General features: G+C 60.5%; 52 protein-coding genes and 1 pseudogene (1 of these 53 running past the window's edge). 21 read left to right on the forward strand and 32 right to left on the reverse strand.

Features of this window, described 5'->3' with window-relative positions:
- The 3 genes in view from HU742_RS12660 to HU742_RS12670 are tightly spaced (each overlapping or abutting the next) and all read right to left on the reverse strand, a layout consistent with a single transcriptional unit that may run on beyond the window.
- Positions 1–551: the 5' portion of a PhnE/PtxC family ABC transporter permease gene (locus HU742_RS12660; protein ID WP_186632416.1), read on the reverse strand. 277 nt of this gene lie to the left of the window's left edge; 551 of the gene's 828 nt are visible here — the first part of the coding sequence; it begins with the start codon at positions 549–551; its stop codon lies off the left edge, out of view.
- Positions 545–1,342: a phosphonate ABC transporter ATP-binding protein gene (locus HU742_RS12665; RefSeq protein ID WP_186632421.1), complete on the reverse strand. Its 798-nt coding sequence runs from the start codon at positions 1,340–1,342 to the stop codon at positions 545–547. The genes HU742_RS12660 and HU742_RS12665 overlap by 7 nt, the downstream gene beginning before the upstream one ends.
- Positions 1,339–2,190, reverse strand: a complete 852-nt coding sequence (locus HU742_RS12670) for a putative selenate ABC transporter substrate-binding protein (protein ID WP_186632424.1) — start codon at positions 2,188–2,190, stop codon at positions 1,339–1,341. Before HU742_RS12670 ends, HU742_RS12665 begins: the two co-directional genes overlap by 4 nt.
- A gap of 280 nt (positions 2,191–2,470) precedes the next feature.
- On the opposite strand from HU742_RS12670, the gene HU742_RS12675 reads away from it, so the two are divergent.
- The 6 genes from HU742_RS12675 to HU742_RS12700 all read left to right on the forward strand — a co-directional run bounded on the left by HU742_RS12675 (position 2,471) and on the right by HU742_RS12700 (position 9,351).
- Entirely contained in the window at positions 2,471–3,334 is an 864-nt protein-coding gene (locus tag HU742_RS12675) for a LysR substrate-binding domain-containing protein (RefSeq protein ID WP_186632427.1), read from the forward strand.
- A gap of 119 nt (positions 3,335–3,453) precedes the next feature.
- Positions 3,454–4,506, forward strand: a complete 1,053-nt coding sequence (locus tag HU742_RS12680; RefSeq protein ID WP_225923566.1) for a putative 2-aminoethylphosphonate ABC transporter ATP-binding protein — start codon at positions 3,454–3,456, stop codon at positions 4,504–4,506.
- Position 4,507: 1 nt separating this feature from the next.
- A complete protein-coding gene (locus HU742_RS12685; protein WP_186642715.1) occupies positions 4,508–6,223 on the forward strand; it encodes a putative 2-aminoethylphosphonate ABC transporter permease subunit in 1,716 nt (571 codons plus the stop codon).
- Between the two features lie 17 nt (positions 6,224–6,240).
- Entirely contained in the window at positions 6,241–7,068 is an 828-nt protein-coding gene (phnX, locus tag HU742_RS12690) for a phosphonoacetaldehyde hydrolase (RefSeq protein WP_186632433.1), read from the forward strand.
- A 30-nt stretch (positions 7,069–7,098) separates the two neighbouring features.
- Complete coding sequence (locus tag HU742_RS12695; protein ID WP_186642716.1) at positions 7,099–8,118, forward strand: putative 2-aminoethylphosphonate ABC transporter substrate-binding protein; 1,020 nt, start codon at positions 7,099–7,101, stop codon at positions 8,116–8,118.
- Between the two features lie 75 nt (positions 8,119–8,193).
- Positions 8,194–9,351 carry a TIGR03364 family FAD-dependent oxidoreductase gene (locus HU742_RS12700; RefSeq protein ID WP_186632438.1) on the forward strand — a complete coding sequence of 386 codons (1,158 nt, stop codon included), beginning with the start codon at positions 8,194–8,196 and terminating at the stop codon, positions 9,349–9,351.
- 53 nt (positions 9,352–9,404) lie between these two features.
- On the opposite strand, the gene ppk2 is transcribed toward HU742_RS12700, so the two are convergent.
- Positions 9,405–10,322 (reverse strand): polyphosphate kinase 2, encoded by a 918-nt coding sequence (gene ppk2, locus HU742_RS12705; RefSeq protein WP_186632441.1) that lies wholly within the window; start codon positions 10,320–10,322, stop codon positions 9,405–9,407.
- Positions 10,323–10,503: 181 nt separating this feature from the next.
- Between ppk2 and pstS the strand changes: the two genes are divergently transcribed.
- The 8 genes from pstS (at position 10,504) to HU742_RS26900 (ending at position 17,402) form a co-directional block, all read left to right on the forward strand.
- Complete coding sequence (pstS, locus tag HU742_RS12710; RefSeq protein WP_186632445.1) at positions 10,504–11,535, forward strand: phosphate ABC transporter substrate-binding protein PstS; 1,032 nt, start codon at positions 10,504–10,506, stop codon at positions 11,533–11,535.
- A gap of 72 nt (positions 11,536–11,607) precedes the next feature.
- The gene (gene pstC, locus HU742_RS12715) at positions 11,608–12,573 is read left to right on the forward strand and encodes a phosphate ABC transporter permease subunit PstC (protein ID WP_186611881.1); all 966 of its coding nucleotides are present in this window, start codon (positions 11,608–11,610) and stop codon (positions 12,571–12,573) included.
- Positions 12,573–13,484 carry a phosphate ABC transporter permease PstA gene (gene pstA, locus HU742_RS12720; protein WP_186611880.1) on the forward strand — a complete coding sequence of 304 codons (912 nt, stop codon included), beginning with the start codon at positions 12,573–12,575 and terminating at the stop codon, positions 13,482–13,484. Before pstC ends, pstA begins: the two co-directional genes overlap by 1 nt.
- Before the next feature lie 75 nt (positions 13,485–13,559).
- Entirely contained in the window at positions 13,560–14,321 is a 762-nt protein-coding gene (gene pstB / locus HU742_RS12725; protein ID WP_025214260.1) for a phosphate ABC transporter ATP-binding protein PstB, read from the forward strand.
- 93 nt (positions 14,322–14,414) lie between these two features.
- Positions 14,415–15,113, forward strand: coding sequence for a hypothetical protein (locus HU742_RS12730; protein WP_186642717.1), 699 nt, complete (start codon positions 14,415–14,417; stop codon positions 15,111–15,113).
- Positions 15,113–15,766, forward strand: a complete 654-nt coding sequence (locus tag HU742_RS12735) for a hypothetical protein (protein WP_189664236.1) — start codon at positions 15,113–15,115, stop codon at positions 15,764–15,766. The genes HU742_RS12730 and HU742_RS12735 overlap by 1 nt, the downstream gene beginning before the upstream one ends.
- A gap of 205 nt (positions 15,767–15,971) precedes the next feature.
- Positions 15,972–17,228 (forward strand): MFS transporter, encoded by a 1,257-nt coding sequence (locus tag HU742_RS12740; RefSeq protein WP_186642718.1) that lies wholly within the window; start codon positions 15,972–15,974, stop codon positions 17,226–17,228.
- A 51-nt stretch (positions 17,229–17,279) separates the two neighbouring features.
- Entirely contained in the window at positions 17,280–17,402 is a 123-nt protein-coding gene (locus HU742_RS26900; RefSeq protein ID WP_264082721.1) for a hypothetical protein, read from the forward strand.
- A gap of 39 nt (positions 17,403–17,441) precedes the next feature.
- Here the strand turns inward: HU742_RS26900 and HU742_RS12745 are convergent, their stop codons facing one another.
- Positions 17,442–19,295, reverse strand: coding sequence for an ABC transporter ATP-binding protein (locus HU742_RS12745; RefSeq protein WP_186642719.1), 1,854 nt, complete (start codon positions 19,293–19,295; stop codon positions 17,442–17,444).
- Between the two features lie 74 nt (positions 19,296–19,369).
- Positions 19,370–19,825 carry a GNAT family N-acetyltransferase gene (locus HU742_RS12750; RefSeq protein ID WP_186632457.1) on the reverse strand — a complete coding sequence of 152 codons (456 nt, stop codon included), beginning with the start codon at positions 19,823–19,825 and terminating at the stop codon, positions 19,370–19,372.
- A 209-nt stretch (positions 19,826–20,034) separates the two neighbouring features.
- Here HU742_RS12750 and HU742_RS12755 point away from each other — a divergent pair, with 209 nt between their 5' ends.
- Together HU742_RS12755 and HU742_RS12760 are read left to right on the forward strand one after the other, a co-directional pair.
- Positions 20,035–21,039: an aldo/keto reductase gene (locus HU742_RS12755; protein WP_186642720.1), complete on the forward strand. Its 1,005-nt coding sequence runs from the start codon at positions 20,035–20,037 to the stop codon at positions 21,037–21,039.
- 235 nt (positions 21,040–21,274) lie between these two features.
- Positions 21,275–22,021, forward strand: coding sequence for a molybdopterin cofactor-binding domain-containing protein (locus HU742_RS12760; protein ID WP_186642721.1), 747 nt, complete (start codon positions 21,275–21,277; stop codon positions 22,019–22,021).
- A gap of 48 nt (positions 22,022–22,069) precedes the next feature.
- On the opposite strand, the gene HU742_RS12765 is transcribed toward HU742_RS12760, so the two are convergent.
- The 8 genes from HU742_RS12765 to HU742_RS12800 form a co-directional block, all read right to left on the reverse strand.
- Positions 22,070–23,782: a sensor domain-containing diguanylate cyclase gene (locus HU742_RS12765; RefSeq protein ID WP_186642722.1), complete on the reverse strand. Its 1,713-nt coding sequence runs from the start codon at positions 23,780–23,782 to the stop codon at positions 22,070–22,072.
- Positions 23,783–24,076: 294 nt separating this feature from the next.
- Entirely contained in the window at positions 24,077–25,216 is a 1,140-nt protein-coding gene (locus HU742_RS12770) for an alkene reductase (RefSeq protein WP_186642723.1), read from the reverse strand.
- Positions 25,217–25,351: 135 nt separating this feature from the next.
- Positions 25,352–26,035 (reverse strand): type 1 glutamine amidotransferase domain-containing protein, encoded by a 684-nt coding sequence (locus tag HU742_RS12775; protein WP_186642724.1) that lies wholly within the window; start codon positions 26,033–26,035, stop codon positions 25,352–25,354.
- A gap of 210 nt (positions 26,036–26,245) precedes the next feature.
- Entirely contained in the window at positions 26,246–26,848 is a 603-nt protein-coding gene (locus HU742_RS12780) for a TetR/AcrR family transcriptional regulator (RefSeq protein ID WP_186642725.1), read from the reverse strand.
- A gap of 80 nt (positions 26,849–26,928) precedes the next feature.
- Entirely contained in the window at positions 26,929–27,243 is a 315-nt protein-coding gene (locus HU742_RS12785) for an antibiotic biosynthesis monooxygenase family protein (protein ID WP_186642726.1), read from the reverse strand.
- 34 nt (positions 27,244–27,277) lie between these two features.
- On the reverse strand, positions 27,278–28,252 hold the full coding sequence (locus HU742_RS12790) for a zinc-dependent alcohol dehydrogenase family protein (protein ID WP_186642727.1): 975 nt from the start codon (positions 28,250–28,252) through the stop codon (positions 27,278–27,280).
- A gap of 62 nt (positions 28,253–28,314) precedes the next feature.
- Positions 28,315–28,617 (reverse strand): ArsR/SmtB family transcription factor, encoded by a 303-nt coding sequence (locus HU742_RS12795; RefSeq protein WP_186610312.1) that lies wholly within the window; start codon positions 28,615–28,617, stop codon positions 28,315–28,317.
- Between the two features lie 67 nt (positions 28,618–28,684).
- Positions 28,685–29,599, reverse strand: a complete 915-nt coding sequence (locus tag HU742_RS12800) for a LysR family transcriptional regulator (RefSeq protein ID WP_186632479.1) — start codon at positions 29,597–29,599, stop codon at positions 28,685–28,687.
- Positions 29,600–29,760: 161 nt separating this feature from the next.
- On the opposite strand from HU742_RS12800, the gene HU742_RS12805 reads away from it, so the two are divergent.
- Positions 29,761–30,771 (forward strand): zinc-dependent alcohol dehydrogenase family protein, encoded by a 1,011-nt coding sequence (locus HU742_RS12805; protein WP_186632966.1) that lies wholly within the window; start codon positions 29,761–29,763, stop codon positions 30,769–30,771.
- A gap of 43 nt (positions 30,772–30,814) precedes the next feature.
- Here HU742_RS12805 and HU742_RS12810 read toward each other — a convergent pair whose 3' ends face one another.
- The gene (locus tag HU742_RS12810) at positions 30,815–31,822 is read right to left on the reverse strand and encodes an NAD(P)-dependent oxidoreductase (RefSeq protein ID WP_186632481.1); all 1,008 of its coding nucleotides are present in this window, start codon (positions 31,820–31,822) and stop codon (positions 30,815–30,817) included.
- A 109-nt stretch (positions 31,823–31,931) separates the two neighbouring features.
- On the opposite strand from HU742_RS12810, the gene HU742_RS12815 reads away from it, so the two are divergent.
- Positions 31,932–32,543: a TetR/AcrR family transcriptional regulator gene (locus HU742_RS12815; RefSeq protein ID WP_186642728.1), complete on the forward strand. Its 612-nt coding sequence runs from the start codon at positions 31,932–31,934 to the stop codon at positions 32,541–32,543.
- Positions 32,544–32,573: 30 nt separating this feature from the next.
- A pseudogene (locus HU742_RS12820) lies at positions 32,574–32,819 on the forward strand (hypothetical protein); the annotation flags it as partial.
- Between the two features lie 29 nt (positions 32,820–32,848).
- Here the strand turns inward: HU742_RS12820 and HU742_RS12825 are convergent.
- From HU742_RS12825 to HU742_RS12845, 5 genes are all read right to left on the reverse strand, one after another.
- A complete protein-coding gene (locus tag HU742_RS12825; RefSeq protein WP_186632487.1) occupies positions 32,849–33,274 on the reverse strand; it encodes a DUF1810 domain-containing protein in 426 nt (141 codons plus the stop codon).
- Positions 33,275–33,338: 64 nt separating this feature from the next.
- Positions 33,339–34,961 (reverse strand): acyl-CoA synthetase, encoded by a 1,623-nt coding sequence (locus HU742_RS12830; RefSeq protein WP_186642729.1) that lies wholly within the window; start codon positions 34,959–34,961, stop codon positions 33,339–33,341.
- A gap of 92 nt (positions 34,962–35,053) precedes the next feature.
- On the reverse strand, positions 35,054–36,610 hold the full coding sequence (gcvPB, locus tag HU742_RS12835) for an aminomethyl-transferring glycine dehydrogenase subunit GcvPB (protein WP_186632492.1): 1,557 nt from the start codon (positions 36,608–36,610) through the stop codon (positions 35,054–35,056).
- Positions 36,607–38,010 carry an aminomethyl-transferring glycine dehydrogenase subunit GcvPA gene (gene gcvPA / locus HU742_RS12840; protein WP_186632495.1) on the reverse strand — a complete coding sequence of 468 codons (1,404 nt, stop codon included), beginning with the start codon at positions 38,008–38,010 and terminating at the stop codon, positions 36,607–36,609. The genes gcvPB and gcvPA overlap by 4 nt, the downstream gene beginning before the upstream one ends.
- 33 nt (positions 38,011–38,043) lie before the next feature.
- A complete protein-coding gene (locus tag HU742_RS12845; protein WP_186642730.1) occupies positions 38,044–39,210 on the reverse strand; it encodes an ATP-NAD kinase family protein in 1,167 nt (388 codons plus the stop codon).
- A 158-nt stretch (positions 39,211–39,368) separates the two neighbouring features.
- Between HU742_RS12845 and HU742_RS12850 the strand changes: the two genes are divergently transcribed.
- Positions 39,369–39,977, forward strand: a complete 609-nt coding sequence (locus HU742_RS12850) for a TetR/AcrR family transcriptional regulator (RefSeq protein ID WP_186632500.1) — start codon at positions 39,369–39,371, stop codon at positions 39,975–39,977.
- Positions 39,978–40,051: 74 nt separating this feature from the next.
- Here the strand turns inward: HU742_RS12850 and HU742_RS12855 are convergent, their stop codons facing one another.
- The 9 genes from HU742_RS12855 to HU742_RS12895 form a co-directional block, all read right to left on the reverse strand.
- The gene (locus tag HU742_RS12855) at positions 40,052–40,744 is read right to left on the reverse strand and encodes a type 1 glutamine amidotransferase domain-containing protein (protein ID WP_186642731.1); all 693 of its coding nucleotides are present in this window, start codon (positions 40,742–40,744) and stop codon (positions 40,052–40,054) included.
- A gap of 93 nt (positions 40,745–40,837) precedes the next feature.
- Positions 40,838–42,160 (reverse strand): NTP/NDP exchange transporter, encoded by a 1,323-nt coding sequence (locus tag HU742_RS12860; RefSeq protein ID WP_186632506.1) that lies wholly within the window; start codon positions 42,158–42,160, stop codon positions 40,838–40,840.
- A 67-nt stretch (positions 42,161–42,227) separates the two neighbouring features.
- Positions 42,228–43,226 (reverse strand): oxidoreductase, encoded by a 999-nt coding sequence (locus HU742_RS12865; protein WP_225923567.1) that lies wholly within the window; start codon positions 43,224–43,226, stop codon positions 42,228–42,230.
- A gap of 105 nt (positions 43,227–43,331) precedes the next feature.
- Complete coding sequence (locus HU742_RS12870) at positions 43,332–43,592, reverse strand: DUF2790 domain-containing protein (RefSeq protein WP_186632512.1); 261 nt, start codon at positions 43,590–43,592, stop codon at positions 43,332–43,334.
- Positions 43,593–43,756: 164 nt separating this feature from the next.
- Entirely contained in the window at positions 43,757–45,130 is a 1,374-nt protein-coding gene (locus HU742_RS12875) for a heavy metal sensor histidine kinase (protein WP_186642733.1), read from the reverse strand.
- Entirely contained in the window at positions 45,130–45,834 is a 705-nt protein-coding gene (locus HU742_RS12880; RefSeq protein ID WP_186642734.1) for a heavy metal response regulator transcription factor, read from the reverse strand. Before HU742_RS12880 ends, HU742_RS12875 begins: the two co-directional genes overlap by 1 nt.
- Positions 45,835–45,994: 160 nt before the next feature.
- Positions 45,995–47,248: an OprD family porin gene (locus HU742_RS12885; RefSeq protein WP_186642735.1), complete on the reverse strand. Its 1,254-nt coding sequence runs from the start codon at positions 47,246–47,248 to the stop codon at positions 45,995–45,997.
- Positions 47,249–47,340: 92 nt separating this feature from the next.
- On the reverse strand, positions 47,341–48,645 hold the full coding sequence (locus HU742_RS12890; RefSeq protein ID WP_186642736.1) for a CitMHS family transporter: 1,305 nt from the start codon (positions 48,643–48,645) through the stop codon (positions 47,341–47,343).
- Between the two features lie 55 nt (positions 48,646–48,700).
- Positions 48,701–49,783, reverse strand: coding sequence for a 4-oxalomesaconate tautomerase (locus tag HU742_RS12895; RefSeq protein ID WP_186632526.1), 1,083 nt, complete (start codon positions 49,781–49,783; stop codon positions 48,701–48,703).
- Positions 49,784–49,951: 168 nt separating this feature from the next.
- Here HU742_RS12895 and HU742_RS12900 point away from each other — a divergent pair, with 168 nt between their 5' ends.
- Positions 49,952–50,842: a LysR family transcriptional regulator gene (locus HU742_RS12900; RefSeq protein ID WP_024777250.1), complete on the forward strand. Its 891-nt coding sequence runs from the start codon at positions 49,952–49,954 to the stop codon at positions 50,840–50,842.
- Between the two features lie 134 nt (positions 50,843–50,976).
- On the opposite strand, the gene HU742_RS12905 is transcribed toward HU742_RS12900, so the two are convergent.
- The 3 genes from HU742_RS12905 to HU742_RS12915 are packed head-to-tail and all read right to left on the reverse strand — an operon-like array spanning position 50,977 to position 56,482.
- Positions 50,977–52,143, reverse strand: coding sequence for an alpha/beta hydrolase (locus tag HU742_RS12905; RefSeq protein WP_186642737.1), 1,167 nt, complete (start codon positions 52,141–52,143; stop codon positions 50,977–50,979).
- A gap of 47 nt (positions 52,144–52,190) precedes the next feature.
- Positions 52,191–55,322, reverse strand: coding sequence for an efflux RND transporter permease subunit (locus HU742_RS12910; RefSeq protein ID WP_186642738.1), 3,132 nt, complete (start codon positions 55,320–55,322; stop codon positions 52,191–52,193).
- Positions 55,319–56,482: an efflux RND transporter periplasmic adaptor subunit gene (locus tag HU742_RS12915; protein ID WP_186642739.1), complete on the reverse strand. Its 1,164-nt coding sequence runs from the start codon at positions 56,480–56,482 to the stop codon at positions 55,319–55,321. The genes HU742_RS12910 and HU742_RS12915 overlap by 4 nt, the downstream gene beginning before the upstream one ends.
- Between the last annotated feature and the right edge of the window lie 37 nt (positions 56,483–56,519).

The following is a 56,519-nucleotide window of genomic DNA, read 5'->3' on the forward strand; positions in this document are numbered from 1 at the left end:
AAAGCGTGCGCCGGGCGCTGGTCGACCGACTCGTAGATTTCCGCGTAGACCTTGCCGAGCATGCCGCTGTAGGTGATGGCAATGGCCAACACCCCGGCGGTGGGGCCCAGGCCGACGGCGCGGACGAAGAGCAAGGCCCAGACGATTTCCGGCACGCTGCGCAGGAAAATCAGCAGGCCGCGTATCGGCCAACGCAGCCATTGTCCCCATTGACTGGGCCTACCGGCACGGTACGCAGCAGACAATGACAAGGCGCGGCTGGCCAGCAGGCTGGCCGGAACCGCAAACAGAAGCGCCAGGGCCATGCCGGCGGTGGCGATCGCCAAGGTCTGCAACGTGGCTTGCAGCAGCATCTCGACGAACGCCTCGTCATGGGCCGGCGGCCAGAACGCGGCGACGAACCGGCCCATTTCGCTCTGGCTGTCGCTGGCCAGCAGCACGCCAAGGTTCAATTCGCTGAATCGCAGGCCTGGCCACAACAGGATAAGAGCCAAAAGGGCCATAAGCAGGCGAGGGCGGGCAGCCGGGTCCCGGGAGTCACGCTTCAGCATCGGGGGATCTGCACGCTCGAGGATGGCGATGGACTCGACAAGGACGCCAGTTGTTCATTGGCATACAGCGTGTCGAGCTGCTTGCGGTCGACCGCCTCGGCCGGCAAATCGAAGAGGATCTGGCCGTCTCGCAAGCCAATGATCCGGGAGAAATGTCCGAGGGCCAGCTCCACCGCATGCAAGCTGGTAACCAGGGTCACGCGATGTTCCCGCGCGTGTTGGCAAAGGACGCTAAGGGTGTGCTCTGCCAGCACCGGGTCCATCGCCGATACCGGCTCGTCCGCCAACAGCACCTCGGGCGCCTGATACAGCACGCGGGCGATGCCGACCCGTTGCAGCTGTCCGCCGGACAACTGCTGGCATTGCGCGAACAGCTTGTCGTCCAGGTCCAGCCGGGCCAAGGCCGCCCGCGCTCCTGGAATATCCAGCGGGTGCAGCAGGTTCAGCAGGCTCTTGCCCATGCCCCACTGGCCCAGTTTGCCGGCCAGCACCGCCGTGACCACGCGCTGGCGCGGGGGCAGGGGCGGCGCCTGATGGATAAGACCGATGCGCGCGCGCAAGCGCTGACGCTGACGCGCCGAGAGTTCCCAGGCTGACTCGCCCAACACCTGCACCTCACCCTGAGCCGGACGCAGGGCAGTGGCCAGCACATTGAGCAAGCTGGATTTGCCAGCGCCCGACGGGCCGATGATAGCCACCTGTTCGCCCGCGCCAATGTGCAGGTCCACGCCACGCAACGCCTGGGCGCCGTTGGCGTGAATCACGCTGGCCTGGGTCAGACGCAGTGTCATTTGAGCAGGTCGGCGGCGCGTGCGGCTTCTTCGATGCCCTTGTAGTTTTCAGGCTTGGTTTCGATGAAGCGGCTGGCGGCTTGCAGGTCGAGGATTTCCTTGTCCTTCGGGTTCGCCGGGTCGAGCGCCAGGAACGCCGCCTTGATCTTGGACGCCAGCGCCGGGTCGAGGGTGCCGCGCACGGTCCAGTTGTAATCGAAGTACGCCGGGGTGGTGGCAAATACCCTGACCTTGTTGGTGTCGACCTTGCCGGCAGCCACCAGTTTTTCCCAGACGCTGGCGTTGAGCACACCGGCATCGACCTTGCCCGCCTGGACCCAGGCAGCGGTCGCGTCATGGGCGCCCGAGTAACCTACACGGCTGAAATAGCTTTCCGGCTTGATCCCGTCCTTGAGCATGAAATAACGCGGCATGAGGCTGCCCGAGGTGGACGAGATCGAGCCGAAGGCAAAGCTCTTGCCCTTGAGGTCGGCCAGGGACTTGACGGCAGGATCGGCGGTGATGAATTTGCTGGTGAACTGGGCATCCTGCTCACGTTGCACCAAGGGAATGGCGTTGCCGGTCTTCAAGCGTGCCTGCACGAAGGTGAAACCACCCAGCCAGGCCAGGTCGATCCGGTCGGTGGCCAGCGCCTCGACCACGGCGGGGTAGTCGCTTACCGGTATGAACTCCACTTTCATGCCAGTCTGTTGCTCCAGATAGGCACCCAGCGGCTTGAACTTGCGCAGCAGTTCGGTCGGCGCTTCATCGGGGATCGCGCTGACCTTCAAGGTGTCGGCGGCCTGGGCCAAAATCGAGCTAAAGGACAGGGTCAAACCGACGGCCAGGGCCAGGGTACGCTTGAGCATGAAAATCTCCGGTGCATGAAGGCAGGAATATTCAAGCGCCAGGCATCGGCCGGGCGCAGTGTGAGGGTAGACGAATAGAGGCGATTTTGATCGTTTCTACCGACCAGGTAAATCTCGACGAATTGCAATGCCGGGATCGTACAAGGTCAAACCAGTGATGCAAGCGGTTCTTTGAGGGAATTGGTTACCGCCCGAATACACAATTCCTCACCACGGCTGCAGGTTGCCCATTCATTATTTATAGTCGCTTGCCCCGTCACCTTTCTGGAGCGTCAACAACATGCTCAGCGCCGAGCTGAAGTCTTTCCATATGGTCGCTCGCCTGGCCAGCGTCACCCAGGCGGCGAAGAAACTCGGGCTCAGCCAGCCGACGGTCACCACGCAGATACGCAACCTGGAAGCCCAGTACGGCGTGGAGCTGTTCTTCCGGGGAGGCCGGCGCCTGACGCTGAGTGATGAGGGCGCACAGTTGCTGCCGATGGTGCAGAAGCTGTTGCAGCAGGAGGCCGACATCGATTTTTTCCTGCGCAACAGTGGCCAGGTGCAAGGCACGCTGCGCATTGGCGCCACCGCCCCTTATTACGTGCTCGATATCATCAAGGGCTTTCGCGAGCAGTTTGCGCTTTGCGAAGTGACCCTGGAGATCGGCAATTCGCTGCAGGTCATCGAGGCGCTGGAAGAGTACCGCGTGGACCTGGCCGCGTCCTCGCAACTGGTCGAGGACGCGCGTCTGACGCGGTTGGTGTTGGGGCATGACCCCTTGGTGCTCGCCGTACACCGCAGCCACCCACTTGCCAGCCATGATCGTGTGCCGCCGAGCGCCCTGGCCGGGCACTGCCTGCTGATGCGCGAGAAAGGCTCGACCACCCGCACGCTCACCATGGCGCTGCTGCGAGAGGCGGGCGTGGCGACAGGCCCGCTGTTGGAGATCGGCAGTCGCGAGTCGATTCGCGAGGCGGTCCTGCGCAACATCGGCATCAGCATCATCGCGCGTCATGAAGTGCCGGAGAACCCGCAGCTCAAAGTCGTTGAACTGGAGGGCGCGCCGTTGATCGCGGAATACCTTTACTGTTTGAAAGAGCGCCGCCAGGCCCGGCTGCCCTCGGCATTCCTGGTGTTGGCACGAGCGACAACCGGCTCCTGAACCCGCTACGCAAATTTGCCGATGACACTATCGGCAGCTTTTAGCCAACTGCCATCAAGCCTTCGTACTGCCTGCCTACCATGACTCTCGTCGAGCTGACAGCTCATCGAGGTTACGTCATGACAAGTACACGCTCCGTAGACATGCAGATACGCGACATCCACAAGGGTTTCGGTGCCTTCAAGGCGCTGGATGGGGTGTCGCTGGATATCGCCGCGGGTGAGTTGGTGTGCTTGCTCGGGCCGTCCGGCTGCGGCAAGACCACGCTGCTGCGCTGCATCGCCGGCCTGGAGCGACAGGACCGCGGGACGATCATGATTGGCGCCCGGGATGTCTCGACCCTGGCGCCCCAGGCGCGTGACTACGGCATCCTGTTTCAATCCTATGCGCTGTTTCCCAACCTGACGGTGGAACAGAACATTGGCTACGGTTTGGCCGGTAATGGCCGCGAGACGATTCGCGGGCGGGTCAACGAAATGCTCGACCTCGTCGGGCTGTGCGGCAGCGAGAAAAAATACCCGGGGCAGCTCTCGGGCGGACAGCAGCAGCGGGTCGCCTTGGCGCGTGCCTTGGCCCCGGCGCCGTCGTTGCTGCTGCTCGACGAACCGATGTCGGCCCTGGATGCCCGGGTACGCGAACATCTGTGCAGCGAGTTGCGCCAACTGCAAAAACGCCTGGGCGTTACCACGTTGATGGTCACTCACAACCAGGACGAGGCGATGTTGATGGCCGACCGCATCGCGGTGATCAATCAGGGTCGCGTTGAACAATTTGCCAGCGCTCAACAGATCTACCGCGCACCGGCGACTGCCTTCGTCGCCGACTTTGTCGGGCAGGGCAACTGGCTGCCCTTCGAGCGCGGGCAGGATGGCCAGGTGCGCGTCGGCGGGCACCGCCTCAACCTGCATGGTGCTGACGCGCGCCGCAGCGGACGACTCTTTTGCCGTCCGGAAGCCGTACGGATCAACCCGTCGACGCCGGAAGACAATCTCTTCGATGCACAGTTGCGTGAGCTGACCTTCCTCGGCAACCGTTGCCGCTTGAGCTTTGAGCTGGACGCGTTGCCGGGCCACATGCTGCTGGCGGAGCTGGAGCCGCACGCCATGCCGCAGCTGACCCATGCACCGCTGAAGGTCGCGCTGCCGTCCCACAGTCTCCAGGTGTTCAGCTGATATGCAAGGCACGATGTCCATCAAGCCGGCCGTGTTGCAGCCACGCCAAGTGCCCGGTGATTTGCCAGACCAAGTGTTCATTCGCGGCGGGCAATGGCTGCTTCTGCTGTTGCTGGTACTGGCGGTACTGCTGCCTTTGCTCGCCATGCTGTGGCGTGCGTTCAGCGGGGACGCCAGCCAGGGCGGCGGCCTGCAGGCGGCGCTGAGGTTGTTCACCAGCGGCCATTTTCATTGGCTGCTTGGCAACAGCCTGACGGCTTCGCTGACCGTCGCGGCAATCGTGGTGCCGCTGGCCTATGCCTTCGCCTACGCCTTGCAACGCACCTGCATCGTGGCAAAGCCGTTGTGGCGGGGCATCTCGCTGCTGCCGTTACTGGCACCGTCGATGTTGCCGGGCATTGCGCTGATCTATCTGTTCGGCAACCAAGGGCTGCTGCGCGGCCTGGTTACCGACAATATCTACGGGTTCTGGGGCATCGTCCTCGGGCAAGCGATCTACACCTTCCCCCATGCATTGATGGTGCTGATGTCGGCATTGGCGTTGTCGGACGCGCGGTTGTTCGATGCGGCTGCGAGCATGGGCGCCTCGCCATCGCGAGCCTTTCGCAGCATCACTTGGCCCGGCAGCCGCCAAGGTGTGTTCGCGGCTTTCTGCCTGGTATTCACCCTGTGCATCACCGATTTCGGCGTGCCCGTCACGGTCGGCGGTGATTACCAAGTGCTTGCCTTGGAAGCCTACAAGGCTGTCGTAGGCCAGCAGCAGTTTGGCCGAGGGGCGCTGATCGGCGTGGTTCTGCTGCTGCCGGCGTTACTCAGCTTTGCGGTGGACGCATGGCTGCGTCGTAGTCAGCGCGACACCCTGAGCGGTCGAGCGCAGGTTTATCACCCGTCGCCGTCACGGGGCAGGGACGCTGCCTTCCTGAGCGTAACGGCCCTGATCTGCTGCGCGCTGGTCGGCGTGTTCGGCATGGCGGTATACGCCTCACTCGTGCAGTTCTGGCCGTATGACCTGTCGTTGTCGCTTGAAAACTATGCCTTTTCCGAGCTGCCCGGCGGCTGGCTGGCTTATCGCAATAGCCTGTTGCTGGCGCTGTGCAGCGCCTTGTTCGGCAGCCTGCTGATCTTCACCGGCACTTACCTGATCGAGAAAACCCGACAGAGTCCGCTGACCCGAATCCTGCGCTTGCTCAGCTTCGTGCCAATGGCCGTGCCCGGCCTGGTCCTGGGCCTGGGCTACGTATTTTTCTTCAACGTGCCGGGCAATCCACTGAACAGTTTGTACGGCAGCCTGGCCCTGCTGGTTGTTTGCACCGTCGCCCACTTCTTGACGACCGCGCACATGACCGCAAGCTCGGCCCTGCGGCAGCTCGACGACGAATTCGAAGCCGCGGCGCTGGCGCTCAAAGTGCCGCTGGCTCGCCACTTCCTGCGGGTGACATTGCCCATGTGCCTGCCAGCGCTGCTCGACATCATCCGTTATCTGTTCGTGTCGGCGATGACCACCGTCTCGGCGGCGATCTTTCTCTACAGCCCTGACAGCGTCCTGGCCGCAGTGGCCGTATTGAACATGGACGACGCCGGCAATGTCGGCGGGGCCGCCGCGATGTCCACGCTGATCCTGCTGACCTCGGCCGGTGTGTCGCTGCTGCTCGCGGCACTCTCGCGCCGGCTGCTGCGCCGTTCCCAAGCCTGGCGCCAGCAGGTGCCGGGTCTTTGAAAATCCTGGAGATAGTCATGCATTACCAACCCCCTACACACCTGCAGGCGGCCATTCTCGATTGGGCGGGCACTGTGGTGGACTTCGGTTCGTTCGCCCCGACGCGGATCTTCGTCGAAGCCTTCGCCAGCTTCGACATCCAGATCAGCCTGGAAGAGGCGCGTGGCCCGATGGGCATGGGCAAATGGGAGCATATCCGCACCTTGTGCAATCAGCCGGCGGTAGCTGAACGTTTCCATCACCGCTTCGCACGTGCGCCAAGCGATGATGATGTGACCGCAATCTACCAACGCTTCATGCCGCTGCAGATTGCGAAAGTCGCCAACCATTCGGACCTGATCCCCGGCGCATTGGACAGCATTGCCGCGCTGCGCCAGCGCGGTCTCAAGATCGGCAGTTGTTCCGGGTATCCCAGGCAGGTGATGGACAAAGTCGTCGAACTGGCCGCGGCCAAGGGTTATCGACCCGATCATGTGGTTGCCACCGACGACGTTCCCAAGGGGCGGCCAAGCCCGGCGCAGGCGCTGGCCAACGTAATTGCCCTGGGCCTGGACGACGTCGCGGGCTGCGTGAAGGTCGACGACACCGAACCCGGCATTCTCGAAGGCCGCAGGGCAGGGATGTGGACCGTGGCGCTGCGCTTTTCCGGCAATTTCCTCGGCCTCGACTGGGAGCAGTTCCAAGCCCTCTCGGCGCAACAGTTGGCGACCGAGCGTAGCCGCATCGACGGCTTGTTTGCCGCCTGCCGCCCGCATTATCTCATCGACACCATTGCCGAATTGCCCGCTGTGATTGACCAGATCAACGCGCAGCTGGCCCGCGGTGTATTGCCGTCGCATACCTGAAAGCCTCACTGACTGACACGGAGCCGTACCATGTCCAAACGCATCGCCTTGGCCGCTGGCTTGCTGGCCGCCTGTACCTTCCAGGCCCAGGCCAATACTGAACTGACCGTATACACGGCCCTCGAGGTCGAGCAGCTCAAAGCCTACAAGCAAGCCTTCGAGCAGCAGAACCCGGAGATCGAGATCAAATGGGTGCGCGACTCCACCGGCATCGTCACCGCCAAGCTGCTGGCAGAGAAGGATCGCCCGCAAGCCGACGTGGTCTGGGGACTCGCCGGCTCCAGCCTGGCGATTCTCAAGCAACAAGGTTTGCTCGATACCTACAGCCCGGCGAATCTTAACCAGATCGCCGCCAACTATCGGGATGCCGATACACCGCCGGCTTGGGTCGGCATGGACGTTTGGGCTGCCGCGATCTGTTTCAATACGGTGGAAGCGCAGAAGCAGGGGCTGCCCAAACCCACGCGCTGGGAAGACCTGGCGAACCCGGTGTACCAAGGCAAGATCGTCATGCCCAACCCGGCCTCGTCGGGCACCGGTTACCTGGATGTCAGCGCCTGGTTGCAAACCTTCGGCGAGGCCAAGGGCTGGGCCTACATGGACAAGTTGCACGCCAATATCGGCCAGTACACGCATTCCGGCTCCAAGCCCTGCAAGCTGGCGGCCGCCGGTGAGTTCCCTATCGGCATTTCGTTTGAATACCCGGCCATCCAGCTCAAGCGCAAAGGCGCGCCCCTGGACATCGTGCTGCCCGCTGAAGGCCTGGGCTGGGAAATCGAAGCCACCGCCATCATCAAAGGCACCCGACACTTGGAAGCTGCCAGGAAACTCGCTGATTTCTCGGCTAGCCGCGAGGCCATGGAACTGTACAAAGCCAACTTCGCCGTCCTGGCACAACCGGGCATCGCCGAGCGTTTGCCGGAGCTGCCAGCGGACTACGAACAACGGCTGATACGCAACGATTTCGCCTGGGCATCGGAGAACCGCGACAGAGTGCTTGCCGAGTGGCGCAAGCGTTACGACGGCAAGTCAGAGCCCGTCGCCAAATAGCTTTCTGCAATGCCTGTCGCAGGCCCGGCGGTGTCGAGCGGGCCTCGTAATATCGATCGTTTTTAAGGAGTTTTCATGTCTGAGCACGACTGCGATCTGCTGATCGTCGGCGCCGGCATTCTCGGGTTGGCCCACGCTTGGGCGGGTGCCAAGCGCGGCCTCAAGGTCAAGGTATTCGAGCGCAGCCATACGCCGCTCGGTGCCTCGATTCGCAACTTCGGCCAGGCTTTGGTCAGCGGCCAGGCGCCGGGCATCATGCTGGACCTGGCACGGGAGGCGAACGGTTTATGGAAGACCCTGGGGCAGGGGGCCGGGCTGCATATGCACCAACAAGGCTCGCTGTTGTTCGCCCGCACTGAAGTCGAAGAAGCGTTGCTCGAGGCCTTCGTGAACGGGCGGGGCGCGACGTTGGGTTATCGCACCCAACTGCTGCGTGGCGAGGCGCTGGCGGCACTCTATGACGGCCGTTTCGCCCATCATCGCGCGGCGCTGCTAGGCCTGGACGACCAGCAGTTGTATTCCCGCGAGGCGCTTACGCAGATTGTCGATTACCTGGCCCGGGCCTTGGGTGTTGAATTCCACTTCTCGACGCTGGTGCGCGATGTTGAAAGCAACTGTGCGTTAACCAGTACCGGACGCTTTACCGCGCGGCACATTGTCGTGTGCTCAGGCCATGACTACCAGACGCTGCTGGCCGAGCAAATCGCCGCGCTAAAACCGCAGGTGTGCGGACTGCAAATGCTCCGCGTCCGCCCACGTCAGCCTTTGGCGTTGCAACATGCGTTGCTGACCGGACTGAGCTGCGTGCACTACGGCGCCTTCGCCGATCTGCCTGAAGCGCAGGCCATCCGCGCGCAGATCCGCACGAACCAACCGGAGTTGGAGACGCATGGCATCCATTTGCTCATCAGTCCCACACCGCACGGCGATCTGATCATTGGCGACTCCCATGTCTACGGCCGCGACATTTCGCCGTTCAACACCGAGCAGGTGGATCGGATTCTGATCGATCTTGCGCAAGATACCCTGGGCGGCGAAATCGAAGTACTGGAACGATGGCAAGGCGTGTATGGCGCGCGCGGACCTGGGCCGTTCAGCGTGCTCGCCGCCGCGCCGGGGGTTACCGCTGTGCTGATGCACACCGGGTTGGGGATGAGCGTGGGCCTCGCGCTTGGCGAGCGCACTATCGCGGACTTGCTGGGTGAAGCCCGCCCGCACAGTTCGGCGGCTTGATCTCAAGTGCGCTACAAGGGGGCCTCGTACAGCGGCCCCCAACGTGGCTCACTTCAATACACCTGGGGCACGATAAGTTCAGGTGGAGTGGGGCTTCGGGAATAGTCTTCTTGCCTGACGCGCTGCGGCAGTTCGATTACCGGCAGCTCAACCTCTTCATAGGCCATCTGCCCGAGAAGATGATTGATGCAGTTGAGCCTGGCTTTCTTTTTATCATCGGCCTGTACTACCCACCAAGGTGCTTCGGCAATGTGGGTGCGTTCAAGCATGATTTCCTTGGCCTTGGTATAGGCTTCCCACCGCCGGCGCGACTCCAAGTCCATGGGGCTGAGTTTCCACTGCTTGAGCGGATCATGGATGCGACTCAGAAAGCGCAGGTGCTGTTCCTGGTCGGAAATGGAGAACCAGTATTTGATCAATTGGATGCCGGAGCGGACGAGCATGCGTTCGAACTCCGGTACGGTACGGAAGAACTCTTCGTACTGATCTTCGTTGCAAAACCCCATCACTTGTTCCACACCCGCACGGTTGTACCAGCTACGGTCGAACAGTACGATTTCGCCCGCCGCCGGCAGATGCGAGACGTAGCGCTGGAAGTACCATTGGGTACGTTCGCGGTCGTTGGGGGCGGGCAGGGCGGCGACCCGGCAGACCCGAGGATTCAGGCGCTGGGTGATTCGCTTGATGACGCCGCCTTTGCCGGCGGCATCCCGTCCTTCGAACAGAATGACGACTTTGTGGCCTGTCTTGACCACCCAGCTTTGCAGCTTGACCAGTTCGCCTTGCAGGCGGAACAGTTCGCTGAAATATAGCCTGCGAGCATCCTTCTCTGTGCCTTCCGTTACGTGCTCGTCGAAGAGCGCATTCAGGTCATGCCCGTCTTCGGATAATTCCAGTTCCAGCTCTTCATCACTGTGATCAAGCAGCTCACGGTGGATGCGCTGTATCAAGGTGTCTGGTGCAGAGGACATAGAAGGGGCTCGCGGAGTGAGGATGGCAAAGTGTTAGGCGTAATTTGTTACGAGCCCATTACATCGAACTGCTTTGCTGCGGTTACAGGAGGATAACCGTGCTGCTTGCCATTGAGCCTTCATGAAAACGTAACAAAACTGCTGCAGAGTTCGGGAGCCCGTAATCACAAGGTGTCCCTTAATGAAAAGTTTGATGAAGTCTGCTGCGCTCGCCATTGCGGTTTCTCTTTGTGCCACCTCGGCGTCCTTCGCAGCAGAGAATGTCCGTCTGACAGGTTCCGGGGCGAGTTTCCCTGCACCGATCTACCTCACCTGGTTCAAGGATTTCAGCAAGAAGTCCGACAGTGTCACCGTTGATTACCAATCCAAGGGCAGTGGCGCGGGCGTACAGGATTTCCTGAACAAAACCGTCGACTTCGCCGCCAGTGACTCGGCAATGAAAGATGAAGATATCGCCAAGGTCGCCGAAGGCGTGCAGTTGCTGCCGATGACCGCTGGGGAAATCGTGCTGGCCTATAACCTGCCGGGCAATCCCAAGGGTCTCAAGCTGCCACGCGACGTGTACTCGAACATTTTCCTGGGCAAGATCACGCGCTGGAACGATCCACAGATTGTGGCTGCCAACCCGGACCTGAAACTGTCCGATACACCGATCACCGTCGTTGTACGTGCTGACTCCAGCGGTACGACCGCCGTGTTCACCAAACACCTGGCGACCATCAATCCAGAGTTCAAGCAGGCGCTGGGCGAGGGCAACACCGTCAACTGGCCGGCCAGTGACAAGTTCATCAAGTCGCCGAAGAACGATGGCGTCACCGCAACTGTGCGCCAGACCCCGGGCGCGATTGGCTACATCGAATACGGCTTCGCCAAGCTCGCCAAGGTTGACTTTGCCCAACTGCAGAACAAGGCCGGCAAGTACGTCGTGCCAAACGCCGAAAGCGGTGCCGAGGCCCTGGCTGCGGTGAAGATGCCGGAAAACCTGGTGGCCTGGCTGCCGGATCCGGACGGTGCCAAGTCGTACCCGATCACGTCCTACACCTGGATGATCTTCCGCAAGGATAACGGCAATCCGGCCAAGGCCAAGGCCATGCGTGAAATGGTCGAATACAGCCTGACCGAAGGCCAGAAGATTGCCGATTCGATGGGTTATATCCCCTTGCCACAATCGGTTGTCGAGCAGGTTCGCAAAGCGTCCGCCAACATCCAGTAATGCCGTGAGGTCTCTCTCGGTGTTGCTCTTAGCATGCCGGGGGAGTTATCCCCCTTGTTCCGGACTTAGCCAATGAACAAACCTTTTGTCGTACCGGTTAATCCGGACTCCGCCTGCCAACCACCCTCGACGAAGGACTTCCTGGTTGATCGCACGTTTCGTGCGCTTGCGCGCATCGGGGTGGTCCTGATTCTGGCGCTGGTGTTTGCACTGGTATTCGAGGTGGGACGCAAGGCGCTTCCTGGCATGGAGAAACATGGTTTCGACGTGCTCTTGGGGAGTGTCTGGGACGTTAACCAAGGTAAGTACGGCATCCTGCCGGCTATCTGGGGCACGCTCTACAGCGCCCTGATCGCATTGTTGATCGCAGGCTTTTTCGGCGTCAGCATGGCGATCTTCCTGACCCAGGACTTCCTGCCGCCCAAGCTTGCCGCGATCTTCCGCACCATTGTCGAATTGCTCGCGGCCATTCCAAGCGTTGTCTATGGCCTGTGGGGGATCTACGTGGTGATCCCGGCGATTCGTCCGCTGACGACCTGGTTGAACAGCGAGCTCGGCTGGGTGCCTTTTTTCGGTACATCCCTGAGCGGGCCAGGGCTGCTCCCTGCGGCGCTGGTGCTTGCCATCATGATTCTGCCGACCATTGCCGCCGTTTCCCAGGATGCTCTCACGGCCGTACCGATGAAAACCAAGCAGGCCGCCTATGGCATGGGGACTACCCATTGGGAAGCGATTCTCAAGGTGATGGTGCCGTCCGCCGCCACCGGCATTTTCGGCTCTCTGGTTCTCGGCTTGGGGCGCGCGTTGGGTGAAACCATGGCGCTGGCCATGCTGGTAGGCAATGCGAACAACATCTCCCTCTCGCTGTTCGCGCCGGCCAACACACTGGCGGCCTTGCTCGCGCTGAACTTCCCGGAAGCCGGGCCGAACGAGATCGAGGTGTTGATGTATGCCGCACTGGTGCTGATGTTAATCACCCTGATCGTGAACGTCTTCGGCTCCTTGATCATGATGTATGCCCAACGGGGAAATAGGTGATGACTGATCTCTCTGCTGCAACAGACTTGACCGCTCCTGCAGGCGCGATGCCCAGCCTGCAGCGCAAGTTCGAGGGCCGCGCCCTGCGCAGCCTGATCCTGACCACGCTGGTCTGGACGGGTGCGCTACTGGCCAGCGTGCCGCTGATTTCCGTGCTCTACATGCTGATCACCCGCGGTGGCGCTCGCCTGAACCTGGAAGTCTTTACCGAACTGCCGCCAACAGGCTTCGAGATGGGCGGGGGCTTCGGCAACGCCATGGCGGGTACCTTCGTGATGGTCGGTATCGCAGCGGCAATCGCGGTGCCGGTCGGCATCATGGCGGCGATCTTCCTGGCTGAACTGGGGCCGGACAGCAAACTGGCGAACGCCTCGCGTTTTGCCGCCAAGATGCTTACGGGCCTGCCTTCGATCCTGGCCGGGGTTTTCGCTTATGCCTTGGTGGTGATGACCACCGGTACTTATTCGGCACCGGCGGGTGGCGTAGCGCTGGCGGTACTGATGCTACCGATCGTCGTGCTGACGGCGGAAGAATCGATGCGCATGGTGCCCAAGATCATGAAGGATGCCGCCTACGGCATGGGCTGCACCCGCTCACAGGTGATCTGGAAAATCGTCTTGCCTACCGGCATGCCGGCAATCCTGACCGGCGTCATGCTGGCCGTGGCACGTGCCGCGGGCGAGACGGCACCGTTGTTGTTCACCGCGCTGTTCAGCAACTACTGGATCTATCACCAAGGCAGTCTTGAGGTGATGAACCCGACTGCATCGCTTGCAGTGTTGATCTACAACTTCTCCGGCATGCCTTTCGATAACCAGCTCGAGCTCGCATGGGCGGCCTCGTTGGTGCTGGTGATGATTGTGCTGTTCGTGAACATCATCAGCCGCATTTTCGGCAAGCCTAAGTATTAAGAACGGGAGCATCTGATTTTGAACGTATCCACTGCGCAAATAGCCGCTCCGTTTGTCACCCAGGCGCCTGTAGTCATGGACTGCAAACTGGACAAGATTTTCTACGGGAACTTCATGGCGGTACGTGACAGCCATGTGCCGATCGAGAAGAACAAGATCACCGGATTCATCGGTCCTTCCGGCTGTGGCAAGAGCACTGTGCTGCGCAGCCTCAACCGGATGAATGACCTGGTGAAGGGGTTTCGTTTCGAAGGGCACGTACATTTCCTCGGACAGGACGTCTACGGCAAGGGCGTCGATCCCGTGGTCGTGCGCCGCTACATCGGCATGGTGTTCCAGCAGCCGAACCCGTTTTCGATGAGCATCTTCGACAACGTCGCGTTTGGCCTGCGCCTCAATCGCTACAAGGGCGATATCGGTGATCGGGTCAAGCACGCGCTGCAAGGCGCCGCGCTGTGGGATGAGGTCAAGGACAAGCTCAAGGTCAGCGGCCTGTCGCTCTCCGGTGGCCAGCAACAACGTCTGTGCATTGCCCGCGCCATCGCCACCGAGCCGGAAGTATTGCTGCTGGATGAGCCGTGTTCGGCGCTCGATCCGATCGCTACCCGGCGGGTCGAGGAGTTGATGGTCGAGTTGAAGAAGGACTACACCATCGCGCTGGTGACCCACAACATGCAGCAAGCCATCCGTGTCGCTGACACCACGGCGTTTTTCTCCGTGGATATTTCCCAGGGCACGCGCACCGGCTATCTGGTCGAGATGGGCCCGACGACGCAGATTTTCGATAACCCGCGTGAACAGATGACCGGGGATTACATCAGCGGTAAGTTCAGCTAAGCAACACGCCCGGTCAAGGCCGTATACCTGCAGAAGCCAAATGGATTTGGCGGGCATCCGGTAGACATTTACCCGCGTTACCAAGGAGTACTAATGCCCGCGACGCATCGGCTTGATTTGCCAGCAATTGAACGCGCACTGCGTGAAGTACAGAGCCGCTTCGCCGAACTTAGCCGGCATTTCACGGAGCCCCGAGACCCCCTGACCGACGAAGTGCTGCACAATGTGCTTGAAGGTTACGCATTGGTTGATGAGTATGTTGCCCGCGGCGTTGACCTGTTCGATCTTCAGCAACTGAACCTGATGCTGGAGATCAATGCCACGGTACTCTGTGGCCGCGACCCGGCACGCCGTTTGGAATATGCCCAGCACCTGGCAGCGACCGAGGAGCATTTCTTCAACAACGTTGAAGGAGGCATCAAGGATTTGTTCAATTGGTACTGCGCGTATCGCAGCGAATCAGTCTGGAAACGTGCGGCTGGCGTCTATGTCCGCATCCTCAGCAAGCCGCAGTTGTTCATTGAGGGTAACAACCGCAGTGGGTCGCTGATCGTCAGCTATTTGCTCATGCGCGCTGGATTGCCTCCTTTCGTGCTGACGCTGGAGAATGCCCAGGGCTACTTCAACCCGTCCTCGGTCATACGCAACTCGGCCAAGCATGGCGTCAAGGCATTGTACGAATTGCCCAAGATCAAGAAAAAATACGCAGCTTTTTTAGAAGAACAGGCACCTGATCCGATGAAGTTTTTTCTCAAAGGCAAGTCTTTGCCCCTTTATCAAGGTGGTCATTGATGAGCGGATCTCCAGCGCTTGCCAAGTGCAAAACTTTCAGCAGCCGGGTAGGGCAGGCCATTCGCTGCGCTCTGCCTACGCAGTTGTTCAAGCGTCAGCGCGTACGAATCTCGTTTGATATTGACGACACACTCGCGTGCCAACTTCACCACTGCGCAGCCGAACAAAGCAGACTGCCAGCCTGTGTTCATCGTTGGTTGGGTGAGCCGTTGCGCGAAGGCACACGTTCCCTGATCCGAGAGTTGCGCCGTCAGGATTGCAGCATCTGGGTCTATACGTCGTCTGGTCGCACACCGTCCTATATCAGGCGATGGTTGCTGCTATACGGTATCCGCGTCGATGGCGTGGTCAACAGCGTGCTGCACAATCGCGCACTGACGGTGCATGGGCTGGCGAATTCGCCTTCAAAGTATCCGCCGGCGTTCGATATCGACTTGCACGTCGATGATTCCGAAGGCGTGCAGATTGAAGGTAACGACCATGGGTTTCGCGTTGTCGTCGTGCATCCGGAGGATGACCGCTGGGCACAGAAAGTCCTGGATGCGGTCGCCATGGTCCAGGCGCAGCTCGCTTGGCAGCAAATGTGCAGACATGAAGAGCCGGTCTATCAACGAGCACAAGCTTTCCTTGAAGAAGCAGTCAGTTCTCAATGAGGACATGGGGAGCCACAAGAGCTGATACGGCGGTTCGCATAATGTATATTATGTTAAACAAGATGTTTGCGACGGATGTTTATGATTCGATTGTCTACTCGCCGGATCTGGATCCGCTCCCCTGCAACTAATCCTAAAATGCACGAGTCTCTAACTTCACCGAGGTTGAGCCATTTCGCCGAGCCTCACATCGAAAAGACTACCTGTGAGCACGACCACCTACCTGGAACGCCGCAACAACCTGTCGCTGGACAGCCTCAACTTCTTTCTCGCCGACGTGCGCGACGGCCTCGGGCCGTATCTGGCGATCTACCTGCTGGCGGTGCATCACTGGGACCCAGCGAGCATCGGCGTGGTGATGACGATCGCTGGCGTCGCCGCCCTGATCACACAGACGCCAGCGGGAGCGTTGGTTGACAGCAGCCGTGCCAAGCGCGGGTTGATTGTGATTGCCGCGCTGATCGTGACCGTCAGTTGCCTGGTGTTGCCCTTTGTCTCTTCATTCAGCCTGGTGGCGCTCACGCAGGCCTTGAGTGCGGTGGCGGCATCGATTTTTGCCCCGGCCATTTCGGCGATTACCCTGGGCATCACCGGTCCTCGCGCTTTCACGCGGCGAACCGGGCGCAACGAAACTTTCAACCATGCCGGCAACGCCTGCGCGGCCTTGCTGGCCGGTTTGTTTGCTTATTTGTTCGGCCCGGTGGCGGTGTTTTACCTGATGGCGTTCATGGCCTTGGCAAGCATGTGCGCCGTGGCGTTCGTCTCAGCTGAAGCCATCGACCATGATCTGGCTCGCGGTCTCGAACCTCGTGGCGCCAATCACCCTCAGCCCTCCGGGTTTGCCGTGTTGCTCAGCCACCGGCCGTTGCTGATGTTTGCGGTTTGCTGCGCGCTGTTCCACCTGGCAAATGCAGCCATGCTGCCGCTGGTGAGCCAAAAGCTTGCCCACGCCAATCTGCACATGGCCACCCCGCTCACCTCCGCCTGCATCGTCGCGGCGCAGCTGGTCATGGTGCCGATGGCGCTGCTGGCTGGCGCCAAAGCCGATCAATGGGGCCGCAAACCGCTGTTGTTGGCGGGTTTTCTGATTCTGCCGTTGCGCGGTGTGCTCTATACCCTGTCGGATGATCCGTACTGGCTGGTCGCGGTACAACTGCTCGACGGCGTCGGCGCCGGCCTTTTCGGCGCGTTGTTCCCGGTCATGATCAAGGACCTCACGCTTGGTTCCGGCCACTTTAATATCAGCCTCGGTGCACTCACCACGGTGTTCGGTCTGGGCGCGGCGTTGAGCAACGGTCTGGCGGGATTTGTAGTTGAAGCGGCTGGCTACGATGCAGCATTCCTGACACTTGCTGGCGTCGCCGGGACGGCGTTTTTACTGCTATGGTTTGGGGTTCCGGAAACCATGCAACGTTCTGAAGGCGTCAAAACTGATCGAATCGAGATCAGCTCTGGCGCCTGAAGCAATCAAACCGAAGCCTTCAAATCCACGCCCAGCGCTTGGACAAACGCCTTGACCCGCGGGCTGCGCACCGTGTTGTATTGCCGGATGTCCTATGCCTTGATTGCACTGACCGCCATGGGTGGATTCTTGTGTTTCATGAACGGTCGTCGGGTGGCTGGCGTGCAGAACTGATGCGTCGGCTGTTTCAGCGAACAGAACCATTGCCCTCACCTACTCCACCGCCTCAACCACCCCCTGATCCTCGCCCAGAAACCCGCCGCTCTGGTGGTGCCACAATCGCGCATAGGTGCCGTTCTTGCCGAGCAATTCGGCGTGGGTGCCCTGCTCGATGATCCGCCCTTCATCCATGACGATGAGCCTGTCCATCGCCGCGATCGTGGACAGCCGATGGGCGATGGCGATCACAGTCTTGCCCTTCATCATTTCATCGAGGCTTTCCTGAATGGCCACTTCGACTTCCGAATCCAGCGCGCTGGTGGCCTCGTCCAGCAGCAGGATCGGCGCGTTCTTGAGCATGACCCGGGCAATGGCGATGCGTTGGCGCTGGCCGCCTGAAAGCTTGATGCCACGCTCGCCCACCAGGGTGTCGTAGCCGCTGTGGCCTTGCTTGTCGCTCAGTTGATTGATGAACCCATCCGCTTGGGCGCTGGCGGCGGCACTGCGTATTTCCTCATCGGTGGCGTCGGGGCGACCGTAGGCAATGTTGTCGCGGATGGACCGGTGCAACAGCGACGTGTCCTGGGTGACCATGCCGATGGCGCTGCGCAGGCTGTCCTGCGTGACATGCGCGATGTTCTGCCCATCGATTCGAATCTCACCGCTGTCCACGTCGTAGAAGCGCAGCAGCAGGTTGATCAGCGTGGATTTGCCGGCACCGGAGCGACCTACCAGGCCGATCTTTTCACCTGGCCGGATGCTCAGGCTCAGGCCATCAAGCACCTGGCGTTCGCCGTTGTAATTGAAGCTGACGTTGTCGAAGGTCACCGCACCACCGGTGGTCACCAGCACACCGGCGTCCGGCGCATCCTTAACCTTGGGACCGCGCGTCAAGGTCTCCATGCCATCCTGCAGAGTGCCGATGTTCTCGAACAGCGAGGTCATTTGCCACATGATCCAGTGCGACATGCCATTGATGCGCAAAGCCATGGCCGTAATCGCCGCCACGGCACCGGTGCCGACTTCGCCTTGATGCCATAGCCACAGCGCATAACCGCCCGAACCCATGATCAATGCGACGACCAAAGCCTGATTGACGATCTCGAACTGGCTGACCAAGCGCATCTGGCGAAAACCGGTTTGCTTGAAATCTTCCATGGCAGCGCGGGCGAAGTGTGCTTCGCGTTTTGAGTGGGAGAACAGCTTCACCGTGGTGATGTTGGTGTAGGCGTCCGAGATACGCCCGGTCATCGACGACCGCGCATTGGCCTGCTCCTGGCCGACTTTCTCCAGGCGCGGCACGAAGTACCGCATGGCCAGGCCGAACAACGCAACCCAGGCAATGAAAGGCAGCATCAGCTTCAAATCAAAGCCGCCAGCCAGAGCAATGATCGCGATGAAATACACGCCAATCCCCGGCGCGATCTCGATGATGGTGAACAGCACCTCGCGCACGGACAGCGCCGTTTGCATCACTTTGGTAGTGACCCGGCCGGAGAACTCATCCGAGAAGAACGAAAGGCTTTGCCGCAGCATCAGCCGATGAAAATCCCAACGCAGTCGCAACGGCAGATTGATCGCCAATATCTGGTGCTGCACCATCGTGCGCAACGCCACCAGCCCGATGCTGGTCACCAGCATGATGCCGATGCCCCAAAGGACTCGGCTTTCCTGCCTGGTCGCATCACCACCGGCCTGCCAGGTCGAGAGCAGGTCGACGACCTGGCCGAGAAAAGAAAACAGCCAGGCTTCGTAAATAGACACTCCGGCGCTAAGCAGCGCAAGCGCCAGGATGTAACCGCGGGCACCCCGCGTACAGGCCCACAGGAACCGCGCCAGACCGTCCGGTGGTGGCGGCGCCTCGTCGGGCGGAAAAGGGTCGAGCCGTTGTTCAAATGCGTGAAGCATGGTGTCTCCATGACGATCCAAGAAGGAGATTGGCATCTAAAGATTGCTTTGAAGGGTTTGGATGGAGGGCAAGATTATCCGTTCAAAGATTTTTCCATGACGATTGTGCGCTCTGCGCCGTGAAACGCGTCGCGGACTTTGCGGAAACCCAGGGAGTAATAAAACGTCTCTGCCGTGATCGAGGAAGGGACTCGCAACCATTCAACGCCGTTTTCCGAGGCCGCCGACTCGATCGTGGCCATCAACTGACGACCAATGCCCCTGCCCTGATAGGACGGGTCAACAAATACGCTTCGGACGGTGTCTTTATCAAGACTTCCCGTTGCGACGAGCTGACCATCGAAGCTCGCGACATACACCTCGCGCAGGCTTAGAAAGTCCAGGATTGCCGACGGTGAAAAGCTTCGCTGCACCTGCTCGATGATGTCTGATGAATAGTCTTGGGCATTGGACTCGCGCAGTGCCGCTGCCACGACCAGGCTGATTGCTACGGCATCCGTACTGATTGCCTTTCGAATAACGCAGTCCATTGAGCGCTGTTCCTTGCGTTCGGTTGTTGAAATGCCAGTGTAGGCGACTGCATACCCACCGCACCACGTCGCCGAACAGCTTCTATCAGGCCCGTCCAGAATCCCGCACCAACGGCACATGTATGCAGCGCCCGGGCCTAAATCCGACGCCTGTCTATGCTTCAAGCACCTCGACGCGCTCATCAGTGGCTGGATCAACGGAGTAGACCATGAAATATCTATCGTTTGGCAAGACTGGGCTCAGGGTTTCCCAAGTCGCCCTCGGCACCGGCAATTTTGGCACGGGCTGGGGATACGGTGCCGATCCAGACACCAGCGAGACCGTGTTCAATGCGTATGCCGAAGCCGGAGGAAATTTCATCGACACGGCGGACGCCTACCAGTTCGGCCAGTCTGAAGAGCTACTCGGCAAGCTGCTCGCAGGCCGGCGCGATCAATTCGTCCTCGCGACGAAATTCAGCAATGGCGCCGCGCCAAACGCCGACAGGCTAGTCACTGGCAACAGCCGCAAGGCCATGGCCGCCTCAGTGGAAGCGAGCCTTAAACGGCTGAAGACCGATCACATTGATCTCTACTGGGTGCACCATCCTGACGGCGTAACCCCCGCCGAGGAAATAGTCCGCGGTTTCGAGGACCTTGCCCGCGCTGGCAAGATCCTCTATGCGGGCCTGTCGAATTTTCCCGCGTGGCGACTCGCCCGAGTGGCCACGCTGGCTGAGCTCAATCGCGTGATACCTATTGCCGCCGCCCAGTTTGAACACAGCCTGGTCCACCGCGATCCTGAAGCCGATCTTTTCCCCGCGAGCCATGCCCTTGGGCTGGGCGTCGTCACGTGGTCGCCGCTGGGTGGCGGGATGCTCACCGGAAAATATCGCAAAGGTGAAAAAGGCCGTGCCGAAGGCTTCGGCGGTCGCGTGTTTCAACCCGAGGACTCGGCGCAACGCACACAAGTACTCGACACGGTACTCGCCATCGCTGGCGAACTGGGCGCCAGCCCGGGCCAAGTCGCCATCGCGTGGGCGGGCACGCACGGGGCCGTGCCGATTCTCGGCCCACGCACCCTGCCCCAACTCGCCGACAACCTCGGCGCGCTCTCGCTTGAGCTTTCGGCTGAACACATCGACCTGCTTGATAGTGTCAGCAACCTTGTACCCTCCGCGCCGGTGAGAAAGGCCATTTCATGGGAGGCAGGAGACAACCCGGTGGTTGCATAACTCAGGCTTTCATCGATGGGCGTCTTTTCGCCCATTTAAGGCGGCGGTATTCGGCGGCGCATATGTCTTGCCTGCGTGTTTGACATGTTCCTGTCAGCCGACCGTCACCCTGACGTCAGATCCTCTCCCCTAAAGTACTGCCTGACTGCCCCTGCGGTGCAGCCGTGACCAGGTACCGATACAGGGCCCACCGCTTTAGCTGGAACTCTTGCTATCAGCCGGAAGGAGAAACGCAATGAGCCATCCTGATGCGCACGTCAGTGCTCTCGAGCAATTTACCTGGCAATCGACACTCGACAGCAATCTGGACAGAAAAGGCCTGTTGCTCCGGCTGTTCGCCGAACAGCGATTCATGGCCGCGCAGGTGCGCGCCTGCAAACTTGATCACAAGGATTACCTGCTTTCGCTGATTGATCCGGCGTCGACGACGAACGACGACACTCGGCACTCATCAAGCGTCGATAGCCATCGAATGCGGAGCGTCATCACCGAAGCGGCAAGGAAAGCCCATTGGGGCACGCTCCCAAGACATGGTCGGGCGCAAGGCATCGCCGCCCACTATGACGCGCAGACCTGCATGGCGGTCGTACTCGATATCGAGGTGAGCGACGAAGGTCGCTTGATCATTCATGACGCGGTCGTGGTTGCGGACTTGGGTTTCGTGGCAAATCCTGGTCGCGTGCGCTCGCAGCTCGAAGGCGCTTGCCTGATGGGGATAGCGTTTGTGACGTCCAGTGATTTTGATCCGACCACTAAAGACGCCCGGGCTAAACCTGCCTATCGCACCCGCTGGCCACTCCTCTCTTGGCTGCCAGGACAGATCGCGGTGCACCTGATCAATCCCACCGGGGATTGCGAAGCCGGCCAGCCCAGCCAGACCAGCTACGCACCTGTTGCCCGGGCCCTGTGCAATGCAATTTTGAAGGCTACGGGTAACGAGTCGGTCCGGATCCAGTCACTGGAAAGATCGAGCGCAAGTTAACTCGCAGTTTCGCCTGGCTTACTAGGCAGCTATGCGAGAACTCTTCGCTCAAACGGCTCCCACTTTGCGCACCGGCCAGGATTCAACCCGGTTTTTGCCCAGTCGCTTGGCCGCGTAAAGCGCCGAGTCAGCCGCTTTTAACAGAGTACCTTGATCGGCCCCGCTGGTTTCTGTGGAAGCCACCCCAAACGAAGCCGACACCGTGAATGTCTGCCCGTGGTCTGTCAGGCTCGTCTCTTCCAACGATGCTCGTATGGCTTCGGCTCGTGACGCCGCGACCTCGGCTGAACATTCCGGCAGGATCACAATCAGCTCCTCGCCGCCAAAGCGACAGGCAATATCGGATGACCTGAGCGATTGCACGATCAACGCGGAGACCGCACGCAGCACGGCATCGCCGGCTGCATGGCCGTAAGAGTCATTCAACTGCTTGAAGTTATCGAGGTCCAGCATGATGACGCTCAGGCAAGAGCCGTTGCGCTCGGAGCGCGCGAGTTCGCGCTTGAGCGTCTCATCCATGAAGCGCCGGTTGTACAGCCCCGTCAGCGGATCCTTGATGGACTGGGTTTCCAGTACTTGCCGCATCCTGCCATTCGCCAACGCCAACGCGGTTTGTTCGGCCACGGCTTCAGCGACTTGGAGCCCCTCCTCGGCCAAGTCACGCAGCCCAACTTGACGGATATGCAACAGCCCCAGGATCTCGCCGTACGCCATTAACGGCAGACAACAATCGGTCACTTGCTCTGTGTCCGACGACGCCGCGGGGTAATGTGGGCAGCAGAGATCGCGGTGATGCTCGGTCAAATGCGATCGCCCTCGCCTGATTGCCCAGCAATCCTTGGGGTTGAGCATGACATCAGCGCCCTTTTCCTCAGCCCGCCCCCAGGACGCAGCGTGCTGCAGGACGTCAGCAGAGTTGCGATAGAGAAAAAACTCCCCTTCGCTGGCAGGTATCAAACGCTGGCAGTAAGTGCTGGCCAGCTGGAGTATTTCCATCTGGGACAGCTCTGTCTGCAGCAACCTCGCCATGTCAGCAAGAAGGCCGATCTCGCCGTTACGGCGTTTCAAGCGCTCCAGGCTCTGGCTCAGTTGGTCGCTGGCCAGGATCGCCGCTGCTGCGGACTCCGACTGACGACGGACGCTGCGGCGCATGGATACGTAAATGAAGCGACCTAAACCTAGGGTAACGATGAAACTTGCGATCGAAATCGCAACGGCCCAGCGAATGTTGCTTAAAAGCTGACGTTCGAGCGCCGCCAGTTCCTTTGTTTCGTCAATGATCAGTTCTGCGCCGATGGTACGGACGACGTCCATCAGGTCTTTACCACCGCCAGCAGTAACTTCCTCTTCGGCAGCATCATTTCCGTGAAGACTTACCAGCTTCACCACGCGATCCAGGTGCACCATCTTCAGTTCAGCATGGCGGATGAATTCTTCAACACGCCCAACCTCTTCGGCTGGATCGCCTTGATAGGAAAGGCGCAGGCTCTTGAGGGCCGAAGGCAGTTGGGATACGGCGATATAGTAAGGTTGTAGAAATATGTCCTTTTCCGTCAACGCGTACCCGCGCTCACCGGTTTCGGCATCAACCAACAAGCCCTGGACGTTGCGGATACGATCTATCTGCACCTCGACAACGTTTCGCTCCAGGCGCGTCTCGTTTGTCCAGAACAACGTGATGGGACCAACGGCCGCCGTGACGGCCATCACAAACGTCGCGGCACCCGCGGCGAAAAGAAGGCTTGCTTTACGATCAGGCATTGAAGATTACGCTCTCGGAAATCCAGCGAGGTCGGCCTAATGGAGAGCCAGGCGCCAAGAGACAGAACCGACAAACGGTTTATTGCTTTGCACAATAAGGCAACCAAGCTGTATCCGCCAGATACCGCCAACGCTCGGGAAAACCCGTCGCAGCATGACAAGCTCCGCACGAAGCCGGGTAAATCAACGCTTCCAGGCCCGCCGATGTGCTGCTTCCCTGCCTTTAGGATCCAATGTTTTTTCGATATCCGCGTGCAACGCGGCGCTGCCCTGTCGGGAAAAGTAGTGATCCAATCAAGCGTGGGCTTTGCCCGGGAAATATCGCGGGTAATCCGTGAACCCTTGTTCATCGCCGCCGTACAGCCCCACGGTGTTCAGGGTATTCAACGGCCAGCCATTGGCGATGCGCCGTGGCAAGTCGGGGTTGGCGATAAATGGCCGACCGAACGCAACCAGATCGGCCATGCCTGACTCGATCAGGCGCGCCGCGCGGGTGGCGGTGTACAACCCGGCATAGATAATCCGTCCGGTGAAGGTACTTCTTACCTCACGGCGAAACGCTTCGGGCAGGTCCGGAGCGTTCGGCCAATCGGCTTCGGCGATGGACAGGTAGGCAACGCCCTCTTGCTCAAGCACCTTGATGGCTTCGATGTACGTCTGATGCGGGTCGTCCTCGACGAAGCCGATGTAGACGCGGTCTTCCTCGGTGCTTGAGAACAGCGGCGAGAAGCGCACACCCAGGCGATCGGACCCGACCACCGCGCTGACGGCTTGCACGACCTCACGCAAGAAACGCAGGCGATTGTGCAGCGAACCACCGTATTCATCGGTGCGCTGGTTGGCATGGGCGGAAATGAACTGGTTGACCAGGTAGCCGTTGGCCGAGTGGATTTCGACGCCATCGAACCCGGCGCTCAAGGCGTTGCGCGCGGCCTGGGCGTAGAGTTCGACCAGCGCCTTGATTTCGGCAACGCTCAGCTCTCGGGGGATGGACGGCTCGACCAGCGTGCCGGTGCCTGGGCCGGTTTCGATAAAAGCCTTGGCTTTCTGCGCCTGAACCGCCGACGGCGCGATGGGAGCGGCATTGTCCGGTTGTAGTGCGTGATGGGACACGCGGCCGACATGCCACAGCTGGGCAAAAATCACCCCGCCTTCAGCGTGCACGGCCTCGGTCACGGTGCGCCAGCCATCGATCTGCGCTTGGCTGTGGATGCCCGGCGTCCAGGCATAGCCCTTGCCGCGGGGTTCGATCTGGGTGCCTTCGCTGATGATCAAGCCAGCGCTGGCACGCTGCTGGTAATAACGCGCCATAAGGGGCGTCGGTACGTCGCCGGGCTGGCTACTGCGCTGGCGGGTAAGCGGCGGCATGACGATGCGGTTTTTCAGGGTGATGGCGCCCATTGAAGTGGGCTCGAACAGCGAGCGGTGTTCCATGATTCGCTTCCTGGGTGCGTCAGTCTCGGCGGCTCGAAGACCGCCCAGGCTGGGTATCTACAGTTGAGGTATTCGTCGAGGCCACTGGGCCGAGCCTTCGCGGCCGCAGCCCTGGCCCCGGCGAAGGGCGTTTCTTCAGACGTAGTTGAGCAGGTCTATCAGCGCCGTCGCGGCTTCGCTTGACGAACCCGGGTTCTGGCCGGTGATCAGCAGGCCGTCCCGAACCACGTAGGAAGACCAGTCAACGCCTTTGGAATAAACGCCGCCGTTGGCCTTGAGCATGTCCTCCACCAGGAACGGCACTACGTCGGTCAGGCCCACTGCCTCTTCTTCAGTATTGGTGAAGCCGGCGACTTTTTTGCCCTGGACCAGCGGAGTGCCGTCAGGCTTCTTGACGTGGCGGAGCACGCCAGGTGCGTGGCATACCAACGCCGCGGGTTTGCCGGCGGATTGGAAGGACTCGATCAACTGGATCGAGACCGGATCCTCCGCCAGATCCCACAGCGGGCCGTGACCACCCGGATAGAAGACAGCATCGAAATCGTCTGGCGAGACACTGTCCAGACGCACGGTGCTGGCGAGCAATGCGGAGGCTGCGCTGTCAGCCTCGAAACGGCGAGTCAGCTCAGTCTGAAACGAAGGCTCGTTACTCTTCGGATCAAGCGGCGGCTGCCCTCCTTTCGGCGAAGCCAGGACGACCTCAGCGTTGGCGTCCAGGAACGCGTAGTAAGGCGCCGCCAATTCTTCGAGCCAGAAGCCGGTTTTACGGCCGGTGTCACCAAGAGTGTCGTGGGAAGTCAGTACCATGAGAATTTTCATTTTTGGATTTTCCAATTTCAGATAAAGAGTTTATTAGACTGGTCGTCTACTAGCGGGACGGATCGAAAGTTGCTGGGCCTTCTTGACGTGTGGCTACCTTAATAACAATTAGACCAGTCGTCTAGTTCTCTTTTGGTTTTTTTTCGATCGCTTTACTGGAGGTTCTGAAGGTGTATCGGGACCGCGAGGAACGCGGCCCGCCCACAGGGATCAGGAAAGGTTGAGAATCTGACGCGTCGTCGACATCGCCGTCCCAAAGGGCTGGACACTCTTGGTGATTTTCACCATGACACTGGCGCCGACCCACAATTGATAGAGGCTCTGCGCGACCGCATGGGGCTCCCCGGCGGTTGTCAGTGACCCTTGCGCGACGCCGGTCTCGATCGCCTGCGCAATGCGGTCGGTAATACCCGACGTACCTCGCTTGAGCACTGCACGCATCGTCTCCGAAAGGTCGGCCACCTCCACGCCCAGTTTCACCGCCAGGCATTTACCCTGGCAGTCCTGGAACGATTGGGTTTGCTGCCAGATGTCCCAGTATTTCATCAGGCGCTGGGCCATGGTCAGGCCAGGCAGCGCAAGGACTTCATCCAGCTCGGCCAGATAGGCCTCGAAATAGCTTTCCAGCAGCGCCTCGCCGAAAGCGTCCTTTGAACCAAAGTAATGGTAAAACGACCCTTTCGGCACACCAGCGGTGGCCAGGATTTCATTCAAGCCCACGGCGGAATATCCTTTCGCGGCCATGATTCGTTGGCCTACATCGAGGATTTCCTGGCGGACGTCGGTGGTTTCGCGGGTCTTTGGACGGCTCATGGGCGGCATCTTATTCTTTACTAGACGATCAGTCTACTAGGGGCTCAAGCGCCCTCCTCCACTTGGCCCCGACAGGGCGATCAGGGGAAAGGCGCGAGATCCGAAAACGCCGCCTCCTCAATATGGTAGACCGTCGGCTCTTCGGAAAAATATTCCTCCAAGCCCATCATGAACACCCGATGGTCTTCACTCTCTTCAAAACCTGGCGTGTGGTCCTCAAGCGATTGCCATCGCACGATCAGATTGAATTGCTCGGGCGTTTCAATCCCTTGCGCCAGCAAATGACCGCAGTAACCCTTTGCGCGGGTAAGCAAGGGAGCGACCTCGGCAAATGAACCTTTGAACGATTCAATGCGTTCTTTGTGAATGGGCAGCAGAGCGATCTCGTAGATCATGGCGTTTCTCCAGATTGATTTGATGACTGCGCACTCACGGAATGAGCGATGGCTCGACTGCAATCGCGATTTTTCCTTGGAGACCATTGTTGGGGCTCTCCAGCCGCGCATGGGCGAGCGCGAGGTCGGCGAGTGAATAGACGGCGCCGACGTGCGGGCGCAGCTGACCGCGCTCTATCAGGGTACTCAACTCGTCCAGCTTGCCGCGGTTTTGTCGAGTGAAAACGAAGTGATAACTCGCGTTCTTGCCCCAGGCCTGGATGACGTTTTGTGGCTGGGCAATGTCCACGATGCTGACAACCCGGCCAAGTTGAGCGAGGGCGTCGGAGCTGCGGGATAATGTGTTGCCGCCGATGGTGTCAAACACCACATCGACGCCGCGGCCATTGGTTTCCCGATTGATGGCGTCGACGTAATCCTCCTTTTCGTAGTCGATGAGCACATCGGCACCCATGCTTCGTGCGAATTCAAAGTTCACTTCTCGCACCGTCGTGAAGACCCGCGCTCCAATGGCCTTCGCCAACTGGATCGCTACATGACCGACGCCCCCCGCGCCGCCGTGTATCAGAATGCTCTCGCCCACTTTGAGGGCTGCACGCACGACCAATGCTTCCCACGCCGTGCCGCCAACCAAGGTCAGGCTCGCCGCCTCAAGATGGCTCAGCGAGGCGGGTTTCTTCCCGACGATGCTTTCGGCAGCGACGTGGTACTCGGCATAGCTTCCTGGCCCATCAAATATTTGCGGGGTGTACCAGACTTCGTCTCCTGGAACGAAGGCCGTCACACCCGGCCCAACGGCTTCGACAACGCCAGATACGTCGTGGCCGGTACTCGCCGGCAGTGGCACTAGGTCGGCGTAATCACCCCGTCGGACCTGGAAATCCAATGGGTTGATGGAGGTTGCGTGGACTCGGACCAGGACTTGTCCCGACTGGGGCACGGGCTTGGGCACGTCGCTGAGCTCGAACGATTCAGGGCCGCCAAATGATTTCAGGATCATCGCTTTCATGGGTATCTCCTCATATCTACAAAAAGGGATATCGAGATATCTCGATATGCTGCGGTAAAAAATTACAGCTCTTTTCCAATGATCTCGGCCAGGGCGCTGATGGTTGCTTCATTCCGTTTGTAGTAAGTCCACTGACCGATGCGCCTGACCTCTACCAGGCCCACTCGTTGCAACGTGGCCAGATAACCCGACACCGTTGACTGCGAGAGTCCGATGCCTTCTTGAATACTGCTGACGCAGACTCCCACCGTGAGAACGTCACCCTCATCCTGCGGAGGGAAGTTCTTTGCGGGATCCTTCAAGCCTTTCAAGATTTCAAGGCGTGTAGGATTCGAGAGGGCTTTGAATATTTCGATCAGTTCCATACCCCGAGGATATCGAGATTTTTCGATATGTCAATACGCAACGTCAATTCAGTTTCTGGCCAGCCTGCTATCTCTCCAGCCACTGCCCAAAGAGCTGAGGTAATTGCACGCGCATCCACTCGATAAACGCTTGAACTTGCGGGGCCAGGTGAGACCTGCTCGGATACAAGACCGATACAGGTCTAGGACGAGGTCGATAGCGCCGAAGCACCTCGACCAATGAACCGTCAGCAAGGTAACGGTCAAGGGTAATGCCAGGCGCTTGCAGAATGCCGAAGCCGGCAACGCCGCATTCCACATAGGCGTTGGACTCGTTGACTGTGATGCCATGGCGACTGACGTAGGCTCGCTCGCTAGCACCATCGATAAACTGCCAAGGCAACGGGCGCTGGTTCTGGCCGGAGAGAAACGTGACGCCACGGTGCGCGCTCAGGTCATCAAGCGTCTTGGGTTCTCCATGCTCCTGAAGGTATCTGGGCGCAGCGCAAGTGATCATCGTGGCGTGGCCGATGCTACGGGCGACGAGACTCGAATCGGGCAGATCGCCGATACGCAGCGCGCAGTCCACGCCCTCCGCCACCAAGTCCACTGTCCTATCCGTCACGCCAAGTGCCAGCTCGATGGCCGGGTATCGCGTGGTGAAATCCCTGAAGCTCTCGATGAGCGCCGGCTGGGAAAAAGCTGTCGGGATGTCGACACGTAGCCGTCCGCGCATCGCCGAGCCTGGCAGCCCAAACATCGAAGTGGCCTGCGCAACGTCGCCAAGAATGCCTTTCACTCGCTCGTAAAAGCGCTCACCTTCAGAAGTGAGCCGCACCTTTCGCGTGGTTCGCTGGAATAGCCGCACGCCTAACGAAGTCTCCAGCTCTTGAATCGCACGACTGACTTGGGGGCGGCCTAGCTGCAAGGCGTCTGCCGTTCGGGTGAAGCTGCCGAGTTCGGCCAGCCTGGCGAACACCTGCATTGACTGAAGCAACTCCATGGGACCTCTTTCTGTTGTTGATTGTTAACGCCAGAACGACAAGTTTTAGCAAAACTATTGCCATAAGACATACCAATCTTGTGCCTGTCCGCGCATTTATTGCGCCCCTCCCCTGCGCAACACTGTCGCCAGTTGGTTCCTGTCCCTCTGGAGAAAGACAAATGAAAGCGTGGCTTCTGAAAGATTTTGGTCTCGACAATCTTGTACTGGATGAAACTCCCACCCCTGTACCCAAGGTCGGCGAGTTGTTGGTGAAAATTGGCTCGGTCTCCCTGAATTTTCGTGACAAAGCGATCATCGATGGTATTTACGAACCCCATCTGGTGCCCAAGCCGTTGATCCCGGTGAGTGACGCAGCAGGGACCGTGGTCGCGGTCGGCGAAGGCGTCAGCCGCTTCAAGGTGGGTGACCGCGTTAACTCGCATCTGTATTCGAGCTGGATCGATGGCGAGCCTGGCCCGAACGAGCCTGCCTACTGCTTGGGCATGCCGCTCCCAGGCGGCTTGGCCGAGTACATGATCATTCACGAAGAAAGTGCCGTTCGGGCGCCAGATAACATGTCGGATGAAGAAGCGTCGACCTTGCCGATTGCAGCGCTGACGGCTTGGTATTCGTTGGTGGATTATGGCCAGATTCAGCCAGGTCAGACAGTCCTCGTACAGGGGACCGGGGGCGTCTCGATTTTCGCGGTGCAGCTGGCGACCGCGCTTGGCGCCAAGGTTATCGTCACCTCAAGCAGTGACGAAAATCTGCAAGCGGTGAAGAAGCTCGGCGCTGTCGCCGGCGTGAACTATCGGACCTTCCCACGCTGGGAAGAACAAGTGCTGAAACTGACCGACGGCAAGGGCGTGGACCTTCTGCTTGATGTTGCCGGCGGTGAAGGCCTGAATCAATCCATCCTGGCGACCAAGGCCGCCGGCAAGATCGCGCAGATCGGCTTTCTGACCGGGCAAATCACCACGCTGAGCCTGATGCCGCTGATCTTCCGCCAGACCACCATCCGCGGCATTGCGGTCGCGCCTCGCTCATCGTTCGACCGCATGAACGAATTCCTCAACCAGCACGCGATCCGCCCGGTGATCGAGCAGACCTATGCGTTCGAAGAAGCGCAGCAGGCCTTCCAGCACTTGGCTCGTGGGGCGTTTGGCAAGGTGGTGATCAAGGTTTCGTAGAACTGCAGTAGCCGCCCTCGCCTTTTGGCGGTTGTTTTGCAAGTCAATACACCTGCAACTGGCGCAACTCCCCACCCTCTTCCTTGAGGCGCTCCAGATACACATCGGCGTTCAGCAATTGATAAGGAAAATGGAGCCCCGGTGAAGTCGGTGGATACCCATCCAACCCAGTCAGACGCTCCAGCAGCATGGCGACGCTGAGGCCGGTCAGTGCCGCCGCACCCGCAGGGTGAATCACGGCATGACGTGTGCGCAGCGGTTCACCCTTCAGGCCTTCGCCGGCGAGCTCGATGATGATCTCGGTCGACATTGGTTTACCCTGGCGTCGGGTTGAACTCACCCCAATACCAATGTTGAACTGGACGTTAGCCGCGCCCGTCGCGGCGGCCAGGCCGGCGACATCGATGGAGGAGAAACCAGAGGCTTCGATTTCCGTGCCGTCTACCGCGTGGAATCTAGTCTTGGACTCTTCTCCTTCGCGCCAGACGAACACACCGTCGCGCCGCGTCATTGCGGCGGGCAGCATTTTATTCAGGTGTTCAAAGTCGCTGGCGACGGTCGGGCCGCCGGTGTCCTGCTCATCGACCAACGCGTTGATACGGATGGCGTTGACCCGTCTGAACGCCCGGGCAATGCTCAACGCCGATACGGTCGTCGCGCCCACCAACCATTCATAACCGAGGACGATAGGCGAGGCGTCAGGCGTGTGAATATGCATTGCGATTTCCGGCGCGATCTCGAAGACTCCGGAGGAAATGCTCAGGTGCGGCACTCGACGTTTTTGCGCATAACGTAATCCAGCAAGTGCGTGGTCCATATAAAAAACCACGACGGCGCTGATCGGGCGATCGCCGAGGCCCAGGTCTTCGGCGGCGGAGTCAATCACCACGGCCTGCGCCCCACTCATTTGCTCGGCGGCCCGCTGTGCCTTGGCAAGATCGCGACCGCCAATCAACAGCGGCACGTCAGGATGGATCGCGCGCAGGGCGCGGGCGGTTTGATGACCAATGGCGCCAGAACCGCCCATGAACAAGATAGGATCAAGTGACATTGCAAATTCTCCTCGTTTTTTGGGTTACACCTACTGTTAGTAGGTAAGCTAGCACAACATCACAAACTTTTGCCTACCATTGGTAGGTTTCTTGATTTGGAACGACAACGTGCAGAAAAAAATCGAGCCCTCCTCCACCGATTCATCGCCCCGTCGGCTTTCCAAAGCCGAACGGCGCAAGCAGTTGCTCGACACCGCCTTATTGATCGTGCGCGAGGAGAACGCCGACCGCTTGACCCTGGGCCATCTTGCCGTTCGCGCTGGCGTGTCCAAGCCTGTCGTGTACGATCATTTCGGCACCCGTTCGGGCCTGCTGATCGAGCTCTACAAGTGGATCGATACCGAGCGGGTCAGCGCTTTTCGTGAGGCGATGGCCAACACTGCGCGTAGCCCGCAGGAGACAGCTCAAGTCCTGGCCAGTGCCTACATCCAGTGCGCTGCGGACAATACCGACGAATTTCATGCGGTGGGCGCTGCCCTGGCCGGCAGCGAAGAGAAGGCGGCGGTTTTTCAGGAACTGCTGGATAACTGCGTGCAGATGTTCGTGACCGTGCTCGCGCCTCACGCAACGTTGCCCGCCGTCGAGCTTGACCGCTGCTGCGTTGGCCTGATTGGTGCGGGAGAGGCGCTTTCGGGTGCCTTGGTCAGGGGGCGACATGGCGAGGACGAAGTCATTGAAGCGTTCGCTTCGCTGATCCGAGGCGTTTTGAGTTCGAACTGAGCAAGCCCCCTTTCGTAGCAACAAGCTTGATCAATACCTGCCAACCTGATCGTTGGCGTCACCTTGGCAACCTCGGCGGCCATGGTGATCGGCGAGTTCAACGCCGGCAAGGACAACTATGCCGGTTTGCTGGTGGCGTTGCTGGCATCGCCGTTGGGCACGTAGCGGGTGATCCTGATCCTGGCCGTGCTGACCACGTTCCTGGGAGCCGCCGCGCTGTGGTGGTTTGCCAAGACACGAAGCCCGTTGATGCTTGAGGCTGACCGGGAAGCCTGAGCGTGAGATCGGCGTTACATCGGCTAGGTTTACTGCCCAAGCAAGAGCAGGGTCTTGCGGTCTGGCTCCCCCGAATAAAACTGGTCGAGTGCCTGTTGATACACAGGGGATCCGGACGGGACATTCATGAAAAGCGTAAGACAAGAGCGAAACTTCAGGTCATCGGGCGAACCGAATATCTGCTCGGCACTGACCCCTCGGTGCTGCAAAACGGCTGCAACGCTCGCCTCCAGCCTGGGGCCGAGCAACTCGTGCTGTAGATAAGCGCGAGCCTCGGCAGGGCCGGAAATCGCAAAGCGTCCGGCCATTTCGGAACGTCCGAGCCCCTGGAGTTGCGGAAAGACGAACCACATCCAGTGACTGGTCTTGCGGCCCGCGCGCAGCTCGTCCATGACTCGACTGAACACCGGGCGCTGGGCCTCGACGAAACGGGACAGATTGAAAGTATCCTGCATGATTCTCTCTCCTGCGTCAGTGAGCGCGTCAGGCAGCGTGACGCCCGTCCGCGCTCCGCTCTTATCAAAGTGCCCCGGCCCAGTCGCGCAGCAGATATTTCTGGACCTTGCCTGTCGAGGTTTTCGGCAGCTCACTGAACACCACGGTCCTGGGCACCTTGAAGCCCGCCAAATGCTCACGACAGAACAGGATGATGTCGGCTTCCTGAGTGTCCTGGCAGTCAGCTTTTAGATGGATGTAGGCGCAAGGGGTTTCACCCCATCTTTCGTCGGGCCGGGCAACCACGGCCGCCTCGAGTACACCAGGGTGGCGGTAGAGAACGGCCTCGACTTCGATGGTGGAAATGTTCTCCCCGCCGGAAATGATGATGTCCTTGAGACGATCCTTGATTTCGATATAGCCGTCAGCATGACGAACGGCCAGGTCACCGGTATGGAACCAGCCACCTTCGAACGCTTCTAGCGTCGCCTTGGGATTTTTCAAGTAGCCCTTCATGACGGTGTTCCCGCGCATGAAGATCTCACCAACACGTGTGCCGTCGAAAGGCACCGGCTCAAGGGTTTGCGGATCGGCAACCATCAACCCTTCCAGGGTCGGATAGCGCACGCCTTGACGCGACTTGATCTTCGCACGCTCAGTCAATGGTTGTTCGTCCCATTGCGCTTGCCAGGCGCACACGGTCACCGGTCCATAAACTTCGGTCAGGCCATAAACGTGGGTGACTTTGATGCCCATCTCTTCGACCGCACCGATAACCTTGGCTGGCGGTGCCGCGCCCGCCAGCATGGCATCAACCGGATGATCAAGGACGACCTTCGCCGATTCGGGCAGGTTGGCCAACCCATTGAAGACAATCGGCGCACCACATAGATGGCTGACCCGGTGTTCGTTGATCAACGAAAGGATCTTTTGGGGATCAACTCGACGCAGAAATACATGAGTCCCAGCCAGTGCGGTGACTGTCCACGGGTAGCACCACCCGTTGCAATGGAACATCGGCAAGGTCCAAAGAAACACCGGGTGGTGCCCCATCGCCCAAGTCATTTGGTTGCCCAGCGAATTGAGATAGGCACCACGATGGTGGTAGATGACGCCCTTCGGATTTCCGGTGGTGCCAGATGTGTAGTTGAGCGAGATGGCCTGCCATTCATCTTCAGGCCATTGCCAGGCGAACTGCGGGTTGCCTTCAGCAAGAAACGCTTCATAGTCCAGGTCGCTGACGGCGGTGCCCTCGCCGAACTCCGGATCGTTCACATCGACCACCAGTGGCGGATGAGCGAGCAACCTCAGGGCGTCACGAATAACGGCGTGAAACTCCCGATCGGTGATCAGCACCTTGGCTTCGCCGTGTTCAAGCATGAAGGCTATGGCCTGCGCATCCAGGCGAACATTCAGGGTGTTAAGGACCGCGCCGATCATCGGCACGCCGAAATGCGCTTCGAGCATCGCCGGGATATTGGGCAGCATGACCGCCACCGTATCGCCCTTGCCGATACCTCGCCGGCTCAGTGCACCGGCAAGGCTGCGGCAGCGCTCGTAGGTGTGTTGCCAGTTGCGGCGTATCGAGCCGTGGATGACCGCCGGATACTGACCGTAGACAGAGGCCGTGCGCTCAATGAAGCTCAGGGGGGACAGCGCAATATGATTGACTGCCGAGGGCGCCAGGTCCGTTTCGAAAATCGACATAAGAATATCCTGTATGGCTGATTGTTAGCTCTGTTCAGGCGCTAACGGCCCCACCTGATCGATGAGACCGCTGCAACGGCGTAGCTGGCGCCTCAAGCAGTCTGCTGCTTGTTCTTGCGCAAGTAAGCGCGCCAGGTCATGGCCCAGTGTTCCGGGTCTTCCAGCGGTGCGCTTTTCAATCGGTGGATCGCCTGGTTATGCGGTGACGTCTTGACGATCTCCGGGTTTGAGTAGGCCTCGTCGGATATCTGCGCGAGCACCGCAATCCAGGTGTCCAGCGCCTCCTTACCGTACATCTCGCCCGGCTCGGGCGTAAAAGGTTCCGGCACCAGCCATGGGTGATGGCTGCTCCACATCGGGTCAATACCGAAATCGCTCATGCGATTCTGCACATCGTGGACGTCGACGCCGGTGTCTTCCTTGAGTTGCTCGAGGCTATAGCGTGTCATCTCCATCCTCGGGCTCGTGGCTTCGGGATGGGAACGGGTTACGCCGCGTATCGCCAGCAGGCCTTTTTCCATGTAGTTGTTGGCCAGGACCGAGATGTCCGAGGCCTCTGCCATCCCGTCCGCCCCCATGGAACGGCACCATGCATAGGCCTTGAGGATGACCGGAACGTTGCCCCAGAACTCGCGGATCTTGCCCGAACTCAGTGGACGGTCGTAATCGAGACTGTAGCGATCACCGTCAAAGTCCACCACCGGTGCCGGCAGGAACGGAGCAAGTTGCGCCGAACAACCATAGGCTCCCACTGCCGGTCCCCCTACTCCACTTTTAGGCGCGCCGAATGTCTTGTGCAGCATGAACATGCACGCGTCGAAGCCCAGCTCTCGCGCACGAATCTTGGTCATCGCACCGTTGAAATTGGCGTGGTCGTAGAAACACAAGCCGCCTGCTTCGTGCACCACCTGCACCCACTCGCGGATGTGCGGGTTGTACACGCCCATGTCGTCGGGATTGTTCACCATCAACGCGGCCGTGCGATTGGACACCGCGGCCTTGAGCGATTCGAGTGATGGGTACCCGTTCTCCTCGATCATCAGGGTGATGACCTTGAACCCGGCGGCAGCGGCAGTCGCGGCACTGCTGGGGTGGGTCTGGATCGTGGTGATGATCTCGTCCCGTTGTTCCAGTTCGCCACGGGACGCGTGGTAGGCACGGGTCACGGCGCAGCTGGTATACGCGGCGTCGGCACCGCCGCCCGCCTGGAAGATGAACTGATCCATGCCGGACAACTCGCGCAGGATGGTGTCCATGCCATGGACGATTTGCAGCGCGCCTTGCAACGTGTCCTCGTCCTGATACGGATGAACATGAGTGATTTCCGGACGCCAGGCCATCGCCTCGTTGATTTGGGCGTTGTACTTCATGGTGCAGGTACCGAACAGGCTGATGTTCATCATGCCCAGCGTCTGCTGGGACAGTCGTAGGTAGTGATACAGCACTTCGGGCTCCGACATCTGCGGCAAGGCCGGCTGACGTGAGCGGCGCATGTTCGCCGGAATCAAATCCCCGGCACTGCCGACCGCTGCCTGAATGTCCGCTTCGGCCTCGGAAAAAATCACCCCCCGACGGCCCGGATAGCCCATTTCCAGAATGACGGGTTCGCTCCAGACCGGCGCATGGTATTGCTTGAGTGTCGTGCTCATTGTGCGATGACCTTTTTCAGTGCAGTGCTTAGCCGCTGGATATCAGCCTGGGTGTGGATCTCGGTGACGCAGTACAGGGCGCTGGCCCCCAACGCTGGAAAATCCTGCGTCAGGTCTTTGCCGCCGAAGATTCCGAGTACGAGCAGCTGCTTATTGATGTCCTTGACGCTCAACCCAGTGGCGTCGAAATTCACGACGAACTCTTTGAAGAAACCGGAAGGGAACGTCACCTTTACGCCCGGGATTTCGCCAAGGAGCTTCGCTGCGTAGTGGGCACGTTGCAGAATGAGATTGCCCACGTCCTCGAAGCCTTTTGGTCCCATCATCGCCATGTACACGGCATTGGCGATGGCCCACATGTACACTGAGTGGCCAGTCCAGTCGTTGCCCTTGTCGCGCAAGCCGTAGGACGATTGTTCGAATAGGCTCAGGCCAAAACCGAATTCACCAGGCTCGATGGTTTCGGCGATGCTGATGAACAGCGTCGGGTATTGGTGGGCGTACAGCTCCTCGTCGCGGGTGGCAATAAAGCCGCTGACGCCGCCACCGCAGTTCATGTGCACGCCGAGCGGCTGGGTAGTGCCCACTACAATGTCAGCGCCGAAATCAATCGGTGCAGCGAGCACGCCCAGGGAAATCGGATCGACACCGACGATGACTTCGGCACCCACGGCATGGGCGATGGCGGCGATCTCCGCGCCCTGCTGCTCGATCACACCGAAGTACGACGGCGTTTCGAAATAGACAGCCGCCGTTTGCGCCCCGACGCAAGCGCGAAGGTGATCCAGGTCAAGCAAGCCGGTGTTCGGGTCGTAGTCGATAAGTTGGACTGCGATGTGGCCGGGCATCTCCACGGGCTCGCAATAGTTGCGGATGACCGACAATCGCTCAGGGTCGATGGCACGAACCACCGCCACTTCGCTGCGCCCGGTGATGCGCGTGGCCATGCGGATGGCGTGGCCTGCGGCACAGCCCCAACTGCGCACAGGCAGACCGACCAGGTCCATGTTGAGCAATTCACCGAGCTGGCTGCAGAATTCAAACCAGGCCTGATTGCGACCGTGGTCGGAACTCGGCTCGCCAAAGACTGAGGTCAGCCACTCGTTGCGACGAACGACCTCGTCGCACGCCGCGGGAACGTGGTGCTGCCAACAACCGGCGCCGAGGAAATTCAGGTTCTGCTCGCAGGTCCTGTTCTTCGACAACGTACTGACCAGGTGCCGGCGCAGCTCGCTTTCATTAAGTGCCGGCGGCAAATCGATCGGACGTTGCAGTCGGTGCTCAGGGGGAATCTGTCGGAACAAATCCTCTATGCTGTCGACACCGATCGAGTCGAGCATCTCCTGTTTGAGCGCGGGAACAGAGTTCGCCATGTAGGGGTGGGCGACATGATGATTCATGGGGTTATCCTCATTTTCGAATGAAACAAATGATCAGGCGCGAACCCTGAAGAAGACGGACCGGTCAGGTCCTGTGTGCACGCGTATAGGGCTGCTGAGCATGGCGTCGACTTCGGCGTCACCCGTGTCGACCCGCAGGCAGCCGGAATCCAGGGAAAGCAGCTTGTTCATTGAAGCGATGACGATGATGCGTTCACGCCCTACCCGGCGGATGATCTCGGCACTGATCTGCTGATTGCCACGGCCGAACAGGCTGCCGTGACCGCCAAGGACGCCAACCACGATGTGGGTTTCGCGCCCTTTCATCAGACGGATCAACCCATGTTCATCGAGATCAGCGCCAACCAGAGCCCCGTCCATGATGGCGTCTACGCCCAGCAGCGTCGAAGGCAGGCCGAGTCTGTCCGTGACCCGCCGTGTCGTGGTGCCCGGTCCCAACAGGTACAGGCAGCCGGGTTTCATTTCCCTGACAACCTGCCGGGATACGGCATCGAGCGCCATGTCTTCATTGGCAACGGAACCTGACTTGGCGTTTTGCGTCAAATGCCGCTCGTGCGGGCTGCGCGCATACCCATAAAGGCGCGCCGAGAGCTGATCGCTGCGCATTGCAGCCTCGTCGATGTCCATCACCTCGGCGTCGCGAACGCGTACCGAAGGTTGGGCGGCAATGAATCGTGCAGCCAGATTTCCAGCGCTTTGCGCCGTGGTGCCGAAAACGGCGGAATACATCTTTACACCCGCGGGGATGCCGAGGATCGGCAGCCGGTCCCCGACGATGCTCAGCACATCCCGTGCCGTGCCGTCACCACCGGCAAACAGCAGCAGGTCAACCGATGTATAAGCCATGACCAACGCAGCGTTTCGCGTGTCGTCGGGCCGGCTCTCGCCCTGTGGAGACGCGTAGACGACAAGTGGGTCGAGACCGGCGGCCCGAGCGACGTCTTCGCCCAACGCCCCAGAGCCGGTCACCAGTCGGAACGACGTCGCCGAAGCCGCCAGCCGCTGAAGCGCGAGCAAAGCCCGCTCGCTTGAGACGGGCCGCGCACCACGGCGGCGCGCTTCCTGCAGCACCTCGACACCATCGGTGCCCTTCAATCCCACAGCTCCCCCCATGCCGGCCACCGGGTTGACGATAAATCCGATGGTTTTTTCTAAACCGGCGGGATGAAGTGGAACTTCGAAATCGCGCTGTTCACGCATTGGTCGGTATCCTGTGCTGAATGGCGGGCCGCAGGGCCGGAAAACCGGCCCACAGGGCCAATTGCATACGCCGCGTATGTCAGACACAATACGACATACGCCTTGTATGTCAATTCACATACGCAGCGAATGTTAAATTTTCTTCAAGGAAACGACCGATGGCGCAAAAGCGTGCGGACATGATTGCAGAGACCCGTGGCAAGCTGATCAAGGCTGCGCGAGACGCATTTGCCGCGAAGGGATATGCGGAGAGTTCGATGGATGACCTGACCGGTCAAGCGGGCCTGACCCGTGGGGCGCTGTACCATCACTTTGGAGACAAAAAGGGTTTGCTGCAGGCGGTGATCGCCCAGATCGACGAAGAGATGATGGCGCGCTTGTCGGTGATCATTGACGAAGCGAGCACGACCTGGGACGGCTTCATCGATGAATCCATCGCCTATATCAAGATGTCCCTGGAGCCGGAAATCCAACGCCTGGTATTCCTCGATGGGCCGGCTGTGCTGGGCGATCCATCGCAATGGCCGAGCCAGAACGCGTGTATTCGCAGCACCCAGCACAGCCTGGAAAAGCTGATCGATGAGGGAACGATCCGCGCGGTCGACACCGAAGCAACGGCGCGGCTGGTCATGGGTGCCCTGCTTGGCGCTTCCTTGTGGATCGCACATGCCGCGGATCCAGAGGCGGCTTCGGAAAAAGCCGTCGAAAGTTTCCGGGCATTGGCTTCCGGATTGCTGCTGACAGGCAATGCTGCGAATCAGTCGTGAACAAATGGCGGCTAGCCGAATGACCTAGAGCCCAGCCGCCTGGGCAATCCGCAACCGCCAGTTGCGACGCTGACTCAGGCCGTCTGTTCCTGCTTCAGCCGCTTGAGCAGCGCCTCGGCAGCGGCTTCGGAGGAGGCAGGATTCTGACCGGTGATCAGGTGCCCATCCTCGACTACATAGCTCGCCCAGTCCGCGCCTTTGGCGTACTCGCCTCCCTTGGCCTTGAGCATGTCCTCCACCAGAAACGGCACCACGTGCGTCAGCCCCACCGCCTCTTCCTCTGAGTTGGTGAACCCGGTGACTTTTTTGCCTTTTACCACGGGTTGGCCATCCGGTGCGTTGACGTTCTTCAACACGCCAGGGGCATGACAAACCGCCGCGATGGGTTTGTTCGAGGCATAGAAGGCTTCGATGAGAGTTTTGGAATCGGTGTTCTCAGCGAGATCCCAAAGGGGCCCGTGGCCTCCTGGATAGAACACGGCATCGAAGTCATAGGGGTCGACCTCGCCCAGTGGCAGCGTATTGGCCAATGCCGCTTGGGCCTTGGTATCGGCACCGAAGCGGCGAGTCGCATCGGTCTGGGCATCCGCTTCATCGCTCTTGGGGTCCAGCGGCGGTTGGCCGCCCTTTGGAGAAGCCAGCGTAACCGTGGCCCTGGCGTCGACGAACGCGTAATAGGGCGCGGCAAATTCTTCCAGCCAGAAACCGGTCTTCTGGCCGGTGTCGCCCAACTGATCGTGAGATGTGAGGACCATTAGAATCTTCATGTGAACCTATCCTCCGAACGTGAATGGGCGAAGTGCGTTCGCCCTGCATTACTGTCAGAGGCTGTGTTGAGATGGACGTTCAACAAACGTTCTTCATGCCCTGGCCGAAATCGCCGCCAAGCGCAGCTCCCGGGAAGCGGCATAGTCGGCCTGCCGGCCCAGTTGCCAGCCCAGGTATCCCCACAGCAACGCGCAACACGCCCCCACCATCGCGGCCATACCGGCGCCCTGCCCCAGCATGTCGAGAAGACTCTTGGCCCAGCCACTCATGGCGTCGCCGGCACGATAGACCACGGTGTCGATAAAATTCTTGGCCTTGTATTTACTCTCGGCATCCAACGGCGCAAAGAGCATTTCCCTGCCCGGGCGCACGAACGCGTACTCGCCGATGCGTCGCACGATCATCAATGTCGCAAGCAGCGCAAATCCAGGCGCCAATGCAAGACCGACGAAGCCGATGCACATAAGCAACGGCACGATGGCCAACAACGCACGGATCCCCAGCTTCGGCGCGATACGACCGGTGATGAACAGCTGGGACAGCAAGGCGCCCGCCTGGACAATGATGTCGATGGTGCCAAAGATGCGGACTTGCGAGGCTCGGTCCGGGTAAAGCTCGGCCACCAGGCGTGCCTGCTCAAAATAGAGAAAGGTGCTGACCGTCGCCAACAGCACCACGAACCCGGCGATCCCCAGCAGGTATGGCGACTGGAACACCGCCGTCAAACCACTGAGCGGGTTGCCCTGCAATGGCTGGCGCGGGCTTTGCGTCGGCGCGGCGCCAGGTCGGCCAGCGCCGCCCGTTTCGCGCCATTTCATCAGCGCCCGCTTCAATACCAGCGTGACACCGAGCAGCAAGGCCGCCAGCAGCATCAAGCCTGACGCACCGATGGACTCGATGAACAGCGCACTCAGGGCCGGCCCCAGCAGGCCGCCGATGCTGGCGCCCGCCGCGATGAAGGCGAATAAACGCTTGGCCTGCTCGCTGTCGAAGACATCCGCCATCAAGCTCCAGGCCACCGACACCACGAACAGGTTGTAGACCGAAATCCAGACGTAAAAGACCCTGGCCAACCAGATACTGTCCGGCTGGAACTGGAAGACCTCGACGAACATCAGCAGGTTGAAGCCGAAGAAGCCGTACACCCAGTCGATGAGGCGCAGGCGCGGCACTCGGGCACTGAGCCAGGCGAATAAAGGAACGGCCACCAGCATGGCTACGAAAGTAGCGGTAAACAACCATTGCAGGTTCTCCACGCCCGCCGCGATGCCCATCGACTCGCGGATCGGACGCAGCATGAAATAACCGGTGAACAGACACAGGAACAGCAAAAAACCGCACAGCGCCGGGCGCAGTTCACCGTCGCGAGCATTTAGGGCGAGGCTCAGCCGATGCAGATAGGAAGGCGTACGCATGGGAACTCCAAAAAACAGCTACGGACCAGAGGGGTGGGCACGGAACGAGACCGTGTCCGAGGCGGCATCAGGGATAGATAACGCCGGTCAACCGTTCGGAGACCGCCCAAAGCCGCTCGGCATCCGCTACGTTGGTCGCCGCGACGGGCGTCTTGGCGAAGCCCAGCGGACCGCGTTTCTCCTCGTCCCCAGTCGGGCCGTAATAAGCCCCGCCCACGGTCTGCGGCGCCGTGGCGGCATACAGCGTGGGCAACGCCCCTTGCGCGGCTGAGTGGTACACGTCGCGGTCCTTTGCCCAGCGCTGGCCGAACTCGCTGTTGAGACCCGGACCCCGCGCAATCAACTCGGTGACCGCAACGCCTGGGTGCGCGGCAATGCTGCGAATTCCCCACTTCTGGGCATCACTGCGCCGTTGCAACGCAAAGGACCAATGCAGGATCGCCAGTTTCGACTGCGCGTAAGTCACATAGGGGTCGTACTTCTGCTCGGCCTGAAGGTCATCGAAGTTCACCGTACCGCGCGCCGCTGCAATGCTTGAAAGGCTTATCACACGGGCGTCCTCGCTTTGACGCAAGAGCGGCACTAGCAGGCCGGTCAATGCGAAATGGCCCAGGTAATTGGTCGCCAACTGGAGTTCGTAACCGTCTGCCGAAGTGCCGCGTTCGGGCGGCGCCATGATGGCGGCATTGTTGATCAGCACGTCGAGGCGCGGCAGCTTCTGGTTAAGGCGCTGGGCCAGGCCGCGCACGGATGAAAGGTTAGCCAGGTCCACGGCCTCGAACTGCACCTTGGCGTCGGGCACCGCCTGTTGGATCCGGGCGATGGCCTCGGCGCCGCGTTCTGGATTGCGCGCCGCAATAATCACTTCGGCACCGGCGCGCGCCAGCGCCAGCGCATCCTCGTAACCCATGCCGCTGGTGCCGCCGGTGATCAGTACGATCCGGCCCTTCTGGGATGGCATGTCGTTGGTCGACCAGTCGGGTTTCGGGGCAACTCGTGCCGAAGCCTCGATGCTCATGACGCTGAGCAGCGCAACGCCGGCGGCCAGCGTCCGGGCCAGTCTCATCAGCGGACTTGTGCGGTTTTTTGAGTCGATTGCGCAAAAGCTTGTTGTTGTATTCCACATGGTTGAGTGCTCTCTATTTAAAGGATTAACCGACACGGCCGGCGCTCACTGGATGGCGCACGCATCAGCCAGTTGCAGAAAACTCACCTGGCGGATTTCGCCGTGCGTATCCACGTAGGTCATTTTTGCCGGCACCACTTCGCACACCGGCGATTGCGGTGCCTCGATACGAATGGCCTGGGCGACGTCCAGCGGCATGCCGTACTCGTAGGCCGGTGGTTGCGCTTGTTCTTTGGCGAAGAGAGGTGAACCGCTCAAGGAGATGACCGCCAGCAGGCTGACGATCGATAGGTGCTGGATATTCATGATGGACTCCGCGACTGCCTTTACCGGGATGGTGGTAGCACTCTAGGAGGGGGACGCTGACGTCAAGGTGACTGGCGCCTGACAGGAACATGTCAAGCGCCGGCGAGGGAGAAACGTCGGCTTGCGCTGACTGCAACAGCGCCAAGCCGATCGTTTGGCGGCGACTAACGCGCCGCCTGGCTCGTCAGGGAAAAACCGAAGGTATTGAGGCCGTTCTTGCTGTAGGCGAACACACGGCCGCCGTGCATGGAGGCCACCGCCCGCACGATGGAAAGCCCCAGGCCATGATGCGCATCACTTCGCGCCCGGGCGGCGTCGGCCCGATAGAAACGCTCGAACAAGCGCTCCAGGTGCACGTTGTCAATCGGCTCGCCGGCGTTGGAAACGCTCACTTCAGCCTGCATGCCATGGCTGACCAGACTCACCGTGATGGTGCTGGTCGGCACCGCGTAGCGCGCCGCGTTCTGAATCAAATTGGCCAGGGAGCGATGGAACAGGCGTCGGTCGATACACACCTGCATGTCGCCCTGGATCACCACGCTCAGCTGCTTGTCGTGCAGGACCGGCTCCAGATACTCCACCGTCTTCAACGCCTCTTCATTCAGCGAGACATCGCTGAGTTCGGTTGCCCGTTGCCCGCTTTCGGCACCTGCCAGGAACAGCATGTCGTTGACGATGGTGCCCATCCGTTCCAGCTCTTCGAGATTGGACTGCAACAGATCCTGAAGCTCGTTGACGTCCCGCCCGTGGGCCAACGCGACCTGCGTCTGGCCGATCAGGTTGGTCAGCGGCGTTCGCAGTTCATGGGCGACGTTGGCGTTGAACCCTTCGAGCTGGCACCAGGCTGCTTCCTGGCGCGCCAGGGCACCATTGAATGACACGGCCAATTCCTGCAATTCCCCTGGCAGCGCCTCGGTGTCCAGTCGCTGCTTCGAATCCCCCGGCGGCAGGCTGTTGGCCTGGCGGCTCAGGCGCCTGACCGGCCCCAGGCCGAAACGCGCGATCCAGTAGCCCAGCAGCGCGACCAGCACGACGCCCAGCGCCGAGGTCAGGACCAGGGTCTTGGTGAAATTGTCCAGGGTCTTCATGAACGGCGTTGAATCGAGCCCGACGATAAAGCGCACCTCCGGTCGGCTGCCCATGGCCGCGATGGTCTCGACCATCAGCATCATGGGCCGATCCCGGCCAGGTACCTCGACGGTGGAAAAACCATCCGGGCGCTTGGACCAATCCTGGCCGTCCGGCATCGCGCCGCCATAACTGTAGGCCGGGTTGTCGCCCAGGACCCAATAACGCACCCGCTCGTCCGCGGGCGTCAGGCCATCGAGCTTCTGGCGCAAGCCTACCCAGAATTCCGGCGAATCATATTTCGCGAGCACGGGGTCGAGTACGGAGTGGCGCAGGGTCAGTTCGTTTTGCATCTGGTCTTCAAGCGATTGCTTCAAGGAACAGCGCAACAGCGTCGCGCTCACGGCGGTGATGAGCGTGACCGCGAGGGCAAACATCAGGGCAAGCCGCTTGGCTATCGATCCTTTCATCACTGCGCGCCGACTTGCCTGTCGCAGGCCTCACGACTCTCCAACACATAGCCCATGCCCCGGACGGTGTGCAGCAGCTTGCGCGGATACGGCGCGTCAACCTTGGCGCGCACGCGCTTGATCGCGACCTCGACCACATTGGCGTCGCTGTCGAAGTTCATGTCCCAGACCTGTTCGGCAATCATCAACTTGGAAAGAATTTCGCCCTGGTGCCGTGCCAGCAGGCTCAACAGGCAGAACTCCTTGGCCGTCAGGTCCAGCCGCAAGCCGCCACGCGTTACCTTGCGCGCTTGCAGGTCGACTTCCAGATCGTCGATGCGCAAGTGCGTCGGGTCGGCGCTGTCATCGGCGCGACGTCGGATCAAGGCCTGGACGCGCGCTACCAGCTCGGCAAAGGAAAATGGTTTGGCCAGGTAGTCATCGGCGCCCTCTCGCAGTCCGCGGACACGATCATCCACCGTGCCCCTGGCCGACAACATGATCACCGGGGTTTTCTTTTGCAGGCGCAGCCCTTGCAGCACGCCGTAGCCGTCCTTGCCTGGCAGCATCACGTCGAGGATCACCACGTCGTAATCCATCTCCAGCGCATAGTGCAGGCCATCGATGCCATTGGTGGCGACATCGACAATGTAGCCGAGCTCACTCAAGCCGCGATGGACGTAGGAGGACGTCTTTTCTTCGTCCTCGACAATGAGCAGACGCATCAAGTAATTCCTCTGCGGAAACGGGGGCAACCTACAGAGTCTAGACAGCAAAGGTGTCTGGAGGCTGACCGCTTCCTGACATTCCTGTCAGAAATGGATCCGGTTGCCCATTTGCACGAAGCATCGACGCACTGCCAAGGGCGCGGTAGCGGTCATGAAACTACCAAAGCGCCACATCATAAGTGAGGTAGAGACGGTTGCTATCGCGTCCCCGTGAAAAATCCGAGCGATAGACATAGTTGCGCAGTTTCACGCCCAGCCCCTTGAAGTTGCCTTGCTGCACCACATAGGCAATTTCTGCGTCACGCTCCCATTCCTTCACGGCGGTGTTGGACTTGCCATCGTTGCCGCTGAGGTAACGGGTGGAAAACGTCAGGCCGGGCACGCCGAGGCGAGCGAAATCGTAGCCGTAACCGAGCATCCAGGTCTTTTCGTCTTCTTCGATGAATTTGCCGATCCCGGCGTTGCTGAAGGAATAGACGGTGGCGCCGCTGATGTAAGGCAAGCCCCCTTCCCCGCTGAGCCTTTGATAGCCGGCGCTGAGTGTGTGGCCGGAGACGGCGTACGACAGCAGACCGCTGAGCATGTCGTTATCGACTTTACCGCCGTAGGCTGAGCCCGAATCGGCACTGTTGAAGTAGCGCAGGTCGCTGGTCAGCACGCCGGCGCCCAGCGGCAAGTCATGTTGGATGCCAGCAAAGTTCTGCCGGTAGAAGTTTTCCAGCTCGCCGTAGAAGTAGCTCAAGCGGACAGTTTTACCCAGCTTGTAGTCGCCGCCGGCATAACTGAAGTCGCCTGACTGGTCGCCGCCATAGCCGTCGGGCACGATCGGCATGCTGTCGCTTGAGTCCCGCAGTTTGAAACGCTCCAGGTGCCCGCCGGTGAGGGTGAGGTTGTCAATGTCGTTGCTGCTGACCTGGGTCCCCTGGTAGGTCTGGGGCAACAGGCGCGCATCGTTGTAGATCAGCACCGGATTCTTCGGCAATAAGGTGCCGTATTTGACCGTGGTCTTGGCGACACGGGCCTTGGCGGTCATGCCCGCGCTGGCAAACTCATCGGCGGCGCGGCCGTCGTCATGCACCGGTAGCAGCCCGGTGCCGCTGTGGCCACGCCCAGAGTCGAGCTTGACCCCGAGCAGGCCGAGGGCATCGACGCCAAAACCGAGAATGCCTGGCGTGTAGCCGGACTGGTAATCCAATAGAAACCCCTGGGCCCATTCGGTCCGTTCACTCTTTGCGGTCCTCGCCGACCGTGCGCTCATGCCGTGCTCATCGCGAAAGTTTTCGTTGAAGTAGACGTTGCGCAGTTGCAACTTCAGCTTGCTGTCGTCGATGAATCCTTCGGCGTTGGCCGTGGCCAGCGGCAACAGGCCAAAGAATGGAAACAAAGCCCTGCGGGTCAGGTAAATACTCATGTCGACTTTCTCATTGTTGTTATTAGGCACGCACGCCAGCGCACTCCCGCGGGCGGGAGCGTCAGGCAAGCAATAGAGGGTGCGAGGGTGAATCAGGAAAACAGCGTCAGCGCCCCGGTCAGCAGCGCCAGTGCGGTAATCACCAGGGAAGTGAGCACCGCCCATTTGATCGTGGCTTTCTGGAAATCGCCGAGATCGCGGTCGACCATGCCCACCAGCAACAGCGTCGAGGCCACCAACGGACTCATCAGGTGCACCGGCTGGCCGAGAATGGAAGCCCGGGCGATTTCCACCGGATGAATGCCGTAAGCCGCGGCAGCGTTGGCGAGGATCGGCACGACGCCGAAGTAGTAGGCATCGTTGGACAATACGAAGGTCAGCGGCATGCTGGTAATTGCCACCACCAGCGGGAACAGATGGCCCCAGGACGGCGGAATCCAGTCGACCAGGGTCTGCGCCAGCGCATCGACCATTTTCGTCCCGGAGAAGATCCCGGCAAAGATGCCCGCCGCGAACACCAGCAAGACCACGGTCATGGCGTTGCCCGAATGAGCGAGGATGCGCTCCTTCTGAATATCCAGTTGCGGATAGTTGATCATCAGCGCCAGGACGAAACCGATCAGGAACAGGATCGCCGAGTGCATGATCCCCATCACCAGCGCGACCATCACCGCGATCACCAACAGCAGATTGACGTAGGCCAGTTTCGGGCGCTTGTGTGGCGTGTCTTCCATGATCGCGTTGATGTAGCAGTTACCGCCGCCGCTTTGCAGCTGGACGTTGCCGATGCGCTTGCGCTCGGCACGGCCCAACAGGAATGCCGTGAACACCACCCATGCGGCCCCACCGATCATGGTCGGCAGCAACGGCACGAAGTACTCACCGGCATCCAGGCCCAGCGCTGCGATGGCACGGGTCGCCGGGCCGCCCCAAGGGGTCATGCCGCTCATGATGCTCAAGGAGAGCATGGACACGGTCGCCAGGATCATCGGGTTCATGCCGATGCGTTTGTACAGCGGCAGCATCGCGGCACAGGTGATCATGTAGGTGGTCGTGCCGTCACCGTCCAGCGCCACCAACAGCGACAGCAGCGCAGTGCCCACGGCGATCTTCATCGGGTCGCCATTGACCCGTTTGAGAATCTTGCGGATCAGCGGATCGAACAGGCCGGCGTCGATCATCAGGCCGAAAAACAGGATCGCGAACAACAGCAGTGCCGCCGACGGTGCGACCATCTTCAGGCCATCCAGCATCATCTTGCCGGTGGTCCCGCCAAAGCCGCCAAGCACCGCAAAGACGATCGGCACCACCGTCAGGGCGACGATGGGCGACAGCCGTTTGGTCATTATCAGGAAGGTGAAGACCACCACCATGGCCAAGCCAAGTAAAGCGAGCATATGTCAGATCTCTTGTTGTTATTGAGTCGCTGATGCAATGACGAGGTCTGCCTGGCTATCCGGCCATGCGCCGGGAAACCTTGGCGTAGACGAAACCTGAGAAAAGCCTGCGCGCGGTACGTACCACCGACGCGCGAATGGTCTCACCCTTTTCACCGGTGTAGGACAACACGACATCGATGCCACCGCTGGGGTGCTCGATGCGAACCTGCTGCAGACGCGGCTCGCTGACGCCACCGATCAGGTTGGCCGCGACGCTGCCGTCGGTCACGCAAGCCGTCGCGATACCGATGGAGCCGGTGATCGCCAAGGCGCGATGACAGTTGTGGGGCATGAAGTAGCGCACCTGGAGGGTCCCGCCAGACGAGGCCGGCGACACCAGGACCGGCTTGGGAATCACCTTGTCGCTGACATCACCCAGGCCCATCGCCAGGCCGGCTTTGAGCCGCAAGGATTCCAGGCGCTGCATGAATGCCTTGTCAGCGTCCAGTTCAGCGGGGCTTTCGTCACCGCGCTTGCCCAGGTGGCTGGCCTCGACGATCAGCATCGGCATCGCCATGTCGATGCAGGTCACCGCAATGCCGTCGATCATGTCCAGGGGTTGCCCGGTCGGGAAGAGTTTCCCCGTCTTGCTGCCTGCAGCGTCGAGAAAGGTCAGTTGCACCGGAGCGGCGGTGCCGGGCACGCCGTCGATGGCGGTGTCGCCTTCATAGCTGACCTTGCCTCGGGGGGTGTGCACGTCGGAATTCACGAACGTCCCGGTATTGAGGTTGCGAATACGCACCCGGGTCAGGTCGCCGGTAGCCTTGACAAGCCCCTGCTCGATGGCGAACGGGCCGACGGCGCAGAGCATGTTGCCGCAGTTGGGCGCGGTGTCGACCCGGCGCTGGGAAACCATGACTTGGACGAACAAATAATCCACGTCTGCTTCGGGATGCAGCGATGGGCTGACAATCGCGACTTTGCTGGTCTGTGGGCTGCCGCCGCCGATGCCGTCGATTTCCAGTTCGTGACCGGAACCCATCAGGTTGATCAGCAGCTCGTCACGTTCGGCGATGGCGACCGGCAAATCCCAGGCGAGAAACACCGGGCCTTTTGACGTACCGCCGCGCATCAGCACACAAGGAATTCGTTTCATGAACATTAACTCTTGTTGATCAATCTGGATAATTGATGTTCTGGACACAAGAGTGGCAGGGTTTAAAAAGTGTTTCCAATGCAAAGATCGTAGAGATTATTGCGTTTCACAAATGAATTACCTTACGATAATTGGCATCGCGCAGCCCCTCTCCGCCGAGGTAAAAACATGGAATATGAGCTTCAGGACATACGATCTTTCGTGAAAATCGCCGAACTCGGAAGTTTCCACGAAGCTGCCGATGCGCTGCATCTGTCGCAACCGGCCCTGAGCCGACGGATGAAAAAACTCGAGGAAGGCCTGGGCACCGCACTGCTCGATCGCACCACCCGCAAGGTCAGCCTGACGAGCGTCGGCCGTGACTTCCTGCCCAAGGCCCGGCGTTTGCTGGACGATTTCGACGATTCGATTCTCAACATCCGCGAACTGGCTGAACGGCAGATCGGCCGGGTGACCTTGGCCTGCATCCCGACGGCAGCATTCTATTTCCTGCCGTCGGTGATCCGTCTCTACAACGAACGCTACCCCAAGATCCGTATCCGCCTGCTGGATCTCAGCGCCAATGAAGGACTGGAAGCGGTCCTGCGCGGCGAAGCCGATTTCGGCATCAATATGATGAGCGGCCAACACCCGGATATCGAGTTCGTGCCACTGGTCAACGAACCCTTTGTCTTGGCCTGTCGGCGCGACCATGAGCTGGCTGGACGCAGCGCCGTGACCTGGTCTGAACTCAGCGACTATCGACTGATCGGCGTGGGACGCCTGAGCGGTAACCGCATGCTGCTCGACCACGCCTTGTCCGGCCTGAGCTGGCGTCCGCAGTGGTTTTATGAAGTGCAGCACCTGTCCACCTCGCTGGGTCTGGTCGAGGCGGGCCTTGGGGTGTCGGCGATGCCAAGCCTGGCAATGCCTGCCGGCGACCATCCAACCTTGGTCAGCGTGCCGCTGATTGAGCCGGTGGTGAATCGATCGCTGGGCCTGGTCTATCGACGGGGCGCATCGCTGTCCCCCGCTGCGGAGAAATTTGTCTCGATCCTGCTGGAACAGTGGCCGCAATAGCGGCTGCCCGATGCAGCTCTTTTTCGCTGCCATACTCGTCAGTGGTGACTGACACCGCTGCGTACTCATCAAGTCAACACCGGTGAAACCATGGTGGTGGATGGTGGCAATTGCCTGGTGGAGAACAAGGCGCCTTACTCAGCCACCGCCAACACCTGACGAATCACCCCCGATTGCCACTGGAAATAAGGGTTGTAGGTCAGCCGCGCATGGATTTTACCCGGCTCGCTGTAACCCCAATCCGAATACCAGACCTCTTCCCCCGCTTCGCACCGGGCCACTTCGTCGGCGTTGCGGCTGTTGCGGCAGAACCGCAGGGTGCCGGAACGACCGTAGAGCGGGTTCGTTGGCGAGAACAGAATGCCCATGTGGGAGAACTGGCTGATTCGTTCGTCGGCGATGCGGTCGGTACGCGTCAGGACGCGTGAATCGTGGGGGGCGCCGCTGTTGTCGGCCGGCGCCGCCTGCCCATACCAGATCAACCGGCTGGAGGAATGGGTAAATCGGTGTTTGAACAGTTCCCGCACGTAGCGCACGTCGACCACTGAATCCTGCTCAGTCAGGACAATGGCCACGGGACGGTCGAAGTCTTGGTGTTCGATGAGCCGACGAACCGCGACGCTGCTGCGGTAGAACTGGGCGAAGCCGTTGGTGGGGACGTTGTGGTAGCGCACCGCCGATTGTTGTGGCCGGGTGTTGTCGGGGGCCAATATCCAGGTCTTGAAATGCGCCAGCCAGGGCGTGGCCCAGTCATAGGATTCGCTCGATCGAAAGGCCGGCGAAAACAGCACGAGGCCCCTGATGTCCGGGTCGTTGATGGCGTATGCCAGCGCAAGATTGGCGCCGGTTGAGAAACCGCCCAGGTAAACGTCCGGATAATCCTTGCGCAGCAGAGCAACTTGCTCTTCGACCAACTGTTGCCACTGTTCCAGCTGCACGTCGATCAAGTCAGCCGGCTGGGTGCCGTGCCCCGGCAACAACGCAACGCGCACAACGAAGCCTTGCTCCGAGAGATCCTGGGCGATGTCGACGAAAGACCAGGGTGAATCCCCCAGGCCATGCAACAGGAGGATAGCTTTGCTGGACGGCCCGTCGGGGCGCACTTCGTAAGGCGCGTTCCAGGCAAGTTCATCGCTGCGGTTGGCAGTCTGGAACACCCGCCGTTCCTCGATCCATGCCCGTGATGCCTGCGTGTAATCATCAAAGGTCGCAGGCTCCGTCCGGGCGTCGGCCGCGCTGGGTTGCCGGGCACACCCGGCCATCAGCGCCAGGCACGCCACGGTAGCGGCGACGCCCAGCATGAGCGGACGCCACGACGGAAAAACAGTGCTGATCCTTGCTGGAACCTTCAACGCTTACTCCCCGCTTCGCTGCCCAAACCGTTCGCCTCGTCAGGTAGCTCCCCTTGCGAGAGCACGCCATGGATGCGCTTGTACAACCACTGCGCGCCATCGTCCACGTAGGAAAACACTACGGGAATGACCAACAGGCTCAGCACGGTCGAGGTGACCAGCCCGCCGATCACCACGATCGCCATCGGCGCGCGAAAGCTCGGGTCGGTTCCCCAGCCCAGTGCGATGGGCATCATGCCTGCGCCCATCGCGATTGTCGTCATGATGATCGGTCGTGCGCGCTTGGCGCAGGCATCCAGGATCGCTTCGTGGCGACCCAGGCCGTGGTCCCGACGGGCCAGGATGATGTAGTCGATCAGCAGGATCGAGTTCTTCGTCGCAATGCCCATCAGCATGATCAAGCCGATCATCGAGGGCATCGATAAGGTCGAGCCGGTGATGAACAGTGCCAGGAACGCGCCGGGCACCGAGAGCACCAGGGCGACGAGGATAGTCACCGGTTGCATGAAATCTTTCAGCAGCAGGACCAGCACCATGTAGATGCACAGCACCCCGGTCAGCATCGCTACGCCAAACCCCGAGGCTAGCTCGCCCATCGCTTCTGCATCGCCGACGGACGTCTGCACCAAACCTGGCGGCAGCTCGCGCAAGCTCGGCAGGGCAAGCACGGCTTGCTCGATGTCGCCCAGCGCCTGGCCATTCGTCTCGATCTCGATGTTGACGTTGCGCATGCGGTCGAATCGTTCGATTTGCGCGGGGCCACTGGCGATTTCCAGCGTTGCGACATTCTCCAGCGCGACCGGACCACGGGCACCGGGTACCGGCAGCCGCTTCAGCGTCTCGAAGTCCTGGCGAGCGGCATCGGTCAGCCGCACGACAACGGGTACCTGCCGCTCGCTGAAATTGAGCTTGGCCAGTTCCTGGTCGTAGTCGCCCAAGGTTGCAACGCGCAGCGTATCGGCGATTGCGTTCGAGGTGACGCCCAGGTCGGCGGACCTGGCGAAATCGGGCCGGACCACCAGCTCGGGGCGCATCAGGCTGGCGGTCGAAATAACGCCGCCGACGCCCGGCACCCCGCGCAGTTCACGTTCGACCTTCTGCGCATGCCGGGTGAGCAAGGCGCCGTCCTCGCCAGCCAGCACCAGCACATAGTTTTCCGATTCACCCATGCCGACTTTGACGCGCACGCCAGGCAAAACCGTGAGTGTTTCGCGCAGCTGGTTTTCGATCTGCTGTTTGGTCAGGCCCGGACGGTCGTCGCGGTGAGTCAGGTTCAGCGTCAGCACCGCCGTGCGGACATTGGCGAGTCCGCTGCCGGCCGGCGCCATCGGATCAGCGCCGGCGCGGCCATCGCCCACGGCGGTGTAGACCTTCTTGACGTGTGGGTTCTGTCCGACAAGCTCCCGCGCCTGTTCGGCCAGCACCAGTGTGTCACCCAGCTTGCTGCCGGGCGCAAGTGTGAGGGTCACTTGGGTCTGCCAGTCGTCCTCCGGCGGAATGAAGGTGCCCGGCAACACCGCCGCGAGCATCAGCCCCGCAGCGAAAAAAACCACAGCGCCGAGACTGGTCACGGCACGATGGCGCAGGCACCAGCCTGCCCAGGACAAATACGGGGCCAGCCACCAAGCCGGCCTGCGCTCAGGCTTCTGCGGCGCCCGCAGCAGGTAGGCGGCCATCATCGGCGTCAGCAGGCGGGCAACGACGAGGGAGAAAAACACCGCTGTCGCCGCCGTCCAGCCGAACTGGACGAAAAACCTGCCGACCGTGCCGCTCATGAATGCGGTGGGCAGAAACACGGCGATCAGCGTAAACGCCGTGGCGACCACCGCCAGCCCGATCTCATCGGCGGCGTCCATGGCCGCCTGATAGGGTTTCTTGCCCATCTGCAAATGTCGCCCGATGTTCTCGACCTCGACGATGGCGTCGTCCACCAGCACGCCAATCACCAGCGACAGCGACAGCAGCGTGACGATGTTGAGGGTGAAGCCCATCCAATGCATCACCGCAAAAGTCGGTATCGCCGACAATGGCAACGCGACTGCCGTGACGAAGGTCGCTCGCCAATCCGGCAGGAACAGGAACACCACCAGCACCGCCAGCGCCGCCCCTTCGTAAAGCAGGTGCATGGAGCCCTGGTAATTCTCGATCACCGGATCGACCAGGTTGAAGGCTTGGGCGATGGTGATTTCAGGGTGCCGCGCCTTGAGTGTGTCGAGGGCCGCGCGCACCCCTTCGTCGACTTCTATTTCTCCGGCGCCTTTTGCCCGGAGGATTTCGAAGCCGACCACCGGCTCGCCGTCCAGGAATGCCGCCGAACGGCGCTCGCCGACGGTGTCGGACACCGTGGCAACCTGGTCGAGCCGAATGCGCCGGCCGTCGCTCAAGGTCACATCAAGCAAGGCGATTTCCTCGGCCGACTGCACCGTGGCAAGGGTGCGTACCGTTTGCTCGATCCCGCCCAGGTCGACACGACCGCCCGAGGCTTCTTGTTGGATCTGGCGCAGTTGCCGCGAAATGTCCAACGCCGTGGTGTTCAGCGCCAGCAGGCGCGCCGGGTCGAGGTCGATGCGAATTTCCCGGGTCACCCCGCCGACACGATTGACCGCCCCCACGCCAGGCACCGCCAGCAAGGTCTTGCTGAGGGTGTTGTCGACGAACCAGGACAGCGCTTCGTCGTCCATGCGCGTGGCCGCCACCGTGTAGGTCAGGATCGGCGAGCCGGCGAGCTCGTTCTTCTGGATCACTGGGTCGCGCAGGTCGGCGGGCAGGTCCGCCCGTACCCGGGAGACGGCGTCACGCACATCATCCAGCGCTTCCTGCGTGGGCTTCTCGAGGCGGAACTCGACCGTGATATCGGCGTTGCCGTCGGTCAAGATGCTCTGGATATGCTTGACGCCCTGCACCGTCGCCAGCGAATCCTCGATCTTGCGCGCCACATCGTTTTCCAGTTGTTCGGGTGAAGCGCCGGGCAGCTCCACCGAAACGGTGACCATGGGCAGGTCGACATCGGGGAAGTTCTGGACCTTCATCTTCCAGAAACCCATCAAGCCAGCGAGGGTCAGCAAGAGGAACAACAGGACGGAAGGCGTCGGATTGCGGATCGACCAGGACGATAGATTAAGGCTCATTGCGCGCTCCCGCGTGTCAGGCTGTATGCCGAATGGCTGGCTGGGTTGCTGCTCGGATGGCTGCGCGACTGGACCACCCGCACGAGGTCTCCCTCGGCGAGAAAACCGGCACCGGCCTCGACCACGGCCGCCGTGCCGTCAATACCGCCGATGATCTCGACGCGATCGCCGACGCGGCGTCCCACCGTCACTTTGACCCGGCTCACCTTGAACTCGGGTCCGATCTGAAGGACGTAACTGAAACCGTCATGCTGCAGCACCGCGCTCTGGGGCAGCGTCATCATCCGCTCGGCGCCGACCTCGAACTCGCCGCGCGCGAACATCCCGGCACGCGCCGCGGTGCCCGCCGGGAGGTCGACGTAGACCAAACCATTGCGTACCTGCATGTCCACCGTCGGCGCGACCCTGCGCACCCTGCCCTCGATAGCCTCGCCGTTGGCCGCGATCACCCGCACCAACTGGCCAGGAGTGAATTTACCCAGGTCCGCTGCGGCGACTTCAGCGCGCCATTCGAGCCGACCGTCGCGAATCAGCCGGAACAGTTCCTGGCCGGCGGGCAGCACCGCACCCACCGTGGCATTGCGCGCGGAAATCACCCCGTCGTCGGGCGCCATGACCTGAGTCTGGGCCAGGCGCAGATGTTGCAACCGCTCCAGCGCCCTCGCTGCGTCCAGCCTCGCCCGCGCCGTGTGTTCGGCCGTCACGTGCAGATGAACCTGTTGCTTGGATAACGCCCCGCTCGATTGCAGCTCCCGGGCGCGCTGGGCATTGCCCCGTGCTTCGGCGAGCGTCGCCTGCGCTTCGGCGGTGGCGGCGCGACGCTGCGCGAGTTCGGCGGCGAGCGTTTCCGGAGCAAATGTGGCGAGCACCTGGCCGCGCCGGACCTCATCGCCGACGTTCACCTTGACCTCGGCCAACCGCAAGCCATCGGCTTCGGTGCCGACGCTCGCTTCCTGCCACGCCATGACGTTGCCATACGCCAGGACGCGGGTCGGCTGCATGGCCGATTGGAGTTGGGTGACGGCCACCGTGAGCGCAGGCCTGGCCGGAACTTCGGCGCTATTGGGGCCCGCGTCAGGCGAAACGGTCATCATCACGACGACGATGGCGCAGGCCAAGGTCACGACAAACAGAACGACATGCCGTGTCTTTTTTTTCATGGGGATCGTATTCCTGCGCAAGAGGCCGCGTGATTGC

This window comes from Pseudomonas marvdashtae (assembly GCF_014268655.2).
Taxonomy (GTDB): Bacteria; Pseudomonadota; Gammaproteobacteria; order Pseudomonadales; family Pseudomonadaceae; genus Aquipseudomonas; species Aquipseudomonas marvdashtae.

Excerpts from the sequence above, each read along its gene's own strand:
- HU742_RS12665 (WP_186632421.1), bottom strand. The coding sequence starts at position 1,342 with ATGACACTGCGTCTGACCCAGGCCAGCGTGATTCACGCCAACGGCGCC.
- HU742_RS12670 (WP_186632424.1), bottom strand. The coding sequence starts at position 2,190 with ATGCTCAAGCGTACCCTGGCCCTGGCCGTCGGTTTGACCCTGTCCTTT.
- HU742_RS12675 (WP_186632427.1), top strand. The coding sequence starts at position 2,471 with ATGCTCAGCGCCGAGCTGAAGTCTTTCCATATGGTCGCTCGCCTGGCC.
- HU742_RS12680 (WP_225923566.1), top strand. The coding sequence starts at position 3,454 with ATGACAAGTACACGCTCCGTAGACATGCAGATACGCGACATCCACAAG.
- HU742_RS12685 (WP_186642715.1), top strand. The coding sequence starts at position 4,508 with ATGCAAGGCACGATGTCCATCAAGCCGGCCGTGTTGCAGCCACGCCAA.
- phnX (WP_186632433.1), top strand. The coding sequence starts at position 6,241 with ATGCATTACCAACCCCCTACACACCTGCAGGCGGCCATTCTCGATTGG.
- HU742_RS12695 (WP_186642716.1), top strand. The coding sequence starts at position 7,099 with ATGTCCAAACGCATCGCCTTGGCCGCTGGCTTGCTGGCCGCCTGTACC.
- HU742_RS12700 (WP_186632438.1), top strand. The coding sequence starts at position 8,194 with ATGTCTGAGCACGACTGCGATCTGCTGATCGTCGGCGCCGGCATTCTC.
- ppk2 (WP_186632441.1), bottom strand. The coding sequence starts at position 10,322 with ATGTCCTCTGCACCAGACACCTTGATACAGCGCATCCACCGTGAGCTG.
- pstS (WP_186632445.1), top strand. The coding sequence starts at position 10,504 with ATGAAAAGTTTGATGAAGTCTGCTGCGCTCGCCATTGCGGTTTCTCTT.
- pstC (WP_186611881.1), top strand. The coding sequence starts at position 11,608 with ATGAACAAACCTTTTGTCGTACCGGTTAATCCGGACTCCGCCTGCCAA.
- pstA (WP_186611880.1), top strand. The coding sequence starts at position 12,573 with ATGACTGATCTCTCTGCTGCAACAGACTTGACCGCTCCTGCAGGCGCG.
- pstB (WP_025214260.1), top strand. The coding sequence starts at position 13,560 with ATGGACTGCAAACTGGACAAGATTTTCTACGGGAACTTCATGGCGGTA.
- HU742_RS12730 (WP_186642717.1), top strand. The coding sequence starts at position 14,415 with ATGCCCGCGACGCATCGGCTTGATTTGCCAGCAATTGAACGCGCACTG.
- HU742_RS12735 (WP_189664236.1), top strand. The coding sequence starts at position 15,113 with ATGAGCGGATCTCCAGCGCTTGCCAAGTGCAAAACTTTCAGCAGCCGG.
- HU742_RS12745 (WP_186642719.1), bottom strand. The coding sequence starts at position 19,295 with ATGCTTCACGCATTTGAACAACGGCTCGACCCTTTTCCGCCCGACGAG.
- HU742_RS12750 (WP_186632457.1), bottom strand. The coding sequence starts at position 19,825 with ATGGACTGCGTTATTCGAAAGGCAATCAGTACGGATGCCGTAGCAATC.
- HU742_RS12755 (WP_186642720.1), top strand. The coding sequence starts at position 20,035 with ATGAAATATCTATCGTTTGGCAAGACTGGGCTCAGGGTTTCCCAAGTC.
- HU742_RS12760 (WP_186642721.1), top strand. The coding sequence starts at position 21,275 with ATGAGCCATCCTGATGCGCACGTCAGTGCTCTCGAGCAATTTACCTGG.
- HU742_RS12765 (WP_186642722.1), bottom strand. The coding sequence starts at position 23,782 with ATGCCTGATCGTAAAGCAAGCCTTCTTTTCGCCGCGGGTGCCGCGACG.
- HU742_RS12770 (WP_186642723.1), bottom strand. The coding sequence starts at position 25,216 with ATGGAACACCGCTCGCTGTTCGAGCCCACTTCAATGGGCGCCATCACC.
- HU742_RS12775 (WP_186642724.1), bottom strand. The coding sequence starts at position 26,035 with ATGAAAATTCTCATGGTACTGACTTCCCACGACACTCTTGGTGACACC.
- HU742_RS12780 (WP_186642725.1), bottom strand. The coding sequence starts at position 26,848 with ATGAGCCGTCCAAAGACCCGCGAAACCACCGACGTCCGCCAGGAAATC.
- HU742_RS12785 (WP_186642726.1), bottom strand. The coding sequence starts at position 27,243 with ATGATCTACGAGATCGCTCTGCTGCCCATTCACAAAGAACGCATTGAA.
- HU742_RS12790 (WP_186642727.1), bottom strand. The coding sequence starts at position 28,252 with ATGAAAGCGATGATCCTGAAATCATTTGGCGGCCCTGAATCGTTCGAG.
- HU742_RS12795 (WP_186610312.1), bottom strand. The coding sequence starts at position 28,617 with ATGGAACTGATCGAAATATTCAAAGCCCTCTCGAATCCTACACGCCTT.
- HU742_RS12800 (WP_186632479.1), bottom strand. The coding sequence starts at position 29,599 with ATGGAGTTGCTTCAGTCAATGCAGGTGTTCGCCAGGCTGGCCGAACTC.
- HU742_RS12805 (WP_186632966.1), top strand. The coding sequence starts at position 29,761 with ATGAAAGCGTGGCTTCTGAAAGATTTTGGTCTCGACAATCTTGTACTG.
- HU742_RS12810 (WP_186632481.1), bottom strand. The coding sequence starts at position 31,822 with ATGTCACTTGATCCTATCTTGTTCATGGGCGGTTCTGGCGCCATTGGT.
- HU742_RS12825 (WP_186632487.1), bottom strand. The coding sequence starts at position 33,274 with ATGCAGGATACTTTCAATCTGTCCCGTTTCGTCGAGGCCCAGCGCCCG.
- HU742_RS12830 (WP_186642729.1), bottom strand. The coding sequence starts at position 34,961 with ATGTCGATTTTCGAAACGGACCTGGCGCCCTCGGCAGTCAATCATATT.
- gcvPB (WP_186632492.1), bottom strand. The coding sequence starts at position 36,610 with ATGAGCACGACACTCAAGCAATACCATGCGCCGGTCTGGAGCGAACCC.
- gcvPA (WP_186632495.1), bottom strand. The coding sequence starts at position 38,010 with ATGAATCATCATGTCGCCCACCCCTACATGGCGAACTCTGTTCCCGCG.
- HU742_RS12845 (WP_186642730.1), bottom strand. The coding sequence starts at position 39,210 with ATGCGTGAACAGCGCGATTTCGAAGTTCCACTTCATCCCGCCGGTTTA.
- HU742_RS12850 (WP_186632500.1), top strand. The coding sequence starts at position 39,369 with ATGGCGCAAAAGCGTGCGGACATGATTGCAGAGACCCGTGGCAAGCTG.
- HU742_RS12855 (WP_186642731.1), bottom strand. The coding sequence starts at position 40,744 with ATGAAGATTCTAATGGTCCTCACATCTCACGATCAGTTGGGCGACACC.
- HU742_RS12860 (WP_186632506.1), bottom strand. The coding sequence starts at position 42,160 with ATGCGTACGCCTTCCTATCTGCATCGGCTGAGCCTCGCCCTAAATGCT.
- HU742_RS12865 (WP_225923567.1), bottom strand. The coding sequence starts at position 43,226 with ATGAGACTGGCCCGGACGCTGGCCGCCGGCGTTGCGCTGCTCAGCGTC.
- HU742_RS12870 (WP_186632512.1), bottom strand. The coding sequence starts at position 43,592 with ATGAATATCCAGCACCTATCGATCGTCAGCCTGCTGGCGGTCATCTCC.
- HU742_RS12875 (WP_186642733.1), bottom strand. The coding sequence starts at position 45,130 with ATGAAAGGATCGATAGCCAAGCGGCTTGCCCTGATGTTTGCCCTCGCG.
- HU742_RS12880 (WP_186642734.1), bottom strand. The coding sequence starts at position 45,834 with ATGCGTCTGCTCATTGTCGAGGACGAAGAAAAGACGTCCTCCTACGTC.
- HU742_RS12885 (WP_186642735.1), bottom strand. The coding sequence starts at position 47,248 with ATGAGTATTTACCTGACCCGCAGGGCTTTGTTTCCATTCTTTGGCCTG.
- HU742_RS12890 (WP_186642736.1), bottom strand. The coding sequence starts at position 48,645 with ATGCTCGCTTTACTTGGCTTGGCCATGGTGGTGGTCTTCACCTTCCTG.
- HU742_RS12895 (WP_186632526.1), bottom strand. The coding sequence starts at position 49,783 with ATGAAACGAATTCCTTGTGTGCTGATGCGCGGCGGTACGTCAAAAGGC.
- HU742_RS12900 (WP_024777250.1), top strand. The coding sequence starts at position 49,952 with ATGGAATATGAGCTTCAGGACATACGATCTTTCGTGAAAATCGCCGAA.
- HU742_RS12905 (WP_186642737.1), bottom strand. The coding sequence starts at position 52,143 with ATGCTGGGCGTCGCCGCTACCGTGGCGTGCCTGGCGCTGATGGCCGGG.
- HU742_RS12910 (WP_186642738.1), bottom strand. The coding sequence starts at position 55,322 with ATGAGCCTTAATCTATCGTCCTGGTCGATCCGCAATCCGACGCCTTCC.
- HU742_RS12915 (WP_186642739.1), bottom strand. The coding sequence starts at position 56,482 with ATGAAAAAAAAGACACGGCATGTCGTTCTGTTTGTCGTGACCTTGGCC.